The following is a 57,671-nucleotide window of genomic DNA, read 5'->3' as shown; positions in this document are numbered from 1 at the left end:
CTGGAACTGTGCGCTTACCTGAGTACTTCGTGCGCAAGAAATAAAAATTCCCCGGCAATAATTGCAGTTGATAGTCAATTCCCTCGCAATCGGCGCAGGGTAAGATACCGGTAAAATACGCAGGCAGTTTCTCCAGCGGCTGTTCGATAGCAATGGGCTCACCACCAACGCCACGCAATGTCAAGTCAACACTATTGCCACGCTCTTTGGTTAGCACCAGATACGCTTTGTCAGTACTCATGTACAGCTTCCCATCCACTCTTATCGTTGCGCGCACCGCATAATCGTTTTTCGCCTCAATTTTTTCCGGATCAACATTAATCCTGAATTTAACCGGTGAGGTGAAGGGGCCATAAATCTGGGTGGTGCCGATGATAGATGCGGGAGCATCCACGCGCGAAATATCCACCAAACTGACCTCAAGCAACGCGCCCGCAGGCATGGCGATCCGCTGCAGATAGGTCACGTTTCCCTTCACTGTTTCGGCGGCTACAGCTACACCTGAAATCAAGCAGAGAGACGCCAGGCCGCAGACCAGAAAGTAGAACTTTTTCATCATTTTCCTTCCCCAATTAAATAGGCTATCACTCAATGATGGACAGCCGAATTCCCGACAAAATCACTGCTTAAAAGGATAGCAGGCAAATACCGACCAAACCGATTCTCTATTGAGCCCCCAGGAAATGTTAACGACTGCCGACTAAATTGCGACTTGGCGGCAAATAAAGTATTCTTCCTAATAATCACTCTCATTTACATTCAAGACGTGCTTCTTATGAATACTGCAGTGCTGGCCGATATTCCACCCACAACACTTCGCCTCGACCAATGCCGTAAAGGGGCATCGGTACGGGTGACCAGCTTGATTGCCCAACCACTCTTTGGAGCGCAGGATGAGCGAGTAAGTCTGCGCTTGAAAGAATTAGGCTTTTTGCCCGGCGCCCAGTTAAAAGTCATCGGCTTTGGCTTGATGGGTTCTGATCCGCTGGCGGTGCAAGTCAACGGTACCAAGTTCGCGCTGCGTCGCGCTGAAGCCGCCAAGATTTGTGTCGAGCCTGTCTTACTCGCCGCCTCTTAGCCACTTAACCTTTACATCAGCACAAACCTCTACTCAGGTAGCAATAATGTCCGCCCCTATTCGCTTCGCGTTAATTGGCAATCCCAATTGCGGCAAAACGTCTTTATTTAACCGTTTGACTGGCGCCCGCGCCAAAGTCGCCAACTATCCCGGTGTTACCGTTGAGCGCCGGTCAGGTATGGTAGCCGGTTTGTCAAAACCGGCCGAACTGGTTGACCTTCCCGGTACTTACAGCCTTTTTGTGACTTCGCCCGATGAGCAAGTTGCCCGCGATGTGATCCTCGGCAAACTGGCCGGTGAGCGCAAACCCGATCTGCTGGTAGCGGTAATCGACGCTTGTAACCTGCGCCTCGGCCTGCGCCTGGTGATGGAGCTCAAAAGCCTCAATCGCCCGCTGATCCTGGCGCTCAATCAAATGGATGAAGCCAAGCGTCGCGGCATCAGTATTGATACCGCCGCCCTTTCCCAAGCTATCGGTATTCCGATTATCGAAACCGTGGCAGTTAACAGCCAGGGGGTAGCCGAACTGCGCAAGGTTTTGGATGGCTATGCCCAACAGCCGGTTGCGGCCGACGGTGCGCAGGCGCTCACAATCAGCGATCGTCAGGAATCGGTTGAAGCGCTCTACGCCGAAATCGAAAGCATCATCCGCCAGCATGTGATCCAACCACCACACTTACCGCGCTGGCAGGATCGTCTTGATGCTTTAGTTATGCATCCCCTGATCGGGCTGATCGTGCTGTTCAGTACTTTGCTGGTGATCTTCCAGGCGGTATTTGCCTGGGCATCGCCAGTTGTGGACCTAATCGATGGCGGCTTTAGTGGCCTGGGTGAGTTTGTCGGAACGACGCTGCCCGACGGTATCCTGAAAGATTTTATCGTCGACGGCCTGATTGCCGGCGTGGGCGGCGTATTGGTGTTCCTGCCGCAAATTATCATTTTGTTCTTCTTCATCCTGATATTGGAAGATACCGGGTACCTTACCCGCGCTGCGTTTTTGCTGGATCGCCCGATGCGTGGGCTGGGCTTGTCCGGCCGCTCATTTATTCCCCTGCTTTCCAGCTTCGCCTGCGCCGTTCCCGGCATTATGGCAACGCGGACTATCGCTGATCCACGCGAGCGTTTTATCACCATCATGGTTGCACCGTTGATGACCTGTTCAGCGCGCCTGCCGGTATATGCATTGATCATCGCCGCATTTATTCCCGAGCAAACCGTATGGGGGATTTTCAACCTGCAAGGCCTGACGCTATTTGCCCTGTATTTCGCCGGTGTTGTCAGTGCCGCAGTGATTGCCTGGCTGATGCGCCGTCGTGCCAGCGGACGCGAGGAGTTCCCGCTACTGCTCGAACTACCCACCTACCGCTGGCCAATGATGTACCACCTGCTGATCGGCCTGCGCGAGCGCGCTTGGATCTTCATCCGTCGCGTAGGTACAATCATTCTGGCGCTCTCGATTGTGCTCTGGTTTTTGGCGACTTTCCCCGGTGCACCGGAAGGCGCGACCCAACCGGCAATCGACTATAGTTTTGCCGGCCAACTCGGCCACTTTATGCAGCCACTGTTTGCGCCGCTAGGTTTCAACTGGCAAATGTGTATCGCACTGATTCCAGCAATGGGCGCGCGTGAAGTTGCCGTCAGCGCGCTGGCAACTGTTTATGCGGTAGGTGAAGAATCTATTGATGTCGCACTTGGCTCAGCGCTCGCCGCCAGTTGGTCAATCCCGGTTGCCTATGCGTATCTCGCCTGGTTTGTGTATGCACCCCAGTGCATTTCCACCATTGCTGTTGTCAAACGTGAGACCAACTCTGCCAAGGCAACTGCGTTCTTCACCATTTACTTGTTTGCGTTGGCTTATTTTGCGGCTTGGGCGACTTACCGGATCGCCAGCGCAATCGCAGGTTAAACCTGAAGTCAGGAGGCATCTATGTTGCAAGACATTCCGTGGCAAGAAGTGATTGTCGGTGTTTGTGTGATCGCTGCAGCAATATTCTTGCTGCGCCGCTGGATTTTCCCGGGAAAGAAAGCGGCAAGCTGCGGTGGTTGTAGCGGCTGCGCTAAAACCCCTGAATCGAGCTGCGCAACCCCCGCCGAAAAAACACCGAATTAATTGTAGGGGCACCGCTTGCTGCGCCCTTGTTCATCGCGAATCCCGGCGATCATATAACAGCGATTATCAGCGCCTACATACTCGCATTGAGTTGCTAAATTAAGCATCCATCTGCTGTCGCAATTGTTTATACCAGCTATTTACCACCCACGCTGCCGCCATCAGATAAGGCGCTGCACCAATTACCCACATAATCAGCCCAGCCAGCTGCTGGTCGCCGAGACTACGTGCTTCGCCATACAAGGGCGCAGAAGCGAAGGTCAGGAGCGCACCTAAAAATCCGGTATGCATCAACGTAAACAGCAGTGCCAGTAGCGCCCAAGGCGTATTCTGGCGGCTTCCTTTTAAAACGGCCCACCAAAAAATTCCCGCCGTAATCAGAAAACAAAAATGCTCCAGCGCGTGCCACCATACATTTTCTACTGCGACCATATAAAAGTACGGCATGTGCCAGAACCAAATAACCGCACCGTGGATATAGGCAGTCGTTAGCGGATAGCGCGTGAGTGTGAGCATGGGGCGCCAGAGCCAAGCCCATATACGACCGCTACCGGCAATAATTTGCGCAAGTGGCCGGCTCAACACCCACAAGGGGGCGATCACAACCATCAACAGCATATGCTGGGTCATATGGGCGGCACTGCTGGTTTTGGCCCAATCATCGAGCGGTCCGAGTACAGCGAGACCGCAAAGAATAGCGGCCGTATGAAAAAGAAAAAATTGGTGATGTGAGGGGCGCTTGCGCTTTACGCCAAGTAAATAAAATATCCAAAACGTAAGCAGCGCGAGCAAACTGAGTGACGCGGCGATTTGCCCTTCTCCACGGCTGGTAAGCAGATTATGTGCAAGCGCCAGCTCACTGTAATTCAGCAACAAGAATGCAATAACAGCGAAGAGGAATTTGCGCAACGTTAAAGGCATGGAGGTAAAACCAGCACAGGTAAACCAATCGCCAGGGTCGACACCGCAGAGACCAGGTATATGCCCGCCGAAACGCGCGCGATGAAATGGTGATCGTCCGGTTGCGTTGGCGCTCGCCAACAACGCCACGCAAAAAATCCCAGCAGTGCTGTTGTTATGAGCGTAAGTACCAGCAAAAGCGCGTTGAGCCAGTTAAATGGACTCAATGAATTATCCGGCGCTGCAAAGGCACAGCCAATTGAAAGTACTGAATAAATCAGCACAAACCAACCGCTCCAAATGATTAGCCCGAGCGTTAATTGCAGCGGATGCGTCGGCGCAAACATCACACAGGCCCCCACGCCATTGGCATGAGGATAAAGGCTGCAACACTGCACCAGTAAACGGCGAGGGTATAGATCCAGAAGGGCCGCAATACCACCGGTTCATAGGGCAATTTACGGCTGACATAAGCGCAGCGAACGCGCAGGGCCTGCAGACCGGTAAGAATGATCGACAAGCCACTGTGGATCAGCAGGTAATAGAGCATAAACATCAGCACGGCGTCGTGCGCCATGGCGACAGGATTAAGCGGTGCAGTCAGGAAAACCCACAACAAGAGTACAAAATGGGCCGCGCCGAGCCCCGTTACTAACCACAAACCTGACTGCAAATTCTGGTCATCACCTTTGCGCAGGCGTGCCACCAAACGGTTGTTAAGCAACACCGCACTGCTGAGCACCACGCCGCTCGCGAGCAGGCCCCATAGCGATAGCGGTCCTTCCCCGGGTGCGGACCAGCGCGGTGCTGCCGTCCACAAATAGAACCAGCCAAACAGCAGTGACAAATACAATGCGCCATTGGCAAACAGGCTCACTACCATACCCCACAACCCGGGGCCATCGCAGGTGCGTGAATGCAAGGGTGGATCAACTGGATCATTGTCTTTTACCGGTGCAAAACCCAAATAGGCACCGTTATGCCAGCTCCAGCGCAGAATCATCAGCAGGGTTACAACAGTAACGAGAAGTGCAAGCAGATAGCTGCGCGTCAACAGGCTGATACACACCACCGCGATCGCCGACGCCACTTGCAAGGGAATCCAGGAGTTGCTCGGCAGGTGAATGATTTCACTGACTTTTGCACTCACCGCGTCAGTTCCCAGAATATCGCGCCTGCCGTGATCGACTTCTACGAGCGCGTGCTGCCCTGTTGCGATGGTCTCGGGGAGGTCTGGATGCTCCCAGAGAGGATGACGGGTTTTGATCGTCGGAATACTAATGAAATTGTAAGCACCCGGAGGGGTTGATGTTGCCCACTCCAACGTATCGGCATTCCAGGGATTTTGCGGTGCCCTGCTGCCGAATCGAAAATGAAGCACTACATCGAGAATAATAAGGGCGATCCCGATGGCCATGATAAAGCTGCCCACCGACGACAGAAGATTGAACCAATCCCAGCCCAAACCGGTATCGTAGGTGTAAATACGGCGCGGCATGCCCATCAACCCCGTCACATGCATAATCAAAAAGGTCGCGTTGAACCCGCCAAACGTTAACCAGAAACCCCAGCGACCCAGTTGATCCGATGGCATTTTTCCAGAGAAATGCGGCAGCCAATAGTAGAAACCCGCTATCAGGGGGAAAACCATCCCGCCTATTAACACATAGTGCAAATGCGCTACCACAAAATGGGTATCGTGCACCTGCCAGTTGAACGGCACCAATGCCAACATCACGCCGGTCAAGCCGCCAGCAACAAAGGTCACCAAAAAACCGATAATCCACAGCATGGGCAAGTTGTAGGTGACTTTCCCGGTCCATAGGGTAGCTAGCCAACAGAAAATTTGTATTCCCGTTGGAATTCCTACCAACATGCTCGCCACCGAAAAGAATGCCTGCGCCAGTTGCGGGATACCCACGGTAAACATGTGGTGTACCCAGAGGCCAAAGCTGATGAATCCGGTGGTAATAATGGATAGCACAACCCAGCGATACCCTACCAAAGGCCGCCGTGCAAACACCGGGATGAGCGTTGAGACTATGCCTGCCGCCGGCAGAAAAATAATGTAGACCTCGGGATGGCCAAACAACCAAAACAGGTGTTGCCACAAGAGCGCGTCGCCGCCGCGCGTCGCATCAAAAAATGCCCAGCCAGCCGAGCGCTCCAGCTCCAGCAGGATACTGGCGAGAATCAGGGGTGGAAAACCGAACACAATCATTAGCGCCATGGCGAGGATGTACCAGCAAAATATCGGCATTTTGTTCAGGGTCATGCCAGGGGCACGGGTGCGCAAAATTGAGACCACCAGTTCAATCCCGGCAGACAATGCGGAAATCTCTACAAACGTGATGCCAAGCAGCCAGAAGTCGGGGCCGCGGCCGGGGCTGTAAGTGGCATCACTTAGTGGTGTGTACATAAACCAACCGGTGCTGGGCGCAATGCCCAAAACAAGGCTGGAAATCATAATGATGCCGCCAAACAGATAGCAGTAGTAACCCATCGCGCTGATGCGCGGAAACACCAGGTCGCGGGTGCCGATCATCTTGGGAACGAGGTACATCGCCAGCCCCTCAAGCACGGGAATGGCAAACAGAAACATCATTATCGTGCCGTGCATGGTAAAGATCTGGTTGTATAGCGCCGGCCCAAGCAGATCATGATTAGGCAGTGCCAGTTGGGTGCGTATCAGCATCGCCAGCACTATGCCTATCGCAAAAAATACCAGCCCGGTCACAATAAAACGCAGACCAACCGAGGTGTGATTGACAGCCGCAAGTGTCCCCCAACCGGGAGGGTTACCCCATACCCGCTGCGCTTTATGATGCAGTTCGGTAGTGCTGATGGCGCCTGGATCAGTCATTGCGGTTGTGCCTCGATCCAATGGGTGAAATCGTCAGGGGTGTATGCCGTCACAGTGAACTTCATGACAGCGTGGTGCAACCCACAGAACTCTGCGCATTGCCCTAGATAAACTCCGGGCTTATCGGCTTCCAGCCGAAGTACGTTGACACGCCCGGGAATAGCATCGAGCTTACCGCCCAAGCGCGGCACCCAAAACCCATGGATGACATCCGCAGTGCTCAGATGAATATCGATAGGGGTTCCGGCAGGAATATGCAGCTCGTTTTTCAGCGCGATATTGGAATCCGGATAACGCACTTCCCACCACCACTGGTGCCCGATGACGTCGATGCGCAGTGCTGCTCCTTCAGCGGGCGGCAGGGGTAACATGCGGTGCCCCATGGGCACCCCAAAAACTAACAGTAAAAGGATGCTGATCGTGGGCAGGATCAAACCGCCGCCAATTATCCAGCGATTGTGTACCCGCCGTTGCTGCGATTCATCGCGAGTATCTTCGGGGCGCCGCATGGCGTATAACCACAAGGCCACCACTGCGGTTAACACCACACTGGCGTAGGCAAACATACTCCACCACAAGATCGCCCCCGAGCGAGCAGACGGGCCGGCGGGATCGAGTGTAGAAAGTGGACCGGTGCATCCGGCCAACAATAGAAATAACAAGAAAACAACCGGAAGGTGAGCAATATGCAAGAACCGATCATGAGCAAAATGACCTTCCTGGGTCATCCGATCCACCCGATGCTGATTCATTTTCCGGTCGCCGCCCTGATGGGGCTGATGGCAACGGATATCGCCTACTTGCTGAGCAATGATTATTTTTGGGCGCGAGCCAGCCTTTGGCTTGCCGGGGTTGGCGCCTTGGGCGGTTGGGTTTCGGGCACCATTGGCTTGATCGATTTGATAGCCGTGCCGCGCATCCGCCGCCTGATTACCGCATGGTGCCATGCCACCCTCGCGGTGATGCTGCTCTCCCTGGCTTCGCTCAATTGGTTGTTTCGGGTCGACGATGTTGATGCCCTGATCTGGCCTTGGGGCATCTACCTTTCGGTGCTCACCGGTTTGCTCATTACCGTCACCAGCAACCTCGGTGGGAAGCTCGTTTATGAGCGGGCGGTGGGAGTAGATATTGAAGTGGCGACGAGCGACAGTAGCAAACAATAAGTGCTGCGTAACTGCCGTCAGGCGCTGTAAAAATAAATTCAGGCCGATATATTTTGTAAAGAATATTTCAGTTTTAAGTAAACATTTGCACTTAAACATCACGTTTTTGCAAGCGATCACTACAACACCCCTGCCATAGGCTTCGCTAATACCACCCAGATAATAGCCACCATCAATGCACACAAAGCCCCGCTCAACATCCAACACCAACGGCGCACAGGTTTAATGCTGCGATCCTGTGTATGTAACAACAACAATCCGGCAAGGGCATGCCCGATTACAAGCCCGGTAACCAACGTCAGCTTGGCAATCAGCCACACTTCTATTGTGCGATTAAACAAAAATACCAATGTGCCGGAAATAATGGCAACCAATGCCGCTGGCGTTGCTATATGGGTAAACAAGAAGCGTGCAACTGAACCATATTTATCGCAAGGCTCAACAATCCGGGTTTGTTCGGTGTGTATGCCAGCAATAAGCGCCGGCAGGTACAACAGTGATGCGCACCAGGTAATCAACGCGATTATATGGATCAGTAGAAACCAAAGCATCCAGTGTCTTCTTAATTGGAGTGTGAGTAAAACTCAAATAGGGAATATGTTTTAACTTTTGAATTGCCAACGTAAAAACACTCCCGCAGTTTGCGCTACGGGAGTGTCAGCTTAAAGAAAATAATTCGTTGCGAAAATTTGAAAAATAATTCATCAAAAGAGGGTTCGCAAAATAAGCGCTGTACTTGTACCCATCATCTTTGGCCATTTTAACAGCCTAAATGTCATTACCCTGGAGGTCTGTGCGTCAGCGTACAAACCGGGGCAGCGTCTTCAGGTAGAGTTCAATCGCAAGAGTGTTATTACAGAATTTTTCACTAATTTTTTGCGCTGTTTTTTCAAAAATTCCGTTAAAAAATTTAATGGAAATATGTTTTGCAAAAATATATTTAAGGAGGACAACGGTGGCAGTTAACGATGATCGACTAACACTTCATCCGCTCCATGGGGTATTACTTGCGGCAACCATCCCATTATTTTTCGGGGGTTTGCTGAGTGATCTTGCCTATGCTTCCAGTTACCAGATCCAGTGGAGCAATTTCGCATCCTGGCTGATCGTTGGTGGTCTTGTCTTCGGTGGCGGCGCATTGCTGTGGGCAATCGCCAGCCTGGTTTTTGCCAGGCGTCGTGGCAGCTACCCGGGTGTTTATCCGGTGCTTCTTACCATCACTTGGGTTCTGGGCTTGTTCAATTCACTAATTCACGCCAAAGATGCCTGGGCAATTATGCCCACGGGTCTTGTTCTTTCTGTGATTGTGGTTCTACTCGCCTGCGCATCGACCTGGATTGGGTTCGTCAAGTTTGGCGTGGGGGATCGAAGATGAGTTATTTCCATTTAGATGTACGCCTGTTTGTAACAGTGACTCTTACCGGGTTGTTAACCGCATGCAATGGCAAAGCCCCGGATTCAGCGCAATATGGCCCTAATCCTGCTCTTCCGAAACCAGAGCGTGCACTCCTGCCTACTATGACAATTGCAAAGCCTGCAGCCTGGGGCGATCAGCAGCCAACAGTACCCCAAGGCTTCACCATCGCGGCTATCGCCACTGACCTTAAGGTCCCTCGGCAGATGCTGATCCTACCCAATGGTGACATCCTGGTCGCCGAGGGCAAAGGCGGCAATGCGGCAGCCCTGAAGCCGAAAGATGTCATTGCCGGTTACATCAAGTCGAAGGGCACAACGCCAGTCAAGGGTGGTGACCGGCTGACCTTACTGCGGGATGCTGATGGCGACGGCACCTACGAATTACAAACGGTGTTCGCTGCTAATCTTAATGCGCCCTATGGGCTGGCGATGATCGACAACTACATTTACGTCGCCAATCAGGACGCACTGGTACGGTTCGATTACCGCGAGGGTCAGACAGAAGCCGCAGGTCCATCGGTGAAAATTACCGATCTACCGTCACAGATAAATCATCACTGGACTAAAGCCTTGACGGCGAGTGCAGACGGACGCTTTCTCTACGTTGGTATTGGCTCTAACAGTAACATTACCGAACGCGGTATGGAGGCCGAAGTAAGTCGCGCCATGGTCTGGGAAATAGATGCCGAAACAGGCGCGCATCGCCCTTATGCAACCGGATTACGTAATCCGACTGCGCTCGCTATCCAACCTGGAACCGGGCAATTGTGGACAGTAGTGAATGAACGTGACGAGCTTGGGTCAGATCTCGTGCCTGATTACCTGACATCGGTTAAGGACGGTGGATTTTATGGCTGGCCTTATAGCTACTGGGGTAAGAATGTGGATGAGCGTGTCCGGCCGCAGGATCCGCAAAAGGTCGCCTCGGCAATTACCCCTGATTATGCGTTGGGTTCTCACGTGGCAGCGCTTGGGCTCGACTTCTCTACCAGCGCCATGGGTGCCGACTTCGCAGAAGGTGTATTCATCGGTGAACATGGCAGTTGGAATCGCAAAGTGCCGTCCGGCTATAAAGTGGTGTTCGTGCCCTTTCGCGAGGGTCGCCCCGCTGGCGATCCGATAGATTTTGTTACGGGTTTTCTCGGCGCAGACGGTAAAACCCGTGGCCGGCCCGTCGGAGTAGTGGTAGATCCAAAAGGCGCACTTATCGTTGCCGACGATCTTTCCAACACCATCTGGCGGGTGACCCCTGCAGGATCACGCTGAGGGAGCACACTGTGGTCGCAGAAACCAATGCCAGCCGGCCATTATGGAATCGAGAACTATCTGAGTGCAATAAGCAAATACATCCTGATTGCTAAACCCGGTATTGTGCTTGGCAATCTGGTTTCACTGGCAGGTGGCTTTTTCCTGGCATCCAAAAGCAACATCAATTTGATGTTGCTTTTGGATACGGCGATTGGAGTTTGTCTGGTGGTTGCGTCCGGCTGCGTATTTAATAACATTATTGATCGGGATATTGATCAACTAATGGTGAGAACACGATCCAGAATTCTAGTCAGTGGATTAATGTCGACGAAGGTGAGCCTCGTATATGCCACCACGCTCGGGCTCGCGGGAATATTAATACTCTCCATTAAAACTAATCCTATTGCGGTCGCCGTAGCGCTTGCAGGTTTTGTAATTTATGTGGGCGCTTACAGTCTGCACCTAAAACGCAATTCGGTTCATGGAACCCTGGTTGGCAGTCTCGCTGGCGCAACGCCTCCGGTAGTGGGTTACTGCGCAGTTAGCCAACAGTTTGACACTGGAGCCGCACTATTATTATTAATATTTTCTATCTGGCAGATGCCGCACGCTTTTGCCATTGCCATTTTCAGACTTCATGATTATCAAGCTGCCGCAATTCCTGTATTGCCCGTACAACAGGGAATTGAGAGAACAAAATATCAGGCATTTTTGTATATTTTGGGATTCATTTCAGCCACTCCACTGCTCATGTGGACTGGCCACACAGGCCGCTGGTATCTACTGATAACCAGCCTGATTGGCTGCTACTGGTTGTACATGGCATGGTCTGGCTTTAATGCCAAAGATGATCAGGTGTGGGCTAGAAAATTATTTCTATTTTCAATTGTTACCGTTGTTGTCTTAAGCGTAATGATGGCGGTTGACACTGTTGGTTAAACGCATTTTTGAGTGCAGGATATCCGCGTGAGCAAATCACTAGTCCTCCGCCAATGCCGATAAATCTATCCAATACCGGCGGTTATTAACCGGCGTTTCTGCCGGCAGCGACGGATTTTGTAAGTAGATAATCCGCCGGTTTTTCAATTTCTCCATGCCCGAGCTAAACCGCGGATGGTTATAAAAAAACCGGTCGAACTTGCCGTTATCAATCAGAATCTCCATTCCCTTTTCGATCCGTTGCGCCAGCGCTTCATTTTCTTTATTCACGAAAAAATAAATCGCCGTGGGATAATACAACAGCAGATTTTCTTCTACCGCCAGATCCGGTTCATCGCGCTGCAACAATTCAAACCAGGCCTCCGATATTCCCCGTGGAAAATAATCAAACCGCTTGGCATTAAGCATGCGGAACAACAGCTCGGTTGTCTCCGCCGTTGTTATGCGCAAACCATTGGCTTGCAAGATCGGCGTGTCCGGCCAATGGGTGCCCTGGCCGCCGAGAAACTGGCTGAGATCATTCAAGGTTTTCACGTGATCGAAACGCGATTGATCCTGTTTGCGGATAAGAAAAACACGATAGCCGAATAAACCTTTGAACAAAGGAATTCGAATCGGGCGCAATTGTTTCTCGCGCTCTTTGTCGGTCATGGTCCAGATAACAAAATTGCTTTTATCGTGCTGCAGCATATTGATCCAGCGCGCCTGTGCATAATCGCGCTCGGAAAAAACAATATCGATCACTTCGTTGTCGGCCTTGCTCGCATTGAGCGCCATGATCAACAAGGTGGTGAAATAATCGCTGGGCTCTTCCAATTGGGTGCCCTGCACTTTTACAGGAATACGGATCTGCTCTGCGTAAGCAGGGGCAAATAATCCAATACTGAGCAGGGCAAATAGCAACCGGCGTGCACGCGCAAACTGCTGACCGCAACAACACAACCTCATAAACATCCATCCAGTCGACTGAATACCAATACGCTGGAAGAATAGTGGAAAACCAACCGTCCTGCCGAAAACACGCTATGAGATGCCAGCAGATGACACTCCCGGACAGCTGCCGTATAGTCAGCACCCGTCGCTCCCTCATCCAGTAGGATCTAAACATGCAGCAAAATTTGCAAAACAGGACCTTTCTGCTTTTTCTCATCCTCGTTTCGATTGGCTTTCTGATCGTACTAAAGCCCTTCTTCGGAACGATTTTCTGGGCCTGTGCAATTACGATTATTTTTTATCCACTGCATCTCAAACTGCTAAAGCGCCTTAATGGCCGTGCCAATACCAGCGCACTTATCACGCTGTTAGCCTGCATGCTGATTGTGGTTATTCCGGTAACACTGGTCGTCAGTTCTGTTGTTGCAGAGGGCGCGGACTACTATAAAAAACTCGAAGAAGGGCAAATCAATCCTGCGCAATATGTTGAACAAGTGCGCAATGCATTCCCGGCACTTCAGCAAACCCTCGACCGCTTTGGTATTGATACCGCCAAAATCAAAGATGGCGCACTCAGCGCGTCCATGACCGGCGGCAAATGGCTGGCTCAAAATGCAATCAGTATCGGCCAGAACACCTTCAAGCTTCTGCTCAATATCTGCCTCATGTTGTATCTGATTTTCTTTTTGCTGCGCGATGGCAAATACCTGCTGGAACTCGGCATTCGCGCACTGCCCATGGGCGATGCACGGGAGCGTTTACTGGCCGACAAATTTGGCCAGATTACCCGCGCAACGATTAAAGGTAATCTCGTGATTGCGATTATTCAGGGAACGCTGGGCGGTTTGATTTTTTGGGCGTTGGGTATTCCCGGTGCGCTGCTCTGGGGTGTGGTGATGGCTGCTATGTCGCTGATCCCGGCAGTTGGTCCCGCCATTATCTGGGCACCGGTTGCGCTCTATTTATTTGCAACCGGCGCGAACGTGAAGGCGATTATCCTGATTGCCTTCGGCATGGGAGTTATCGGCTTGATCGACAACATCCTCCGCCCGATTCTGGTAGGTCGCGATACCCGTATGCCTGACTACATTGTATTGCTCTCAACCCTGGGTGGATTAGCGATCTTTGGCCTCAACGGGTTTGTGATTGGGCCGTTGGTCGCAGGATTATTTATGGCTTTCTGGGGCATCTTTATCCGCGAGATCCACCTGTTCGCCCCCGAAGAGGCCAGAGCTATCCCGAAACAAAAGCCCGAGGATTCTGGCAAGTGATCTGCTAGACTGCGCGACCTTTTCTTTTGTGGCTCTGCTTTGCGGAGCCTTAAACCTTCCGTGAGATCTGTTTATGTCTAACCAATACAAAAGTGTTGAAGAACTTGTCAGCTACGGCATTGGCCGTCAGATGGGTCAACAATTAGCCGATAATCCATTTGAAGGTGTATCGCCTGCGGCAGTAGCCCAAGGTGTGCTGGATTCATTGAATGATGTTGAGATGCCGTACAGCAATGAGCAAATGCAGGACGCATTCCAGGAAATCAACGCTCGCATGCAAGCGCAGGAAGCAGAGCAAAGTAAAGATCTGGCCGGCGCTGGCGAAGCGTTTTTGGCTGAAAATGCCAAGAAAGCCGGTGTGTCTGTGACTGCATCGGGTTTGCAATATGAAGTGATCACCCAGGGCACCGGTGCAGTTCCAACCGCGACCTCAAAAGTGAAGACTCATTACCACGGCACTTTGATTGACGGCACTGTGTTTGATAGTTCTGTGAATCGCGGCCAACCTATCGATTTCCCGGTTAACGGTGTTATCGCCGGCTGGACTGAAGCCCTGCAATTAATGCCGGTTGGTTCCAAATGGCGTTTGTATATCCCGTACAACCTTGCCTACGGCGAGCGCGGTGCCGGTGCGAGCATCAAGCCTTACTCAGCGCTGATTTTTGATGTTGAGTTGATTGATATTGTTGGTTAATCAACGCCATTAATTCTCCACCAGCATGGGTTCCGGTGTAGGTTTCACGACACGCCGTGCACCCATCCATGGGGGACTCGACGCTCACATCCTGTGAGCCTATGGTCGTAAAACCTACACCGAATCCCCTGTTGCTTCAGCAGCTTCGATAGCCTCTGCAATTTTATCTCAGCAATTGAATTTCCGGACTCTCCATGTGGTTTAAAAATTTACGTTTATATCGCCTGACCGAACAGTGGACTATTTCCGCTGAAGAATTGAATGAAAAACTCGCCGAATTTTGTTTTAACCCTTGCGGCAGCCTTGACCCGATGCGCTACGGTTTTGAACCGCCGCTCGGCCGTCATGGCAGCGAGTTTGTGCATGTGACCAACGGCTATGTAATGATTTGCGCTAAAAAGCAGGAAAAGATCCTGCCTGGCGGGGTGATCAAAGAGCAATTGGAAGAAAAAATCCTTTCCATCAACGAGGCTGAATCACGTCCTGTTGGTCGCAAAGAGCGTGACACATTGAAAGATGAAATTATCTTTTCACTGCTGCCAAAAGCCTTTACACGTTCAACACTTGATTACGCCTACATCGCACCGCAAGACAAGATGATTGTGGTGAACTCATCATCCGCCAAGCGCGCGGAAGATTTATTGAGTAAGTTGCGCGAGGCACTGGGTGGCTTACGCTGCATCCCCATCGCACCTAAAAATATTCCCACCCAGGTGATGACCCATTGGCTGCGCGAAAGCCAGGCACCGCACCAGTTTGAATTGGGCGAGGAAGTGGAGTTGCAAGCGGCAAAAGATGGCAGGGTTATCCGCTGCAAAAAGCAGGATTTAACCGCAAGCGAGATCCTCAACCATCTGCAAAGCGGTATGCACGTCAGCAAAATTGCGCTGGTGTGGAAGGAGGCTATCTCCTGCATTATCGATGACCAGGTCGCGATCAAACGGGTAAAGTTTGAAGACGTTATCAGCGATAAAGCCAACGAGCGCAACCCGGAAAGCAAAGCCGAACAATTTGATGCTGACTTTGCCATCATGGCGCTTGAATTAACGAACTTCATTCAGGCATTATTGGCGGGATTCGGCGGCGAAGATGATGCTTTGCTGGACAATTGATCGCGGGATAATACTAATAAGAAAACCTTAGTCAGGCCTTTTAGTTTCACAAGGGAATGAGGCTTCACACAGACTGAAGCCCCCGATAGCGCAACGCAACTTACAATCACCCCTTGTGGATAATAATAATGCGATCCCCTATTTTGTTAAGCCAGCGGCAAATGTCGCTGGCGCTAAGCGTTTATATTGGTGTAATCCTCAATGCTGCCTGCCTGTTCCGCAATGGCACTGCCGGTGGTTGGCTTGAAGCCGTTTCCGCACTTTTATCAGCCGTTGCGTTGTTTGCCTTCTGCTATTTGCTTATCAGTTTTTTTAGTCTCTTCGGGCAATTGCTTTATAAAGTACTCACAAGCCTGGTTTTACTCGCATCGGCATTGGCCAGCTACTACATGACATTTTTTAATGTGGTCATCGGCTACGGCGTTATTGTTTCCACTTTCACTATGGATACCGACCTTAATAGCGAATCATTCGGCCATGAAGGTATGCTCTGGTTTCTCTTTGCGGGATTGCTTCCCTGCGTATTGCTCTGGCGCACTCGCCTGACACCATCATTTCAAGTCAAACAGTGGAACGGGGTTGGTGTCTTTGTTAAAAAGTTATTGCCTGTCGTTTGTACATTTCTGGTACTTGGCCTGAGCATCAACACTATTGTGAAATTGCAGAAAAACCAGGCGCGGCAAAATAATCAATACACGGCGAGCATCGGCGGCATAATCGCACACTCATATCTGCCCACCAATTGGATTGCCAGCCTCGCTATTTATGCACACCAACACGGCAAAGAAGAAAAAAGCTCCAAGCAATTACTCGACCCCAGCAAACAATTCACTTACCACCCATCCACAGCAATGGATGATTTATTTGTGGTATTTGTGATTGGGGAAACTACGCGTTGGGACCATATGGGTCTGTTTGGTTATGCGCGCGACACAACACCACTACTCGCACAGGAACCCAATCTGATTGCACTGCGTGGCACTTCATGTGACACCGCCACAAAATTGTCGCTGCGCTGTATGTTTGTGCGCGAGAACGGCACCGAAGACGATAACCAGCGCACATTGAAAGAGCGCAATGTATTTGCCGTGATGCGCAAACTGGGTTTCACTTCCGAATTATATGGAATGCAAAGTGAAGCCTGGTTTTATTCCAGCCTGGATGCCAACAGTTATGAAATCCGCGAAATCATTGCCTCGGAATATGCCCACAGCAAACGTCCGATTGACGATATGTTATTGGTCGACCAATTGGAAAAATCCGTTAACAAATATCATCAGGGAAAACATTTGGTAGTGCTGCACACCAAAGGCTCACACCATATGTACAGCCAACGTTACACGCGCGAATTTGCCCGCTTTACACCTGAATGTATGGATATAGACGATACGTGCAGCAAAGAGCAGCTGATCAACTCCTTTGATAATTCGGTGCTCTATATTGATTACATGCTGAAAAATGTATTCGATAAACTGCGCGATAAAAATGCACTGGTTTTTTATGTTCCCGATCACGGCGAATCCATCGACGAAAACCGTCACTTCCATGCTACACCCAAAGAAATGGCCCCCCCGGAGCAATTTCGCGTGCCTTTTATGGTGTGGGCTTCCGATAAATTTATCGCCCGGCCACAAAACCAGCAGCTCTTTACCAATTTAAAAAACCGCGAAGAAAAAAGCTTTAACCCGCATCACGAACAAATTTTTGATAGCGTTCTGGGCTGCATTGGATTTTCCTCTCCCGACGGTGGGATCAACGCACACAATAACTGGTGCGGAGAAAATCCCCGCTCAATGGCATTCGACAACTATTCGCTTACCCCCATTCAACACTTGCAATAAATTCAGGTCCATCTGTGCAGCACATTATTGGCGTATAATGGCCCGTCATTTACAAGTGCCGTGGGGAGCCCTGCTGCACCCATTGCCGGATGTTAAATATGTGCTTATTGCCCCGCTCCTTTTTGCTTGTACCTTTCCTGTTTTTATCTGGCTGCAGCCCTACTCCTGAACTCAGTAAAATCGAAGGTTATGCCCAAGGTACAACTTATCATTTCAGTTTTGAAATACCCGCAGGTTCCACTACCGAATTATCTACTATCGAAAAAGCGGTCAACGATGAGTTTGCTCGCCTTGACCTCGCACTCTCCAATTACCGCGACGATTCGCACATCGAACAATTAAATGCACAAAAGACCACTGAACCCTTAATCGCCGATATCGAATTAATCGTGCTGATAGAAGAAGCGCGCAAGGTATATCAAGCGAGTCAAGGGTGCTATGACCTCACCATAAAACCATTGTTTGATTTGTGGGGTTTTAAAAAAGATAAATTCAGTCCACCCACCGATGAATTACTCGCACAAACACTCGCGACAATAGGAATGGATAAACTGAATACTATTGATGCATCCCACTTACGCAAGCAGATTCCCGAATTGCGCATTGACATTTCCTCTATCGGCCAAGGTTACAGCGTAGGGCAGATGGTAAAAGTGCTTGAAAAATTCGGTGTGCAAAATTATATGGTGGAGATCGGTGGCGAATTAAAAATAAAAGGCAAAAAGCCCGACGGCGATGCCTGGCGTATTGCTCTGGAAAAACCGCTACCTAATGAACGCATGCTACATAAAGTAGTCAGTTTCGATTCAGGTGAACCTATGGCCCTGATGGCCTCAGGAACTTATCGTCACTTTTTTGATAGCAACGGAAAACGCTACAGCCACATCCTTGATGCGCGCACCGGAAAACCTGTTGAACACAATACTGTTTCGGTCACTGTGCTCCACCCCAATCCGACCATTGCCGATGCCTGGTCTACTGCACTGCTATGTTTGGGCAGTAGTGACGGTATAAAAGCCGCCAATGCTAATCACATCGCAGCGCTGTTTATTGATCAGCAGGGCGAGCAATTAATTGAGGCGCAAAGCGATGCGATGAATGAGATGAAGGGCATCAGTTTTTCGCCGAAATGATTCGCACTTTTACCAACCAGATCACAAGCTTTAACTAACATCGCAACGAAGATCGACTATGCTTGTAGGACTTATATATAGGGATTATCGCCATGAAGCTCGTCTACACTCACGAAAATCGTTTTCTGGTTGCCAATGCGCACAATATTCTTGAGCAACACGGCCTAAACACCATTTGGAAAAATGAATTTGCCTCCAGCGCCATCGGTGAAATTTCACCACTGGATACCTGGCCAGAACTCTGGGTAGTAGACGATGCTGATTACGATCAAGCAGTACAGATTATCTCTACTGCCCTGAGCGCCCAAAATGCACCGGAATGGATATGCTCCGGCTGTAATGAAAAAAATGATGCCGCATTTGAACTCTGCTGGAATTGCCAATCAGAACCGGAAACGGTGGACGCTAGATAATGAAAAAAATTTTCGCAGGCATCGTTCTATTTTTTTTATCGAGCAGCATTTTCGCTAATACATTCACAGTGATGAGCTACAACGTGCGCTGCGGCCTGTGTGAGCCGGCAGATAGCCCGAACAACTGGTCCAAGCGCAAATACCTGGTCGCGCATTTAATCAAAACCCATAACCCCGACATCATTGGCTTACAAGAAGCTGAGCTTTTTCAAGTGCAGGATCTGACCGAAATGTTGGACGATTATTCGTGGATGGGCGTTGGCCGCGAAGATGGAAAAGACAAAGGCGAGACTACCGCGATTTTATTCCGTCATGGTCGCTTCGCACTGCAAGGTCAGCAGACGCTCTGGTTATCTGAAACTCCGCTGCAAGCATCGCGTGGCTGGGATGCAGCCTTCCGTCGCACGCTGAGCATTGCCAAATTGCTCGATGTACCATCCAAAAAAACGGTGTATGTTTTCAATACCCATTTGGATAATGAAGGTGAAACTGCGCGGCAAGAAGGCGCAAAATTATTGCTGCGCGAAATTGAAAAGATCGATCCCGCTACGGCGGTCGTAGTCACGGGCGATTTTAACATCACTGCAACTGCAGCAAGTTACAACATCATCACTCAAACGCTTGCCGATGCGGAAAAAATCTCAACCACACCCGCTACCGGCGGCAATAAAACTTATAACGCCTTCGGCGAAAACAAAGAGCCGGACAATAAAATTGATTTTGTGTTTGTGAGAAAACCGGTGAAAGTGCTGAGCCATCAGGTTGATGCAACCACCTACAATTCACTCTATCCCTCGGATCATTTCCCGATTATTGTGAAAGTAGATACCACGCCAGAAACCAAAAATACAACCGGGAACACCTCAGCGGCTGCCCAGTAATACGGCCAATTCATTGCGGATATATTTTTCCTCAACCCACTCGGTCAGATGGGCATTCATAAATTCAATAAAATTATGGGCAGCGACAGGCAAGCGCCTGTCGCCATGCCGCACTAAATACCAATGGCTGTTTAACGGAAAACCACGCACATTGATGATGGCTACTTTTGCGTTTGACTGCGACAAGGTCTGCGCCAATGTGTGCTCAGACAACACTGCCAAACCCAGCCCGGTTTCCACACTCATCCGTATCACTTCATTGCTTTCAATCTGTAAGGTTTTATGCAATTGCAAATTTTGTTCGCGCAGCCAGGTTTCAAACACCATGCGCGTTGCACTGCCGGGTTCGCGCATTAAAAATCGCTCATTGATTAGCTCGGCAAAATCAATTTCTTTTTGTTGCGCCGCCCAGTGATTCGCAGGTGCAATCAACGCCAACGGATTGCGCAAGAAACGCCCGCTAATTACGTGGTCACCGGTCGGGGGATGACTGAACAAATACAAATCATCCATTTGGTTGTGGAAACGCTGCAACACACTGCTGCGGTTGCCGATATTAAATGTCACATCCACACCCGGATATTGTTGCGCGTAAGGGCTAAGCAAACGCGGCAAGACATATTGCGCCGTGGTCACCACACCAATACTGAAGTGCCCTTTATTACCCTGCGCAGCATCACTTAAAAAACTGTTGAAATCATCGAAGCGTGTAAGTGCATCTAACGCAGCGTGATACAGCTCGCGCCCCACAAAAGTGGGATGGTACTGGCCATCGCGCACTTCCAATAACTGGTCACCTATGGCTTCGGTCAAGCGCTTGATCTGCAGGGAAACGGTCGGCTGGGTGAGGTGTAATTGCGTCGCCGCCCGGGAAATTGATCCAGTACGGACAACTGCAATGTAGACCTGCAGAAGTCGAAAGGTCAGGTGGCGGATGTTCATACGAGCCTCATAAAAAACCAAACTATAGATAATTATAAATAGATTTAAGCATAAACATTAATTATATTCTATTGATATCCGGCGCGACAATGAGCACAAGCAACACAACTCACTGGAGAACTACCATGCCCGATATCGTAATCATGTTTTTCCTGCTCGGCGTCTTGGCCGGGCTGGCCAAATCCGACCTGAAAGTTCCGCAAGCGGCCTACGACACCCTGAGCATCCTGCTAATGCTCACCCTCGGCCTAAAAGGCGGATTGGCGCTGCACGGGCAATTGCACTGGAATCTCGTACCAGAAGTCATCACCGTTATCCTCCTCGGTATAGCCATTCCGCTGCTGCTCTACCCGATCTTGCGCAACCTCATCCAGTTAAACGCCGCCAACGCCGCCAGCATCGCCGCGCATTATGGCTCAGCAAGCGCAGGTACTTTTGCGGTCGCCTTGGCTTACGCAGAAGCGAATCATTTAGTCATATCCCCGCAAACCACGCTCTACCTGGTGTTGCTGGAATTGCCCGCAATTGTGGTTGCGATTTTATTGCACAGAAAAGCTGCCAATAGCAGCGGCTCCATGGCGGGAATATGGCACGAAGCCTTGACTAGCCGTGGGGTATTGTTACTCGCGGGCGGTGTAGTGATTGGCTACTACTGCGGTCCCGAGGGCAGCAAAGACGTTGCGCCACTTTTTATCGGCGCCTTCAAAGCATTGCTCGCACTTTTCTTATTGGAGATGGGTCGTTGTGCATCGCAATATCTCTCCCCCTTTCCTATCCAACATTGGCGTTTGATGGCATTCGGATTAGTTGCGCCCTTTGCTCTCGCGTTGGTCGGCATAGTGACCGGGATGGCATTGGATTTACCGGAAGGCACCACCCTGGTTCTCGCATCACTCACCGCCAGCGCCTCCTACATCGCCGCCCCCGCCGCAATTCGTGCAGCAATTAAAGACGCCGATGTCGGCCTCGCGATTTTCGCCGCGTTAGGTGTGACATTTCCGTTGAATGTGTTGGTGGGGATTCCGGTTTATTACGAGATGATGGAAATGATTCATGTTTAATCATGATGGCCTTTGTTCTCAAGGCAATAACATCATCTGATAATTTTATGCCTGCGCGATAACATTGATTTTATAGATCGTGGATTTTTTCTGGCATATAATTATTAAATTCTTACCGGGATCAATCACAGAACCTCATGGTTAAAAAATCGTTTTTTACTTGTTATCGTAGCTATCACACGCAGAATTGCAACTTGGATTAAAACTCGCAAGACTGCGGATAACTACGGAAAACATGTAATGGATGTTTTATTTACACCGAGCCCACCGGGGCGAATTACTGAGAACAAGGGGTAATTCAGGATAAAAAAGCGCAACCGAAGTTGCGCTTTTAATTCGGAAAAATAAACACCGGCTTCACGTATTGCTGCAGCTGGAAAACTCAAGATTAGGCACTGATTTTATTTCACCAGCGAGAGATTCAAAAATAGTTCGCTGACAAGTTTTGGAAATGACATAGCCGCGCTCGATTTTTTTTAATCCATCCTCCAAGTATTTGATAGTGACCTGTTTAGTATCAGAATTTTGCAGGCTACCAAAATGGCGCGAAACGCCCATCTGAAATGATTCTACATAAAGACGCTTAACGGATTCATTAAATGCCTTGGCATTTTCACGCAACCAAAAATCAGCATTGTCATCTGTTAATACAGGATCAGATACAATAACTACTAATTTCTCACTGGGATTAGGATGGCCTTTTTTTATCTTTTTAATTTTCTTCTTTTGTTTGGGGGTCAGTGAGCGATCCACAAAGGTAAGTTTATTATAAATTAAAAAACTGCTTTGGTTTTGGGTCATCGCAAATACTGGAACTACATGGACCTGCCAACGACTATTTTCCAGATGCTTATCCCCAACCAGCAATTGTATCTTATCCGCAATCGCAGGCTCATATTGCGAATTCGTACATTGCGCTAAAAAAGCTTCATTAATATTAGCAATGTAAGAATTATAGGAATCTAATACTTTATTAGCTTCTTCCTGCTCACGAGTTAATTTGGCAGATTGAACCCCGCCAGAAACAGCTGCATGAGTGAGAATTGAAACCAAAAACAAACCCGCTGTATCTGCAGGATACATGATCGGCGCTGCAGTCTGCCCTGCAACATTAAGCGATTTTTTACCAACAAAGGTAACAGGTTTTTTTGTATCGAAACTGACGTTTAGCGATCCGTCATCGAATGTCAGTTCTTCCTGTTTGGCAAATGAAACTAATGGCACAAAACACACCAACCAAAGTACAAAACGCATTTCAACCTCCTTTTATTAAATGGCGACTTCACAACCGCCAGATAATTTAATTAAATGGTTTTTTCAAGAGATCAATAGCTTCTTCTTCAGACTGGTAAAAAGCATTAGTCATTGCTGGAAATGTAGGTGGAGCATCCCATTCACCATCTGCACTTTTCACAAGATTGATCGGTGCAAAAAAGCTGTAAGCATTACGCGCAATATCGATCATATAAAACTGTGTAGTTATTGTTGCTTGGGGGGCGCCATTAGGAATATAGCTGGAGTATTGACGTACGACGCCAACGGTTGAAAAGTTCACCACCAACAACTGGTCAACACCATGCTGGGTTTTGTAGGCAGAATAATTTTTTACGATTGTCGAACCGACCACCGGTTTAATTTTAGCTAATTTTTTCTCAGCTATCAGGTTGTCAATTATTACGACTTCATAGCCTTTTGCTTTCAGTTGTTGAGTGATCATAGCTTGGGTTTTGGCTAACTCATCAGCCTGAAATGTTTCCACTTGTTTTGTTAATGAGGAATTCGCGAGGGATGCAGCGCCAATACACAGTAAACAATTAGCACCTGGAAACCACGTGGTTATCTTGGGAATGGGCGATACGTACAAACCAATCTTTTGCTCTTTGGGAATCAAACCCAAATTCAAATCTACATTGGATTGCTTAGGGGCACTGGCACAGCCAGTAACAAATAGAACAAAAACAACAACGACGGATAGGTACTTCATAATTGCTCCCTGATAGTGATTATGAGATCCCGGATCCATACATTTAATGCGACGCTATCCCAAACGCTTCCCGCCATTCACGCAAAAAGAGATTCTAAATATCGTCCAATGAAAGTCCTTCACCGGAGGTCGCGGATTTTACATATACAATGAAATAAGCGCCAACATTTTTTGCACAAAACCCTGTTCCATAGCACAGATATCAATCACCCTACTTGTAAAGGCTTATGATAATATGCGCGCCTTTTTTCTGTTTCCGGCCCGTTTTGACGGGCTAAACTAATGATTTCACGCAATCAGGCACGAGATATGGCAAGAAAAGTGGCAGTGGTTATGGGTTCCAAGAGCGATTGGGCCACCATGCAAGCGGCAGTAGAAATACTGGAGCAGATGGGTGTCGGGTATCACACCGAAGTAGTTTCTGCCCATCGCACCCCGCAAAAACTCACTGAGTTTGCCGAAACAGCGGTGGATAACGGCTATGCGGTGATTATCGCCGGTGCCGGTGGCGCTGCGCATTTGCCCGGCATGATCGCCGCTCATACCCGTTTGCCGGTACTGGGCGTTCCGGTACAGAGCAAGGCGCTCAGCGGCCTGGACAGTCTCTATTCTATTGTGCAGATGCCGAAAGGTGTTGCTGTGGGTACTTTGGCGATTGGGGTTGCCGGTGCATTCAATGCCGGTTTACTGGCGTGCCAGATTCTGGCGGTCACTGATACTGCATTGGCCGCCAAAATCGACCAGTTCCGCCACGACCAAACACAATCGGTTTTGGATAATCCCGACCCTCGCGATCAATAGGTCGTGATAATAGTCCGCGATCAGTAATTCCCCTTTGCAGTCAGTAAGCGCGTTTCGAGGTTAGGCATGAGTCAACGAATCTGGGTTTTAGGTGCAGGCCAATTGGGTGCGATGCTCAAACACGCCGGTATGCCATTGGCGCTGGATGTATGCCCGGTGGATATTAATGAAGGCACCGCCCCGGCTCTGCAGGCCGATGACCTGGTCACCGCCGAGCGTGAACAATGGCCGGAAACCCTGGTGACCCACAAGCTGGCGCAGCATCCACGTTTTATCAACCAAAATGTGTTTGGCCGTTTGGCCGATCGCAAAACCCAAAAAGAATTGATTGATTCACTCGGTATTGCCACTGCCCCTTGGCGCAATGTGGCGAATGACATCACCGCCAACGAATTGCGCGATCAACTCGGCGAGCGCGTTTTACTGAAACGTCGCACCGGTGGTTACGATGGTCGCGGCCAACACTGGCTGCGTACCGATGACGACGAAGTCTCGAATGATTGGCAAGGCGAAGCGATTGCCGAGCAGGCGATCAACTTTGACGAAGAAGTTTCATTAGTCGGCGTGCGCAACCAGCAAGGTGAGTGCGTGTTTTATCCACTCACGTTGAACCTGCATTTAAACGGGATTCTCTACGCTTCGATTGCACCGCTCGCTCGCCTGCAACCATTGCAAACCCAAGCGGAAAACATGTTGGGAAAAATCCTCAACGCGCTCGATTACGTCGGCGTGATGGCGATGGAAACTTTCCGCGTTGGCGATCAACTATTAATTAACGAATTGGCGCCGCGCGTACACAACTCCGGCCACTGGACCCAAGCCGGTGCCAGCATCAGCCAGTTTGAATATCACCTGCGCGCCGTTGCCGGCATGGCAACACCCGAGCCGCAAGTGATCGGCCAAAATGTGATGATCAATCTCATCGGCACTGACTACAATCCCGAGTGGCGCAACCTTTCCTGTGCGCGTACCTACTGGTATGGCAAAGAAGTGCGCACTGGCCGTAAAGTCGGACACATCAATATCGTTAGCAACAACATTACCGAGATCCGCGAAACGCTGGTCTTGCTCGGCGATCTGCTGTCCGAGCACTGCTACCGCGAGGCCATCGACTGGAGTCTGCGCGGGCTCGAATCCCTTTAAGCATGCCGTTTGCCACGCCCGATTAACCACGGGTGCTTTATTATTTTGGTTAATTTTTGCAGCTTGTTTATCGGGAAGTGTGATAGGTTTTGTACCCTTCTGTTTTGCAGCATCACAAGGAGTTACACGATGTTCACTTTGCATATCGCCAACAAAAACTATTCCTCCTGGTCTCTACGCCCCTGGGTGTTGATGCGTACTCTTGATATTCCCTTTACCGAACAAATTCATCCGCTGAGCACTTCTGGCAGCAGTTACGATAGCTACCGGACATTTTCTCCTAACGGTCGCGTACCTTGCTTACAGGATGGAGCGCAAACTGTATGGGACTCTCTCGCGATTGTTGAATACCTTGCCGAAACCTGGCCACACGTGTGGCCTGCTGATAAAAGCGCGCGTGCCTGGGCGCGTTCTGCCAGCGCGGAAATGCACTCCGGTTTTCAAGCACTGCGCAACACCTGTGGCATGAGTTGCGGCCATCGCATCCAAATGGAAGAAATTTCTCCTGCGCTGCAAAAAGATATTGCACGCATCAATGAACTCTGGAATGAAGGCCTGGGTAAATTTGGCGGCGCATTTTTAGCGAGCGAAAAATTTACTGCGGTCGATGCTTTTTTTGCTCCCGTTGGCTTTCGTTTTCAAACCTATGGTTTGCCATTAACCGGGGCAGCTAAAGATTATCTTGCACGCTTGCTAAACCTGCCGGCAATGCAGGAATGGTATGCAAGTGGCCTTGCAGAAACCTGGCGCGAACCAGACCATGAGCAAGAAATTCTCGCCGCCGGAACGCTCATTGCCGATTTACGCCAATCCCTTTGATCGAAACAACCCCTTTAACGGAAATAATCGTTTTAACGGAAACAAGAAGTAATGATGGAAAACACAGTAACTATCACACCGTACCTGCAAGAAAATTATTTGCACGTCGATGTAAAAGGCGTTGGCACTTATGAAACGGCACTCGATTTATGGAGTAAGGTTGCGCAAGCCTGCGAGCAATACCAATGTTTTAATGTGTTAGGCGAGCAATACCTGATAGATACTGTCACCACTACCGAAGCTTTTGATCACCCGGCACTGTTCAAAAAGGCAGGGATCAACATCAAACACCGCATCGCCTGGGTCGATAAAAATCCACGCACCCGCGAAACCACAGCTTTTATCCGCGATGTATTAACCAGTCGCTCAGTTGGTTACGGCAAATTATTTAACGATGTCGAAACGGCAAAACAGTGGCTGCTCGCTACTCATTAACCACCCGCTTTCCATTCGCTCCCATCAATAACCCCTTGTTTTTCAGGCTTGATGCACATTACTGGTGCACAAAACACACTGCATCGAGTCGTTTTTGACAAAGGGCGACCCCCTTACTAAGGTTCATAGCAGCGCCATTTTAAACAGCTCTGCTCCAGACTAAACACCATAAAAACTTTAATCACTAACCAACAATACCACTGTGTTTGCCTGCGTTGATGTCTATCCATACGCGGGTAAGAGGAGTTTTCCATGTTTAACAATATGAAGGTCGCCATGCGGCTAGCCATACTGGCGGGCACGCTGGTCGTTCTCATGATCCTCATCGGTATAATGGGCATAAAAGGTATGCGTGATGCGAATCAGGGGATGCAAACCGTATATGCAGACCGTGTAATCCCCATGCGCGATTTAAAAGAGGTTATCGATAATTTTGCGTTGATCATGGTTGATGTCCCGCAAAAAACGGTGAAAGGGATTATCACACCACAAGAAGCACTCAAGATCACCCGGGAAACCCTGCCACGCACCGATAAATTATGGGAAGTTTATTTAGGCACATTTCTTATCGATGGAGAAAAAGCCCTGATAAAAAAAGCTACCCCATTAATTGATAAAAGCCGCCAGCAATTACGTGATTTGCAAAATTGGTATGCAAGCAACGATATTGCTGCGATAAATAACTTTACACAGACAGGTATTTATCCGATTTTTGATCCGTTAAACGACGTGTTTACCGAGCTCAATAAATTCCAGGTCAACGTAGCTGAACAAGAATTTGAACGCTCTTCCCAACGCTACGACGATACGCTGACAACCAATAGCCTAATCATCATTGCCAGCATTCTCATTGCAATTATTTTGAGTTTTATTATTACGCGCAGCTTGCTAAAACAATTGGGTGGTGAACCAAATTACACCGCTAATGTGATTTATCACATTGCGCAGGGAGATTTATCGGTAAAGGTCGATCTTAAACCCAATGATGACAGCAGCATCCTGTTTGCCATTCGCCAAATGGTGGCCAAGCTATCGGAAATTATCGGCGATGTGCGCTCCACGGCTGACTCACTTTCATCGGCATCCGAAGAATTGAGCGCAACAGCGCAATCCTTGAGCCAGGCGGCGACACAACAGGCGGCCAGTATCGAAGAAACCAGCGCATCAATGGAAGAGATCACCGCGTCTATCGGGCAAAATAATGACAACGCAAAAGTCACCGACAGCATCGCCAGCAAAAGTGCACAAGAAGCAAGCCAGGGCGGCGATGCGGTAAAAAATACCGTTGATGCCATGCGCAAAATTGCACAGAAGATCAGCGTGATCGATGACATTGCCTACCAAACCAATTTACTCGCCTTAAATGCCGCCATTGAAGCCGGGCGCGCCGGTGAACACGGCCGCGGTTTTGCCGTGGTTGCCAGTGAAGTGCGCAAGCTTGCAGGGCGCAGCCAAACAGCGGCAAAAGAAATTGGCGAACTGGCTGGTGGCTCGGTAAAACTTGCCGAGAGCGCTGGGCAACTGCTGGATGAAATTGTTCCCGCTATTCGCAAGACCGCCGATTTGGTGCAGGAAATTTCTGCCGCAAGCGATGAGCAAACCATGGGCGCCAATCAAATCACCACCGCCATATCGCAAATCAGTGTGGCCACCCAACAAAATTCTTCATCGGCAGAGGAGCTTTATTCCACTTCAGAAGAACTCACCAGCCAGGCATTACAATTACAGCAAATGATGGAATTTTTTAAACTCAAATAAACCGCAGTATAAAAAGCCCGGAGGGATATTATCCCTCCGGGCTTTTTATCAGATCCGTTTTAACAACCTGGCTTACAAAATCCACACCTCAACACGGCGATTCATCCGGCGCCCCTCTTCCGAGTTACTGCTCGCCAGCGGTGCTTCTTCACCCATGCCACGGGCGACTAATGGATAAATACCTCGCGCGATTAATTGCTGCTCTACCACTTTCGCGCGACGCAATGACAATTCCGCATTTTGCGCTTTATCGCCTTCACTATCGGAGAAACCAAATAACTGCACACGTTTGGGTGAATTGGTTTCTACATACTTCACCAATCGCTCAAGATCGCTGATACTTTTGGTGTCCAACTCATCGCTACCATCTTTAAAACGAAAGTTAATCGACAAGCGTTGCGAGCGGACAGTCAAGCTGCGCATATCTTCCGGGTAAAAATTATTGTTGAATGGCTGCCCGGTTTTAATATTTTGCGATACCAGGCCAATATCTTCGACGATACTTTGACCGCGCTCTGTTTCACTGAAATTGACGAACTCTTCTGCATCACCATTAATATTTTTCTGCGGCAAATAGAAGAATAAACGCCGTGCGAGCGGATAGTCTTCTGTGCTCACGGTAAAATGCGTAGGCAAAATAGCTTTGGAATCGTTGGTGTTGGAGATCGCCACTAATTTTGCGCGCCGCACATAAGGCAAGCCGATAAAACCTACAGCGCCCTCATCTTTTGCCACTGTATCGGAAAGCTCGGTACTGGATTCAAAGCGCTTGGCATTAGCTGCAAGCGATACTTTGGCAGGGTCCAACACCATGCTTTTAAACGAATCCCAGGTACCGGAATTTTCATCGCGGGCATACAAGGTGATCGGTAAATTCTTACCACCAAGTTGCGACCAGTTATTCACCTCACCGGAGAATATTTTTACCAATTGTGGAATCGATAAATTGGTCAGCGGATTATTCGTATTGATGATAATTGCCAATCCATCCAAACCGATAATGTGTTCACTACCAGCCTCGCTCAGATCACCACTGGATTCCAGCAGCAGCTCGCGCTCCTGCTCTTTCACCTTACGTGACGACATGCCCAATTCTGCTCTTCCCTGATGCAAATCAGTAAATGCAGTACTTGAACCGTGTGCGTGGATCTCAACAAATTCGATGCGTCCATTCAGCTCGGCACTCACTGTTTTCTCTACCGGATTTTTACCCTGTTCAGTTTTAATATTGGCCGCCCCACGCGCCATAAAATAGGATTCAACCAACCGCGGCGCTAATTTTTCGCCCAGGGTATTGGAACCGTGGACACGGAATAACGGCTTGCTCGCACGCGTGACCGGGCTGCCGGGAATATACGCTGGTTGCTGTACCGCTGATTTAATCTGTGCACCGGTCACTGCCTCAAGCACAAACACTTCACCCGCATTCAAGGGCAAAAATGAACGCAGCAGATAGCCACAAAGCACCAATAATAATGAACAGGAGATTGCTGAAATTACATTTAACCGAATACCCGCACGACTTTTTTTCTTTGGCTTAAATTCATCGCCCGTATGAGTCGCCGTGACGATATTATCTTCCATCTGACGCACATCCCATACCAACTGGGTGAGCTCTTCATTATTTACACTCAGGGCTTTTTCCAATAACTCCGCGCGGTATTCTTCATCCTTTAAAACCATATTTAACGGAATGTGCATTTTTAAATGGGCTTCGCACAAGCGTTTTAAATTCCATAATTTATCAACCAACGCCACGTTGTAATGCATATGTTTATGGGATTTGGGGGACATAAAGGCTCTCTGCTAAACGCTAAAACCGAATTGGTGGATCGCTGATTTGCTACCCACCAATCAATGAAGGCAAGGACTATATGACGGCTTTGTGACAGCAGAATGACACACAGTGAAGGATGCTATGCGAGAGGGAGAATGGAAAAAGGCAGAAAAAAATCGGCGCCCGCAGGCGCCGATGATGCAGTTATTTCATCAGCTTTTTCAAATGGGATCTGATGCGGTAGCCATCAATGCATAACCTTTTCATTATTTTTGGTTGAGGGTAAACGCTTTGAGAAAAAACCGTCAGTCGATCAACCCACGGGAGATTTTGTCCGCCGCTTGCAGCAAGCGCTCCAATACACGCTCAGTGCTGATCGCTTGGGATTTGATATGGATAAACGGAATGATCAGCACTGCTGATGCACCATGCACACCGATGATCGGTACGCAAAAATCCGTCACGCCATCAACGAAATCACTGGCGAGCTGGATGTAGCCCAGATCAACCCCTTTGCGCGCCTTGGCGAGGAAACGCTCGATGCGTTCCAGATCCACAGTTGCGGATAGCAGCGGCAGCCAACCAGCTTGTACATCAGGCGTCGCAAAACCGTAGAGCAGCGCGCCGGAGTTGGTGTCGATCAAGCGGCGGCGGTAGCCAACACGGACCGAGAACCCGAGATCCATCGGACTTTCAAGCCGTGCAACCACCACGATCTGATCACCTGAGGGCACAACCAAATGGCAGGATTGGCCCAGCTCGCGGGTCAATTCCTTCATCACCGGCAGTGCAACTTCCAGCAGGGTTTTGGCGGTGCCCTGTGAAATGCCAAGGGTGAAAAGTTTATTGGTAAGCATATAGCCATCGCGACCATCGGGCATCTGGGTGATAAAGCCGCGATATTCGAGGGCGAGCACCATACGGAACAGTTCGCTCACGGAACGCCCGAGCGCCGCGGCCATTTGCGAAGTGGTCATGGGGGATGAGTTGCGCGCGAGCAGTTCAAGAATATCCAGCCCTTTTTCTAACGCAGGGGCACGGTATTTACGTTCTGCGTCGTCGCCGGTTTCCAGCAGGGCATTGTCGAGTTCTTTCGTCATAATAGAAGTCATAGTGTCTTTTCTCGTTATTAGTGATCGCCATTCCATTGTCGATTTATATAGCCTTGCAGATGTAGCGGTACATCCCTGGGGCTAAACTTTATCCAAGTCACGGCCGGATTCTACGCATACAAATCTGCGCAAGGCGTTCCACTTTACGTAATTCGATAAAAACGTAAACTTGTACCTATAAAAATGTTTTCATTTTTGGTCACCCCGCATTCACTAAATGCATGATCAATAAGATTAAGCCAGTTTTTATCGGTAACAAGCTGCTTGTTTGGCGCCACGCTAATGACAGGCCAATCGCTGCCCCACATCAGTGGAAGTAGTACATACTGACAACCTCGATTCGCCGGGTTTGAATGTGATGCGCGACATAAAAAATATCGATCTGAATTTATTGAAAGCACTGGATGCCCTGCTGGATGAACGCAGTGTCACGCGCGCCGCAGAGCGGCTGTCGCTCACGCAACCGGCGATGAGCGGCATGCTGACGCGTTTGCGTGAAAGTTTTAACGATCCGCTGTTTGTACGTTCACAACGCGGCGTTGTTCCCACCCAGCGCGCACTGGAACTGGCGACACCAGTCAAGCAAGTATTGGCGGACATCGCCGTACTGCTCACCCCTGCCGAGTTTGATCCGCTCACTGCAACAATGACCTTATCCATCGCGGCAACCGATTATGCGTTGCAAGCCGTGACGGTGCCTTTTGTACTGGAACTCAAAAAGCGCGCGCCGAATATTCGCGTGGCTTTGTTGCCCATCGAAAACCAGCATTTGCACACGCAACTTGAGCGCGGCGATATCGAATTGGTTTTACTGAGTCCGCTTAACAGCCCGCCCGATCTGCATGCACGCCGTTTGTTCGACGAAGAATATGTGTGCGTGATGCGCGACGGACACCCCGCCGCGAAAAGACCCTTATCACTTGATGAATTCTGCCGCCTTGAGCACGCCCTTTTCTCTTACAACGGCGGTTGCTTCAGCGGCGCTACTGACGAAGCTCTGGCAACAATCGGGCGCGAACGGCAGGTGATGCTCTCGGTAAAATCCTTTTTGGTGATGACCAATATCGTCCGCGCCAGCGACCTTATTGCCGTGGTGCCCAAACGCCTGGTTGAACATCTCGACGGACTGGCAATGCAAGAAACTCCCATCCCTATTGAAGGCTTCGCGCTGGTCGCCGCATGGCATGAGCGCACCCATAAAGATCCAGCGCACCGTTGGGTGCGCGACCTGCTGTTTGAATTATTTATTACTGATTAACTCCTCCCTTTATCATCACATCAGCAATCAAAAGCATCCAGATATAAAATTTCATGATGGTAATCATAAGAAAATAGGAATTTTTATATACCTGAAGAGCGGTTACTCTGCACTGCATGATCTTTGCAGTAAAACCTGCTTTCTCTGGAGACTTATATGCCCGAACTCTTTACGCGCTTTACCCTCAAGGATATTGAATTACGCAACCGCATCGCCGTACCGCCCATGTGCCAATACATGGCCACCGACGGCATCAGCAACGACTGGCATCTTGCGCACTACAGCAGCATTGCGCGCGGTGGTGCGGGGTTGGTGATTGTCGAAGCAACCGCAGTATCACCTGAAGGCCGCATCTCTCCCGGCTGCCTGGGCCTGTGGAGTGACGAACACGCCGCCGGTCTTGCACAAATCGCCAGCGCGATTAAAAAAGCCGGCGCTGTTCCGGGAATCCAGATTGCACACGCCGGCCGCAAAGCCAGTGCCAATCGCCCATGGGAAGGCGATGACCACATCCCCGCCAATGATCCACGCGGTTGGGAAACTATTTCGCCGTCGCCAATCGCCTTTGGTGGCGATTTGGATAAATCACCACGCGAGATGAGCATCATTGATATCAAACACGTCTGCGCCGATTTTGCCGCAGCCGCACGTCGCGCACGCGAAGCGGGTTTTGAATGGCTGGAATTGCATTTTGCCCACGGTTATTTGGCGCAAAGTTTTTTCTCTATACACGCCAACAAGCGCACCGACGAATACGGTGGCAACCTTGAAAACCGCAGCCGTTTTTTATTGGAAACACTCGCCGCCGTGCGTAGCGTTTGGCCGGAAAATTTGCCGCTGACCGCACGCTTCGGTGTCATTGAATTTGATGGTCGCGATGAAACAACACTCGCTGAATCAATCGAACTGGTAAAACAATTCCGCGACAACGGCCTCGATATGCTGAGCGTGAGCATCGGCTTTTCCACACCTGACGCTAACATCCCTTGGGCGCCAGCATTTCTCGCCCCCACCGCCGAAACAGTTCGCAACGCAACCGGCCTGCCCGTTTCATCAGCATGGGGCTTCAGCACCCCGGCATTAGCCGAGCAAGCCATAGCAAATAAACAATTGGACTTGGTAATGATTGGCCGCCCCCACCTCGCCAACCCGCATTGGCCATATCAAGCGGCGCGCGAATTGGGGGTGGAAAAACCGGCTTGGGTTTTGCCTGCACCTTACGCCCACTGGCTGGAACGTTATAGAACCTGATTGGTGTGTAGCATCTGGTAAGCGCAAGATCGCAGACAAGAAATCCCGCAGGTACACGATCAGCGGGATTTTTTTATGGTGTTTTTAGCAGAGGAAAGGCTACTGGACGGTTTCATCATGTTTGGATATCGTACGAACGCAGCAATGGTGATCATTATAAAAGTAATCAACTGTAACGCTTTAGACACCAACAATGAATAACTGAATAACTGTACATTTAAGCTTAAAGCCAAGTAAATATTAATTTAACGTAGAGAAACCATGAAAAAATCATACTTATGCATAATGCTATTACTACTCTCTTTCGGAGTGTTAGCAGAAGAAAATAAAACTAACAATGGCGATCATTCCGCGAATCATGAACCTACATCAATCATTGCAGGGCATGAGTGCAAACAACCAGAGATCGACAATTCACCCATCAAAATTTATCCATCTAAGGCTTTGAGGGCAAAGAAAATCGGCGCAGTAGTTTTACAATATGAAATAAACAAACTAGGCACCGCTGCTAACATTGAAATATTAGGTGCAAATCCTGAAAATTTTTTTGAAAAAAGTTCAACCGACTATATGAAGGCATTACATTTTAAGATTGATAACACATGGGGAGAAAACTGTTCCAGCAAAAAATTCAAGCACGTTTACTACTACGTAATAAATGCAGAATGCCCTGCCCCCATTGAAGGCGGCATACCTATAATTTGCATACAAGGAATGGTGATGAAAATTAAGAAATAGAATTCAATAACTGTTTCCGGATGCCTGATCATGATTACGACAGCTGGAAGCAGTGATAAAAGCGTTGCGCTCTGATTAATACAAGGACTACTGAAATGATTAGCTGCAATCAACACGACTATATTGAAATTGTGCGTATGTATCACTATCCGCTGAAACTCACCATTAAATCCGGTGAGAGTATTTATGGCACGGCGCTGGATACAACTCGAAATGAAAACAAAGAAAAATGTATAAAAATTGAGTCAGATAAAAGTGAACAACTGATTGTTTTGAATGACATAAAACAACTGGAAGTTACTATCGACAATCCACATATTCAAAATGTCACTTTTGATTAAGCGAGCCAGCTATTACATATTGCTCCTAAAACATTGTCCAGATCGCAGGCACATTAATTGCTGCATTTTGTTTTCCTGAGAGAACTGTTGAATTTTAAAAACTTCTGGCCTTTGCACTGTTGCATTATTACTAAGGAGAACCAATGAAAAAAATATTAAGTGCCTTTGCGGTAATTGCAACAGTTTACGGCTGCTCAACCACTCCCGCTAATAAGACCTTACACACCACAGGTGAAGACCATAAAACTCATGCCCAACAGGGACTGCAGTATATTCAATCAGGCTTGGTCAACGAGGCTATTATCGAACTCGACGAAGCCATCAGGCAATGCGAGACCAAATATCCCAGCGGTAAAAAGATATATACGTCGCGAACGACGGCTGAAAGCCTGATGTATTCCGTACTCGCTACCAATAAAAATGAATCTGCCGAACTAGTAGATACTGTTTGTTCAGACGCTTACTACATACGCGGCTCCATCGCCCTTAATACCGGACGAATCCGCGACGCCGAATTTCTTCTTAAAAAATCCGTTGATATGGCACCGATGAATTCCATGTATTTATCTGCACTCGGCCATATATATCAGGTCAAGCGCGACTGGAATCTGGCAGTTGATTATTTTACCAAGGCAGAAGATGCCGCCCCGACTTACTCCCCCGATGTACTCAAAGCCAGCGAGTTTGTGCGAGCCAAGCGCGGCATAGGCTTCAACCTTATTCAGCTGGGGAAATTAAATGAAGCCGAAGTTAAATATAAAGAATGCCTGGCGCTCAACTCCGGCGACAAGAGCGCAAAGGACGAGTTGGAGTACATCAATATAATTCGGAAAAAGAATAATCTTTGAAATAAAAGGATTTCAAGTAAAATAATAAAAATTAAATAACAAATTTTAAATTAACAATATTGGCCAATGTGGAATTTCAAATAAAAAGCCCGCCTGTTTTGCAACAAGCAGGCTTTTTTACAGCCAAGAAAATTATTCAGTTCAGACAGGGCGCAGCAAGCAGCGCCCCTACCGGTGATTTTGTATATGTAGGGGCGCTGCTTGCTGCGCCCTGTATCCCTGCACCCTGCGCCTATTTGCTGCTCCTTATCGCCCTATTAATTCGTTGTATACGCAGCCATTTTTACTTTAAGCATGATCGGACGCGTGCTGAAGTTCATACCCCAATCGGTTTGGTCGCCATTCCAAACGCGATCCAGTACCCATACACCTTTTTCAAAATGTCCCTCTTCGATACGGTCAATCATGAATTTTTTCCCGGCCAGTTCAGCTGAGGGTTTGAAATCCACGCGGGCTTTGTATGCCGTTACCAGATATTCGTTATCGCTCAACTGTGTTACCAGTGCGCCACCAGATGCTGGTGTGTTGCCTTCAGGTGGTGCAATCCAGAACATGGGACGGCCGTATGTGACGTCGATATCCCACAAGCCTGCATCAACTGTTTGCGTCAATGCAACTGCCCTGTCTTTAGCATGCTGTTCTTTTTCTGCGAGCGTTGCTTCAGCATTCCAGATTTGTTGTGTTTCGCTGATCGTATCTAACGGCTCGGCAAAACCCCAGCTGTTATTTTCAAATAACATTTTTGCCCATTCGCGCATGGCCGGTGCTATAGCGCGATAGTGCTGCGCAAAATTCTCGATAACTTCATCGTTATATTCTTTTGCACCCAATGGATAATTGGTATAACCAGTGTCGTCCATGCCGAACGGAGAAAAGCCGATTCCGCCTTTACCGAGGGTAGGAAAAAAGTAACGAGCAAATGGTTGATCATTACCAATCTCCGCCACAAACAATGCGTTATCCGAACGCGCATAAAGTTCCAATACTTTGCTCACAGTTTTGTGATCGCGGAAATAAATATCCGGTGCGATCAAATCAACGTCCGGCGCAGCAGCCTTCCAGATATGCAACACATTATCGGTACCACCACCGCTGGAATATTGACCCGGCAAGCCAGGGTTGTAAGGATTGCGTAAAGCAACATTCACATACATCGGCAGATTTTTTATCGCCTTACCTGCAGCAGTAATGTCGTTGCAGTATTTGGCGATGTGATAGGCATGGAAAAACTCATCGGCATCTTTGCCAAATACCTGCGGCCAGGTGCCCGGCTTTAATTGGAGTGTCTTAACCAGATCATCCGGCACTGGTGCATTAAACACTTGCTGTGCCAAAAGGGAAAAATCGCGTACGGCACCGTAAGTACCTACCTCATTTTCAACTTGCACCATAATGACGGTGTGATCTTTATCAACTTTTTTCAGATGTTTGATTAATTCAACAAAGGCTTTTTTATCGGCCTCAAGGGTATTTTTCCCCAGAGGCGACATTGAATTTAATGTGTCGCCATCCGGTTTAACAACACGGGGAAAGCGTTTGTTATCCAACTTCACCCAGGCAGGCGCATAATGCGGTGCATTATTTTTCCAGGTTGCAAACCACAACAGTACTACTTTTACTTCGCGTTCACGCGCTTGTTTTAACAGCAGATCAACGAAAGAGAAATCGAATTTACCCTCTACCGGCTCAACCTGCTCCCAGGCAACAGGGATGCTCAGAGTATTAGCATGCATTTTTTCAACGGACGGCCAAACATCCTTCAATGCTGCGGGATAATTACTGGAATTATTGGTTTGTGCTCCAAGCATTAAAAAAGGCGCACCATCAACCATAAGGGCATGCTTGCCATTTTTACTTACCAGTTCAGGGAGCGGCGCGGCTATTGCGGGAAGTGCTGCAGCACATAGGCAGCAGAGCGCAACTATACACTGCACTTTGGAATTCAATCGACGAACAATAATCATAAGACCTCAATACAGAACTATTTTCATAGGAAGACTATGTTGGATTTTTAGCAGAACACCAATCATTTTTTATAAAAGAAATTCTTATTTGGTGGTTTTACTCTTGTTAAGAAAATCACAATCACGAATTTACTAATAAACAAAAACGAGAAAACCTTGCCCCGGTTGGGGCAAGGTTTAACGCGAGTTAATTAAAACCTGGCACGTAAGCCAATAGCAAAACGGGCATCTTGCGCATAAGAATAGGCTACATGATCACCCGCACTGTTTTGATCAATAATACCTACCGTTTTCTCTTGCAACAGATTGGAAGCTTCTGCTGTTACAGTGTAGTTATCAAAGAAGGTGTAGCTAATTGACGCATCCAATTGACCATAGTCATCGTTATAAACTGGAATCGACGCTCTACCTGACCAGTCGGTGTAGTCCGGGTTAAATCCGTTACTGCCCCAGGAGATCAGGTACTTGCTGCGCCATGAATAAGCCAGACGCGCAGATACAGCATCTTTTTCATACATACCAACAATGTTAAATGCATTTTTAGAGAGTTGATCAATTGGTAATTGACCATAGGTAGATTTATCTGTATCGACGGGAGCAGCACCGGAAACACCATTATCGCCAATCAATGGAAAGTCCGCTTTGCTATCGATAAAAGTGTAGTTAGCTTGAACACCTAAACCATCAAACGGCGCAGGCAGCGCATCAAAGAATTTGTTAACACCAATTTCCAAACCATTGATATCACCAGTACCCACATTATCTAACCATGTGGCCTCACCTGAGTAAGAATCGATGCTGTACGCTGAGGTTCTCTTTTTAAAGAAGCCTTCAACTTGCTTGTTAAAAAATGCCGCATAGGCCATGCCGCCATTCGCATCAAAATACCATTCGACTGACACGTCAAACTGGGTAGCTTCCATTGGTTTAAGATAGGGGTTGGTATCCTGCTGCAAATTATAAGATCTGATAATACCGGTTTCCTGATCGATATTAGGGCTCACAGTAACGAATGCCTGCATATCTGAAAATGATGGAGCCCAAATAGCTTTGGATGCAGCAAAGCGAACAAAAAGATCTTCTGTTGCTTGCAAGCGAAGGTTAAAACTTGGCAATACGTGGGTTTCATTAGTCCTGGCTACTAGCGGTGCTGTTGAGCGAGGCACTACAACTACGCCATTAACCGTGCCTTCATTAACAACTAATGTGCCTGAAGCAGTATTGTCAGTCTGTACTACACGCACACCGATATTACCATCGACAGGCATTGCCAAATCATCGAAGCCGTAATTAGCCATCATATACAGAGAGGCCGTTTTTTCAGATTGGAGATTTCTGTAATCCGGATTATCCAATCGATTCCAATCTATATACACCGAGCCTTCACACGCCCAGGAAAATGCTTCTGTCGGACAATCGGCGTTAACTGCATCAGTAGTCGCACGGAAATTTTTGGTAGCAGCAGCAGAATACAAATAACCTGCGGCAGGAACCTGCACATCACCGCGCTGGAAATCACCGAATGAATAAAGAGTCAAATAATCTGCCGCTTGATCTGCAGTCACTTTTGGCAAGGTATTTTTGTCGTAACCATTAAACCAGGTCGCGTAACGAGTATTCCAATCGTAGCTGGTATTGATATTGTCAGCTGTTTTTTCAGAATACCTAAAACCTGCTTTGATCGATTTAATAATCGCATCATCAAAACTGTATTCCGCATCAATGCGGCCAGTTTTAGCTTCAGCATTATTACGCTCAAAGTGAGTCATTTCCTGACCCAAGCTGTAATTTGCATAATTAGCCATGTATGCCGGGTCAACCAGAATAGACGGAGTCTCTGTTCCCATTCCGTCCATATACGCTTTTTCAGGAATAACTTTTAAGCCCAATGTATAGTCATCAACTGTCGCCTCGGCTTTAACGTATTGCAAATCAGCTGAGAATTTCCAATGCTCATCCGGAGACCATTTAACACCGGCAGAGTAATCGGTTGTCTCTGATGTATTTTTTGCCCAACGAGTGCTCGTACCAAAATCAAGCCCCCATTGCGCGGGGTTAGCTACAGTAACAGTTCCCGATTCCAGCGCGTTATTGCCGCTGTATATCCAATCGTCATCCGCAGCAGGAACCAATGCTTGATCACCATTAGCCCCCTCTAAAAAGAAAGCGTTCTCGTCGTAAATGGAATCACGCTTACTTTGGAACGCAGTGAAATAAACCTCTGCTTGATCATTAGGCGCCCATTGCAACGCAAGGTATCCACCTTCACGTTTACTTTGGTGATCGTTGCGACGCCAATCCACACCTTTTGATACCCACACCTCTTCACCATCAATAGTGCGAGGCAAATAAGGACGGGTATAAATTTGGTCGGAGCGACTTGCCAGTTCTGAAGTAGATGCGTTCACAAGAATACCTACATCACCAATACCGGTTTCCCAGCGATTGCTGTACAGGCCGGAATATTCACCATTAGTTTCTTTCTTTTGATCGCCGTAGTTACCCTTAACAGACAAACTCGCCAATTGGCCTTCAGCATCGAACGGCATGCGTGTACGAAGGTTAACAGTACCGCCCAAACCACCTTCGATCATATCGGCCGATGGACTTTTATAAGTGTCTACTGCATACATCAATTCTGCCGGTACATCTTCAAAACTTAAGCCGCGACCACTTGCGGCCGAGAAAACATCGCGACCATTTAATTCTGCACGCACTTGCGTTAAACCACGCACAGCAACACCACTACCTTCGGCAGCAGGGTGTTCTGCATCGTTATTGGTATAACGACCAATAGTGACACCGGGGACACGTTGCAAGGCTTCAGTAACGCTACGATCCGGCAATTTACCAATATCCTCAGCAACGATTGAATCCACAACGACAGAGGAATTCTTTTTAACATCTTGCGCCGATTGAATACTGGCACGTTGGCCAGTAACAATAACTTCTTCCACTGCACCTTCTGCCTTATCTTGGGCAAACACCGGTGCGATTACACCCATTACACCAACTGCCAGTGACAAACCGGATGCAAGTTTGATGTAGGTTGGTAACTTTTTCTTTAAAAACTGTTTGCGGTTAGATGTCATGACACTCTCCAGTTAGAATTATTAAAATGTACGCCAAAATCTATCTCCCACTGCTGGATAAGAGATATGTGCTTCCTGCCTGCGCATTAAAACTCCCACTTATACCTTCGCTTTTTATTGTTAGTGCCCTATCTTTTTTTGCATCAACCAACGCATGTTTTTCTGCGAGCAACGAAGTCCGCAATTGAATTACTCCGCTATTGGATGCATGAATTTTTGCACTTGTTAACTGCCCATTTTTCCATTTCAAATCGAGCGTAATGCCACCACGTGCACGCAAACCGGTTACTGAGCCGGTATGCCACGCCGCGGGTAACGCCGGTAACAAATGCAACTCGCCGTTGTGACTTTGCACCAACATCTCAACTACACCTGCCGTCGCGCCAAAATTGCCATCGATTTGAAACGGTGGGTGGTTGTCCCAAAGATTACTCAACGTACTGCGCTGCAATTGCTCGCCCAATACCTTGTGGGCACGGTTACCATCAAGCAGACGTGCCCACATATTGACCTTCCAGGCTTGCGACCAGCCAGTGCCGCCATCGCCGCGTGCATTTAATGTGGTTCTTGCGGCGGCCAATACATCCGGATTTTTGTGCACATCGATTTGACGACCGGGATGCAGGGCAAATAAATGGGAAATATGGCGATGCTCATTTTTGGGATCATCGATATCTTCTTTCCATTCCTGCAACTGCCCCCAGGAACCGATACGGATTCCGTCATCCATTTGCGCCAGCTTTTCTTTCAGCTGTTGTGCGAATTTTTTATCGCCAAGCATCGTTGCGGATTCATAAGTATTGCGCAGCAAATCAAATGCGATTTGCTGGGACATAGCTGCACCGCCGGTGAATGGACCTTGTTCGGGAGAAAAACTGGGCGAGACAATCCACTTGCCATCGCGTGGATCTTTTATCAGAAATGCCAGCCAAAATTCCGCTGCACCTTTCATTACCGGATAAGCGCGCTCACGCAGGAATTTTTTATCGGCAGAAAACAAATAATGATCGTAATAATGTTGGGCAAGCCAGGCAGAAGCTTCCGGTTGCCAAAAAGCGGTGGGCCAATCGATAACGCCGGTAAAACCCCAAATATTGGTATTTAAAAACAGCGTCCACCCTTGCTTAACACCTGCCACTTTTTGTGCAGAAATTTTTCCCGGTTCGACAAGGCTATCGACAAAATCGAAGTAAGGTGTCATCAACTCTGGCAAGTTGGCGGTTTCTGCCAACCAGTAATTCATTTGTAAGTTAATGTTGACGTGGTAGTCACCGTTCCATGGTGGCGTAATCGAATTATTCCAAACACCTTGCAAATTCGCGGGCAATGAACCGGCGCGCGATGAGGCAATCAACAAGTAGCGACCAAATTGGAAATAGATTGACTCAAGATTGCGATCTAATACCGCATCGCCTTTTTTGTAACTTGCCAGCAATTTATCAGTAGGTAAATTTTGCGGCTGCTGACCAATATCCAACGCAACGCGCGCGAATAATTGTTGGTAGTCGCGGCGATGGATTTGTTGTAATTGCGCAAATGTTTTTTTACTCGCGCTATCGATTATTTTTTGTAACCGAGCACCGGGATGGTCGCCGCGATACTGCGGATAACGCTGCGCGTAATCAGTACCTGCCGTCAATAAAATCACCGCTGAGTCAGCGTTTTTAATATCGACTTTTTGTTTTCCGTTTACGGTCAGCTCGCCGCCCTGGTGCGAGAAATGAATGCGCGATTCGAATTGCAACCCATTGCTGAGCAATTTTCCGCCGGCGATCAAACTGCCGTTATTGATTTTGATATCAAGACTGCGATTATCAGGCGCTTGCACATCGGCACTGAAAGAAATTTTGCCCGGCCGGTCAGCACTGAGGTTGATGGCGATGACACCATCCGGATAACTGGCCAAATATTCGCGGCGATAATTCACATCACCCTGCGTATAAGTCACTGTCACCTGACCATCGTCAAGCGACAACTCGCGGCGGTATTGGGTGACACCGCTGTCATTTTCAGCAAAACGAAGATTCAGATCGCCGAAGGTCTGGTAATCACCATAGGCGGTTATTTTATGGCCGAGAAAACTGGCGGCGCGCTCGGGTGTGATTGAGCCATCACGCTGGATAGTTTCGCGAACCCGTGCAACTGCTGCGGCCTGTGGTTGGCTTGGCCAACCAAAATCATAACCGATAGCACCGGGACCGCCGGTCCAGAGCGTTTTTTCATTGAACTGGATTTGGTCGGTTACTATATCGCCTGCGATCACCGCACCCATAGCGCCGTTACCGATTGGCAGCCCCTCGGCTTCCCAATTAGCAGAGGGATGATCGAACCAGATATTTACCGGCACAGACGCGAAAACCGGCGCAGTAACCAGCACAGCCAGAAGCCCTGAGAGTGGAAGATAACGCGTTATTACTGCCAGAAATCGCAACTGCGCATTGCGGTTGATAATAATCATTAAGCATTATCACTCTTATATGGTAAATATGACTATTTGGCACAATATTAAGTCAATGTTTTTATACGCGCAAGATTTATTACCTATGACAAATACCTCACCAAAATGGTGATACTAAAAGAAACAAGGCACGATTAAGGTGTCATGCCTTTCCCATAGCGATGCCGCAAGAGCATGTCACTGGAAACCAGTCTGAAGACCAAATTGAAGAATAAAAGTAGAGAGTCCGCGCACGGCGCAGGCGTGGGCTTGAATCAGTTATCTACAGACCGGAGAAACTCAGCGTGGCCAGCCGCCAGTGCAGTCCCTTTATCGATGGCACTTTTCATTTTATTCATCACCAATTGAATAGCGGCCGGATCGGTGGAGGGCGCTAGCGCATCCGGCGCTATCCCGAAACCGTAGAACATGCTTACCCAACTCTCCTCAACGAAGGACTCCTGAGCCAGTAGTTTGATATCACCACCCGCCTTGAATGCAGCAACCTTCTCCTCAAGGGTCTGGGGAATCGACATCGTCCTGACATGTTCCCAGAAAGGATTGGAACGCCCATTTAGTTTGTAATGCAGGATGATGAAGTCCCGGATGCGTTCATATTCCAGGCGGTTCAGGCGATTGGCCTCGGCTATCTGTTTCTCATCGATAATGAAATTCACCAGGAAGCCGGTCATTTTGGCTATCCCGGTCTGGATAAGTGAAATGCTGGTGGATTCCAGCGGCTCCAGAAAACCGCTCGACAATCCGATCGCAACACAGTTTTTGTACCAGAAGTCAGGCCGCATACCGGTGGTAAAACAAATTAATTTCGGCTCGGTCAACGGCTCGCCCGCCAGGTTGGCGAGCAATTCGGTGCGCGCTTCGTCGTGGGAAATAAACGGGCTTGAGTAAACGTAGCCGTTGCCAACGCGGTGTTGCAACGGAATATGCCACTGCCAACCCGCTGTCCGGGCCGATGAGCGGGTGTAAGGATCAGGATCGGTAACGCTGTTGGTCTGCACTGCCAGCGCACTATCGCACGGCAGCCAATGACGCCAATCCTCGTAGCCGACACCCATGGCTTTATTAATCAACAAGGCTGGTATGCCGGTGCAGTCGACAAATAAATCGCCATTGACCACTTGGCCAGATTCCAGCGATATATATTGGATAAATCCCGTCGTTGTATCCAATTGAACGTGATTGACCTTGCCTTCTATTCGGGTGACGTCTCCTTTTTCCGCGTAGTTACGCAAATAGCGGGCAAACGCCGACGCATCAAAATGGTATGCATAGTTGTACCAGGCCAAGCGACTTTTATCTTCAAAGCTGGGCAAGGCGAATTTGCCCGCTTTGGCAAGCCGGGTACAAAAGCAAAACTTTTCCAATTCGTCCGCGTATCCGGCCTGCCTGGCAGCCCACCAGGTCTTGTGGAACGAACGGTCTTCCAGGCGAGCACCGTATCCACCAAAGGGATGAAAAAAATATTTGCCTTCGCCAGCCCAGTGCTCAAACTCAATGCCCAATTTAAAAGTCGCATTGGTTGCCTTGATAAACTCGCTTTCGCTAATTTCCAATGCCTTAATAAATTGGCGGATACCAGGAACAGTCGCTTCGCCGACCCCAATGGTTCCGATTTGATCGGACTCTACCAGCGTAACCTGAATGTCCACTCCGTTGAGCCAGTGTGCCAGGAACGAAGCCGTCATCCATCCGGCGGTACCGCCGCCCACAATGACAATTTTTTTTATCGGTTGTACTGTCATGGTTCTCCAGATGCCGCGTCGGTTCCGCGATATTATTATAAACAACTAGCTTATAAATCATATATTAAGGCTGAATACGCCACCATGGATAAAAAATACCAGGGATCTGGCATAGCTGTTGCTGTAGTTTGTCCATTACCAATCCATCGCCCAATTGGGGGCACTGAAAGCGGCAACTTCAGGTTTTCCAGGCTATTGGAGTACAGCAAAGAATGGCAGCAAGCACCATCAACAGACAGAGTCACGTCCCTGTTGCACCATCTCGCGGCACTGATTCGAGCGAATTTGCACATTTCTGCGACCTTTATCACCAGCGGCTGGATGCATTGACCCTCGCGAAGCAGCTCATCCACATGATCAAGGCGGTACAACGCCACCGCGGAATGACTATGGGCACCCTTGGCGGCAACCAATTGTTCCGCGATGAGCTTTCCCATTTGCAAGTTCAACTGGAACGTCGCCTGGAGTTATTACAGGCTTTTTCTGCACGCAGTTCTGCACTGCTTAGCCCACGCGACCAGGAAAACCTGAGCAATGCCTGGTTGACAATTAGCCGCAACTGGCAGGAAGACGCCGTTATCGATAACTACGAGTTGCACTGCCATCTGATCGAACAATTGCTCAGCATGGTGGCGGCATTAGGCAAACAGTTGGAACAACCGACTTCGCAATCCATGCCGGCAATGCTCGAACCCAAAGTCATCCATGCCGATGAAACCCTTTACCCCAATCGCTTTAAATACCTTGAGGTACTGCATTTCTCAACCCGTCTGATGCCTGCGGTTGCCGAACAAATTGGCCGTATTCGCGCGCTGGCGACTTACGCCTCGGCACTGGGTTATTGCGATAAAGATTTCGCCGGTAAATTGCGGTACGTCATTCAATGTACGCGCGTGAATAACGAAAAGCTCCGCCACCAAACCAAACGCCTGGAAGGTTTACTGGATAGCGATTTGAGCTTGTTAAGCCAACTCAAAAGTTACGAAATCAAATTGGAATTTTTGCTTTCTATGGTTGAGAGCGATGTGGTAAATGCACATCAAATCAACACTGACAGTAGCCGCTTGTTCAGCCTCGCTACCGATATCATTGATGTGTATTTAAAAGTAGTCGATGAAGGCGTACAGCTCTTAACGCAGTGGCATGAGCAAGATATTGAGGTCTGGGTGCAATCTTATTGAGTTAATGTGGGATACGGCACTTGCCTCATCGTCAGTAACCCCTACAATGACTGAAAGCCACTTCAAGGATTTATCGCCAATGCGTCGTATCTGGCCACTCAGTCTGATTGTTCTCGCCACCACCGCACGCGCCGAATTATTTACCGCTACCGATGAGTTTGTATCCAAGCCCGAGTTAACGGCTGAGGCGATGAATACCTGCCTTCAGGCATCAGTCATCGGCGCGGGCGAAACCATGACAATCCGCGAACTGAAAGAAGCTTGTCAAATGCTTCACGATCAGCAAAAAAGTGAAGTGCAACAAGCGGAGATAAAAGAAACATCACCTGCCGTTGCACAAGTCCGGGAAACACCGCTACTAAAAAAACGCATGACGCTGGAGGCGCTCAATCGCTCCAATCGTTTTATGTTGACACCACATAAACGCAATTATTTTTTTCCGGTCAGTTACACCCGCCACCCCAATACTGTGCCTTATCGCAATAATAATTCTGAATCCTTAAGCTCACTCAGCAAAACAGAAGCGGAATTTCAATTGAGTATTAAAATTCTGATTCACGAAGACCTGTTCGGGAATAACGGCCATCTTTATCTGGGCTACACCAATCACTCGCTGTGGCAGGTTTATAACGATACTGATTCTGCACCGTTTCGCGAAACAGACCATCAACCGGAATTTATCCTGAGCTTTACTAACGATTGGGAAATTCTGGGCTTCAATAACCGGATTAATGAATTTTCGTTAACCCATCAATCCAACGGCTTGGGTGGCGAACTCTCGCGCAGTTGGAATCGCATCATGTTCAATTCTGTTTTCGAACGGGGTAATTTTGCGTTCGCTTTCAATCCCTGGTATCGAATTCCGGAACCCGAACAAGAATTCCCGGGCGACCCCCACGGAGATGATAATCCTGATATCACTCACTACATGGGTCACTTTGAGTTCAATGCCGCATACCAGCACAAGGAAAATATTTTTAACGCAATGCTGCGCAATAATTTGGACAATGATAATAAAGGCGCATTGGAATTAGGCTGGAGCTTTCCAATCAGTTCAAACTTACGTGGGCAATTTAAATATTTTAAAGGTTACGGTCATAGCCTGATTGACTACAATACCGATATGGAAATCTTTGCGTTGGGTATTGTGTTTACAGATTTGTTTTAAGCGAGGAAAGCGAAGCCGCTAATAGGCTTCGCCCAGCAACTCCACTAAAGTGCGGATAGATTCGGTTGCTTGCGGTGATGCATCAATAATTGAAAAACCAATCCAATGTTTACCTGATAAATCGGCCTCCCTGGCCCAAAGGCAATCAGCACCTAATTGGATGACCATCTGCCCATTCACTGGCTCGGGCACATGTAAATCCAGGGTATAAAGACGATCCTCTTCCATTGCCACATCGCCGACAATCATCAAGCCTTGAGTGTGGATATTAACCAGGCGACCAACGTATTGGTCGCGCATGTTGTCATACACATCCACATCGCCATTGATTGTGTGGCGTTCCAACTCCCTGTCGTGCTCACGTGAACAATTGTGCGTCATGATGCATTACCCGCTTTAAGAGTATCCGCCCGCTCATTAAGGGTGTGATAAATATTTTCCAGGGCGCGTTCGAAGAAAGGTTTGGTGCTACCCGCAATAATGCGCGCACGACCAGAAAGCATATCGCGTGCGAGCTGTAATCCTGCGGTGAGCGAAACCTTGCGCCCCTGCTGATCCACCAACATGTAGTGCTGGGTTTTCTTGTTATACCAAGCCACTTTCAAGCGCTTACCGCCTTCAAACTCAAACCAGGTGCCAAACTCGACCATCTTCAGGCTATCAACAATTTTGGCTTCTTCCGGCAATACCGGCTGTTGCACAGCAATTGCATGACCTGCTTTTTCTGCCGCAAGGGATTCAAGCTTGCTGCGCATCGGCGCAGGTGCAGGCTCTGCCTGACGACTCAAGAGCGCCATACGCTGCAGTGATATCACCGCGTCTAATAATTTGCGCCCTTTGGCTTGCTCATAACCGATAGTTTCAAAACCACGCTCCAATGCCGCCAACAACCCATCTTGCAGCTCCATTTGCTTAACTTTATCGGTCTGCCTGGTCTTTGGCTCCAACGACCAAAGCAAATCATCAATCACTTGCAGCGCGCGCTTCCAGCTATCGGATTTATCGCCGTAACGCAGTAGCACAAACGAGAGATAGTCTGACCAGGGCTGTAATAACAACAGCAATATTGCCGATGGCATATCGCGGTTATCCGTGCGGCTGCGCACCTCACTATTAACCTGGATTTTTGCTTCGCGCAGCTTTTCCTCGCCCTGGGCTTTTTCCAACGCGCGACGCTCCATCAATTCCTGACGACGCGCAACATTGTGCGTATAAGCATTAAACTCAATTAACAATTCAGCAAAAATACGCACATCATTTTTGAATTCTTGCAATAAACGGAACACCGTTGTTTTGATCTTGGTAAAGATATCGTATTGATCGCTGCCATCATTACTAACCCAGCGCACACCTGATTCAGCGAGACTGTTCAGCAATACCCGGGCAGGATGTTCCGGCTGCTCAAAAAAGCCTTTATCAATAAATGCAATTTTCAGGAAAGGCGTATGCAGATAACTCAGCAATGCCTTGACCGAATCAGGCAGATGATCGTCGGACAACATGTATTCAAACAACATCCCAACCAGATCAATGATCTGCATATCGCCCGCGCCTACCGCACCATTTTCATTTTCGCTGGCGATTTGCTCCATCATTTTCCGGCCAACATCAGCCACGGTTTGCGGCTGGATAGGAATGGGACCAGATTCGTGATTAGCCAATGCCTGGTGAGTAACGCTAAAGGCTTGGTTCTGCATACTTTCAAGCACGCCGACCAATTGGTTTTGGGTGTATACCTTCAAATCAGCAGGTTGCGCAGAGGGAACAGCAGGGATTGCAGTCACACCGTTGGGATTAATCAACGGACTATTCGCGGCGGCGGCCGGCGGCACAAAACCGGCAGCTTGAATCGCGGGCAACTGCTGGGTCACATGGGTTTGCAATAAACGAATGGCATTTAAAAGACTGTTTTGATACTGGATGTCATTCGGATTGAGCGCACCACTTAATAGTTTGTCACTCGCACGACGTTGGTGCTGTTGTTCCTCTTCAGCCTGTTGCTGTTCATCCGCTGGCTGAAGGCTTTCGGAAGGATCATCTTGTACAGCATCATCTGCTTTTTGTACTGCGGACTTTTCATTCACAGGAATAAAACGAAGATTAGGTAACAGATTCTGGCGAATCAAATAATCGTTTAGCTCGTCGTAAAGGCTGTCAAGCATTCCAATGACGTCATGGTCAAATAGCTTATAGCCGATGATTTTGGTTTTGACATCAATATCCAAACTGCTGAGCAGCTTGCGCAACGATTCACAAAACTGCACCGGACTCACCGGGTTAGCACGCTCGTCGATTTTTTCGCCATCATTCAGCAATGCCAGACGCTGCTGGAACGCCCACAAATGTTCAGCAAAAAAGTTATCGGCTCGATGGGTAATTGAAGTAATAGCAATAGTTTCTTCGAGATCAGAATGCTCAACCAATGACAGGATGTCACCGCTAAAACGCTCTTCACCCGTCAGGGTATTAAGGGATTTATTCTTGAATTTTACAAAGCCGTTCGCCAGGTGCTGGCAAAACTCTTGCTCTGCAGCTTGTTGTACAGCAACCAAAAGATTTTGGGTTTCGTAGAGCGCGATCTGCTCTTTATTGGATTTTGCCTGCTCGGCAATCTCAAGAACTTGTTTACACCATTGTCGCCAGAAATTCGGGAAAACACGGTAAGCAAAGCCGCGCGTTAAATCGCGGCACTGTTTTAAATGTTGAATAACCAGTTGCTCTGACATGGCTACCGCAGAATACGGAGAGGACTTATTTGTATCAGAGCCTGGCAAGCCTGAGTTGTGCATAATTATTCCGTGTTTTTCCATGATTTTCATGTTCCCTAGCGCCGTCTATTTACCAGGATGGGTAGCTTCCACCACACCGGAATCAGGGCCTGCAAACCTAGAGACTAGATGACCACATCTTCAATATAGGTTGTCCTGAGCGACAATCTTAACAGCTTGTGAAAATTCTTCCAGACAATATGACCATTCGCTCACAGTTGGGTTAAAAATAGCACGATCTATGCACTTTAGCCGCAAACTCGCGCTCCACGGCACCAAAAGATATGTTAATCGCTCCATTTTGATCCCTCTGCCACTCTAATCCTCTCCCAACAATTGACGCACCAAAATAAAACGGTATGCACACACCCATGCCACAAAACAGAGCACACAAAACAACTGCATCTCAAACAATTAGATCAAAATAACCATATAAATCAAAAAGTTAGATAATTGGCACCTATATTGCGATATGGAAAACTGTATAACTGATTCGCACTCTGGGTGGTTTTAGCTATTCAACAAATCTGTAGACACAATTTGTTAATAGGAGGCTAGGGTTCCGGTCGCTTGAGTAATCAAGCTGATGTCTGGTCCGAGAGCTTCCGACCTCCCAAGGCAGGCATAGGCTAAAACGCCCAGGCATTGTCTTGAGGTTACACGGCGGGATAAAAGCCCGGGAGATGAAATGGCCTAACCGCCAGAGTGCTCCCTATGCTTGCGTCGATGTCACCAAAACCGCTGGAGGTTGTTCATGTTGCGTCATTCCCGCCTTACCAAAGTATTACTGGCCCTTACACTCTCCCTGTCTGCTGCCGCTGCCAGTGCTGCTGAACCCTTTAAAGTCTGCTGGTCCATTTATGTTGGCTGGATGCCATGGGGCTATGGCGCCGAGCAAAAAATTGTCGATAAATGGGCCAAGAAATACGGTATCGACATTGAAGTGGTACAAATTAACGATTATGTAGAATCCATCAACCAATACACCGCCGGTCAATTTGACGGCTGCGTGATGACTAATATGGATGCACTCACTATTCCTGCTGCCGGCGGTGTGGATTCAACCGCGCTGATCGTCGGCGACTTCTCCAACGGTAACGACGGCATAGTACTTAAAGGTGCAAAAAGCCTGAAAGATATTAAAGGGCAACGGGTTAATCTGGTTGAGCTCAGCGTTTCCCATTACTTGCTTGCACGCGGATTGGAAACCGTCGGTCTCAAAGAGTCCGATGTAAAAGTGGTGAACACCTCTGATGCTGACATGGTTGCAGTGTACGGCACCAAAGATGTCACCGCCGTTACCACCTGGAATCCCCTGCTGAGCGAAGTCCTCGCTCAACCCAACAGCAACAAAGTATTCGATTCATCGCAAATCCCCGGTGAAATTATGGATTTGATGATCGTGAACACCGCGACCCTGAAAAAGAATCCTGCACTGGGCAAAGCGCTCGTCGGCGCCTGGTATGAAATTATGGGTGTGATGAGCGGATCAGACAAAGCCGCTGCTAGCGCAAAAACAGCAATGGCCGCTGCCTCAGGTACTGACCTCGCCGGTTTTGAATCACAACTTGCCAGCACCAAAATGTTTTACACCCCCGCCTCTGCACTTGCACTGGTTAACAGTGGCGAGCTGTTAAAAACCATGCAAAAAGTCGCCGAGTTTTCGTTTGATCACGGCCTGTTAGGTGATGGCGCACCGGATGCTGAATTCATCGGCGTAGAAGGTCCCAAAGGTATTTACGGTAATAAGAAAAACGTGAAGCTGCGTTTTGATACCACTTACATGCAATTGGCGGCTGATAAAAAACTCTAACCCCCTCCCAGTCTCACCCTTATGAAGAGGGAGGAGCCACTCACTCCCTCCCCTTGTCAAGGGAGGGCCAGGGTGGGGTAAATAATTCGTAAACTGGCTAGCGATAAAAATTCATGAAAAAGCTGATTAACCTTACCCCATCCAGGTCCATCCATCTTTTATTGGGAATTCTGCCTTTTGTTTTGCTATTTGTTATTTATTTAATCGCGTCCGATGCGCGCCTCGCTGAAAATGCCAGCGACAAACTTTTGCCCAGCTTTGCACAAATGGGCGATGCAATTCAGGCGCTTGCGTTTGAACCAAGCAAGCGCAGCGGCGAATATCTATTTTGGCAGGATACGCTCAGCAGTTTGTATCGCCTGTCGCTGGGCATTTTTATCGCCGCGATCCTCGGTTTTACTATCGGCTTATTAACTGGCGCAATTCCCACTATCTACTCGCCCCTTGCACCGCTGCTCACGGTTATCTCGCTGATACCGCCGATGGCATTGTTACCGGTTTTATTTATCGTGTTCGGCTTAGGTGAACTATCCAAAGTAGCCTTGATCGTTATCGGCGTTGCGCCTTTTATCGCACGCGATATCCAACGCTGCACCCAGGAAATTCCCCTTGAACAATTGGTAAAAGCGCAAACACTGGGCGCATCCACTTGGCAAATTCTAGTGCGTGTATTAATTCCGCAATTGTTGCCAAGGTTGATTAACGCCGTGCGCTTATCACTCGGGGCCGGTTGGCTATTTTTGATCGCCGCCGAAGCAATCGCCTCTACCGATGGTTTGGGCTACCGCATTTTTCTGGTGCGCCGCTATATGTCGATGGATGTCATCCTTCCTTATGTTGCCTGGATTACCTTGCTCGCCTTTTTAGTGGATTGGCTATTGGTCAAACTCAGCACCAAATGCTTTCCCTGGCATTATCAACTGACAAGCAAATAGGCAATAGCTAGCAAATAAGATTGCGGGATAGCAGAAATGACCATTATTCCTTTTGATAAAACTATTCTTGATAAAAAAAGTCTTGATGAGAAAAGAGCGAAAGCTATGCCGATGATTCAGGCAAAAAACCTGTGGAAAAAATATGGCGACAACGTCGTATTGGAACGCATGAATGTCAATGTCAATGCCGGTGAATTTATCACCATGGTGGGAACATCCGGCTGCGGTAAAAGTACATTTTTAAAAATGTTGCTGGGCATGGAATCGCCCACCTCTGGCGAATTATTATTAGATGGCAAACCGATCCGCAATGAGCCTGATCAATCGCGCGGAATCGTGTTCCAGCAATACTCGGTATTCCCACATTTAAGCGTTTTGGAAAATGTAATTATCGCGCGCGAGTTTGAACACTCACCGCTGTTCGGAAAATTATTCGGCAGCAAAAAACGTCTGGTAATTGAAGAAGCAAAAGCACTACTCGAATCCGTTGGCCTAACACACGCGATTAATCGCTACCCACATGAATTATCCGGTGGTATGAAACAGCGTTTGGCGATCGCCCAAGCACTTATTCGCCAGCCACGTATTTTATTGCTCGACGAACCTTTCGGTGCACTCGATCCGGGTATACGTGCCGATATGCATCAATTAATCCTGAATCTATGGCGCGTGCACGACCTCACCGTTTTTATGGTGACACATGATTTAAGTGAAGGATTTTATTTGGGGACCCGCCTGTGGGTATTCGATAAATTGCGCCACGACCAACAAGCTCCTGGCGCTTATGGAGCCAATATTACCTACGATCTACCAGTAACCCGACGCAAAAGTGAAGTCCCTTACGAACTACAAACCATTGCGCAAGAATCACAGGAACGTTAACCAATGAGCAAACTATTTTATACCACCACTTTACCCGGCAATGGTCACTGGTCATTGGAACTGCGTCGCGGCAGCCTGATGAAAATTACCGACATCGAAGGCGGCGCCAATGTTGGAATGCTGTTTTACAATCCACGCAATTTGTTAGAGCGCTACAACGCACCAGACACCCTTAAATGCCAACATACATTCAAGTTGCAACGCGGCAATTGCTTGTATTCCGATATGGGAAGGATTTTCGCCTCGATTGTTGAAGACTATTCTGCAAATGGAGAGGGTAATTGGCACGATACTGTGTGTGGCAATAGCAACGCCGAAATCATTGAAAAGAAATGGGGCAAGCGCGATTACCAAACCCATCGCAACCAATGGCTGCAAAATGGTTACGATGCATTCCTGGTCGAATTATCAAAGTACGGCCTTGGTCATGCTGATATGGCATCCAACATTAATTGGTTTAGCAAAGTCATTGCCGATGATCACGGCAATATCAAACTCGATACCAAAAACCAATCTCCCGACAATAGCCTGACCCTGCGTTTTGAAATGGATACGCTTGTCATCATGCATGCCTGCCCGCACCCATTGAATACATCTGAACGCTACCCGTTTACATCGGTGAAAATAGAGCTGGGTGAAGCAGACCCCGTCACAGATGACGACTACTGCAAAAATTTCCGCGAAGAAAATCAACGCGGATTCCAAAACAATGCACTTTATTATTTATCAGCGAAATAGCTTACAGAGGTATTAAGATGTCACACCTGCCAAGCCACTTGCACCCTGAAACAGCGTTTTCAACCCATTACGTTCCTGCCGGCGATTATTTTCTCGGTGAGATAAAACAAGGCCAAACTTTTCGTATTGTCGACCTGAAAGGAAACCAGGCAGCTGATGTTTTATTTTATAACGCCAAAGATCCAAACGAGCGTTACAGCGCGATGGACACCATCCGCAGCCAAGGTAATTTGTACCTGACCGTGGGCACAAAACTGATGTCCAACGCCAATCGCGAATTATTGGAAATTGTTGCCGATACTTGCGGCCGTCATGACACTCTCGGTGGAGCCTGCGCCACTGAAAGTAATGCGGTGCGTTACAGTTTGGAAAAGCGTTGCATGCATGCCTGTCGCGACAGCTGGATGCTCGCCATTGCCGAGCATCCGGAATTCGGTATTAGCAAGCGCCATATCACCCACAATATTAATTTCTTCATGAATGTGCCCGTGACTGCCGACGGCGGGCTCACGTTTGAAGATGGCATTTCGGCACCGGGTAAGTATGTCGAGCTTAAGGCAAAAATGGATATCGTTATGCTTATTTCCAATTGCCCGCAATTAAATAATCCCTGCAATGGCTATAACCCGACGCCGATTGAAGTTGTGGTGTGGAATTAATTTTATTTTGGACCTGTAGGTTGGCGGTGAGGAACGAACCCCAACATGCTCTTCTCACAGAGAGTGTTGGGGTTCGCACGCTCACCGCCAACCTACACAAACATATAAATTGAAATATCTTCAGTGGACGACCACTGTCGTAATAAATCCCAGCAGGACGGCCTGCCGGAGCCGATTATGTTTACCAAAGTTCTGATTGCTAACCGTGGTGCCATTGCTACCCGCATCATTCGCACCTTAAAAAAACTCAATATCAAATCTGTCGCTGTCTATGCCGAATCTGATGCAGATTCACTGCATGTGCGCATCGCCGACGAAGCCTACCCATTAGGCGAGGGTGCAGCGGCAGCAACTTACCTCGACCGCAAAAAGATCATTGCTATTGCGCAGCAAACCGGGGCACAAGCGATTCATCCCGGTTACGGATTTTTAAGCGAGAATTCTACTTTTGTTGCCGAGTGCGAAATGGCAGGGCTGGTTTTTATCGGCCCTACTGCGGAACAAATGCTTATCTTTGGTTTAAAACACAAAGCACGTGAATTAGCACAAGTTGCCGATGTGCCGCTTTGCCCCGGGACAGATTTATTAAAAAGCCTTGATGATGCCAGAACGGCCGCGAGTGCCATCGGTTATCCGGTGATGCTTAAAAGCACCGCCGGTGGTGGCGGAATTGGAATGCAGTTGTGTAATAGTGAAACAGATCTGGTTGCTGCATTCGATTCAGTAAAACGCTTGGGAAAAAACAATTTTGCCGACGACGGTGTATTTCTGGAAAAGTTTATCGCCGCTGCCCGTCATATCGAAGTACAGGTATTTGGTGATGGCAAGGGTACGGCGGTAGCGATTGGTGAACGTGATTGCTCAAGTCAAAGACGCAATCAAAAAGTGGTTGAAGAATGCCCCGCGCCAAACTTGCCAGAGGCGCAGCGTCAAGCGATGCAACGCACCGCGGAGCAATTGCTCTCCTCCGTCAGTTATCGCAATGCGGGCACGGTGGAATTTATTTATGATTCGATCGATGAGAATTTTTATTTCCTTGAAGTAAACACGCGCTTGCAAGTGGAACACGGCGTTACTGAGGAAGTCTACGGTGTAGATTTAGTCGAGTGGATGCTGCGTCAAGCTGCTGGCGATCTCGGCGATATAAAATTACTACGCGATCAACTTTCACCAAAAGGCCACGCCATTCAAGTGCGGATTTATGCAGAAGACCCTGTACTGAATTTCCAGCCCTGCGCCGGTTTACTCAGCAAAGTGGAATTCCCGCCATTACATGAAAATTTACGCATTGACCATTGGATTGAAAGCGGTATTGAAGTGCCCGCATTTTTTGACCCGATGCTTGCAAAAATTATTGTGCGTGGCAGCAACCGCGAACAAGCGATGGCCGAATTATCCACTGCACTGGCAAATACTTATCTCTACGGAATAGAAACCAATATCGGCTATTTACGCGCACTGTTGCGAGATCCAACCTTGTTGCAAGGTCGCATGACTACCCGCTACCTGAATAGTTTTGTTTACCAACCTGCGCGTATTGATGTTATCCAGGGAGGGACCCAAACCACTATTCAGGATTATCCTGGCCGCTCCGGTTATTGGCATGTCGGCGTGCCTACCTCTGGCCCTTTCGATAGTTATTCCTTTCGCTTGGGTAACCGTTTGCTTAACAACAGCGATGATGCCGCCGGATTGGAAATAACCTTGCAAGGGCCAACCTTAAAATTTGGCAGTGCCGCAAAAATTATTTTAACGGGCGCAGTTATTGATGCAAAACTCGATGGAAATCCAATTCCATCTTATGAAATTATTTCTGTCGCTGCCGGACAACAATTACAACTTGGGCGGATTGTCGACCAGGGCGCACGCGCTTATTTGTCCATTGCCGGTGGCATACAGTGTCCGGATTATTTACATTCCAAATCTACATTCACCCTCGGCCAATTTGGTGGACACAATGGCCGCGCACTGCGCGCAGGTGATGTACTCGCATTAAATCCGGACGCCT

Annotated in this window: 51 protein-coding genes and 1 riboswitch (2 of these 52 running past the window's edge); of the genes, 33 read left to right on the top strand and 18 right to left on the bottom strand. The window is 48.5% G+C overall.

Annotated features, from left to right (window positions below):
* On the bottom strand, nucleotides 1-559 hold the 5' portion of the coding sequence (locus AC1RJL_RS02065) for a YbaY family lipoprotein (protein WP_492911085.1). It extends 503 nt beyond the left edge of the window; the window shows 559 of its 1,062 coding nt (coding positions 1-559); its start codon is at nucleotides 557-559; its stop codon lies beyond the left edge, outside the window.
* 216 nt (nucleotides 560-775) lie between these two features.
* Here AC1RJL_RS02065 and AC1RJL_RS02060 point away from each other — a divergent pair, with 216 nt between their 5' ends.
* The 3 genes from AC1RJL_RS02060 to AC1RJL_RS02050 are packed head-to-tail and all read left to right on the top strand — an operon-like array spanning nucleotide 776 to nucleotide 3,188.
* The gene (locus AC1RJL_RS02060) at nucleotides 776-1,078 is read left to right on the top strand and encodes a FeoA family protein (protein WP_492911084.1); all 303 of its coding nucleotides are present in this window, start codon (nucleotides 776-778) and stop codon (nucleotides 1,076-1,078) included.
* A gap of 46 nt (nucleotides 1,079-1,124) precedes the next feature.
* A complete protein-coding gene (gene feoB / locus AC1RJL_RS02055) occupies nucleotides 1,125-2,984 on the top strand; it encodes a ferrous iron transporter B (RefSeq protein WP_492911083.1) in 1,860 nt (619 codons plus the stop codon).
* 21 nt (nucleotides 2,985-3,005) lie between these two features.
* Nucleotides 3,006-3,188: a FeoB-associated Cys-rich membrane protein gene (locus tag AC1RJL_RS02050; protein ID WP_492911082.1), complete on the top strand. Its 183-nt coding sequence runs from the start codon at nucleotides 3,006-3,008 to the stop codon at nucleotides 3,186-3,188.
* A gap of 99 nt (nucleotides 3,189-3,287) precedes the next feature.
* Here AC1RJL_RS02050 and AC1RJL_RS02045 read toward each other — a convergent pair whose 3' ends face one another.
* From AC1RJL_RS02045 to coxB, 4 genes are read right to left on the bottom strand one after another with little or no spacing between them, the layout of a single operon-like run.
* The gene (locus AC1RJL_RS02045; protein ID WP_492911081.1) at nucleotides 3,288-4,109 is read right to left on the bottom strand and encodes a cytochrome c oxidase assembly protein; all 822 of its coding nucleotides are present in this window, start codon (nucleotides 4,107-4,109) and stop codon (nucleotides 3,288-3,290) included.
* The gene (locus tag AC1RJL_RS02040) at nucleotides 4,100-4,438 is read right to left on the bottom strand and encodes a hypothetical protein (RefSeq protein WP_492911080.1); all 339 of its coding nucleotides are present in this window, start codon (nucleotides 4,436-4,438) and stop codon (nucleotides 4,100-4,102) included. The genes AC1RJL_RS02045 and AC1RJL_RS02040 overlap by 10 nt, the downstream gene beginning before the upstream one ends.
* The gene (gene ctaD, locus AC1RJL_RS02035; protein WP_492911079.1) at nucleotides 4,435-6,951 is read right to left on the bottom strand and encodes a cytochrome c oxidase subunit I; all 2,517 of its coding nucleotides are present in this window, start codon (nucleotides 6,949-6,951) and stop codon (nucleotides 4,435-4,437) included. The genes AC1RJL_RS02040 and ctaD overlap by 4 nt, the downstream gene beginning before the upstream one ends.
* Entirely contained in the window at nucleotides 6,948-7,643 is a 696-nt protein-coding gene (coxB, locus tag AC1RJL_RS02030) for a cytochrome c oxidase subunit II (protein WP_492911078.1), read from the bottom strand. The genes ctaD and coxB overlap by 4 nt, the downstream gene beginning before the upstream one ends.
* On the opposite strand from coxB, the gene AC1RJL_RS02025 reads away from it, so the two are divergent.
* Nucleotides 7,638-8,114, top strand: a complete 477-nt coding sequence (locus AC1RJL_RS02025; protein WP_492911077.1) for a DUF2231 domain-containing protein — start codon at nucleotides 7,638-7,640, stop codon at nucleotides 8,112-8,114. The genes coxB and AC1RJL_RS02025 overlap by 6 nt on opposite strands.
* A gap of 119 nt (nucleotides 8,115-8,233) precedes the next feature.
* Here the strand turns inward: AC1RJL_RS02025 and AC1RJL_RS02020 are convergent, their stop codons facing one another.
* Nucleotides 8,234-8,665 (bottom strand): CopD family protein, encoded by a 432-nt coding sequence (locus AC1RJL_RS02020; RefSeq protein WP_492911076.1) that lies wholly within the window; start codon nucleotides 8,663-8,665, stop codon nucleotides 8,234-8,236.
* Between the two features lie 404 nt (nucleotides 8,666-9,069).
* On the opposite strand from AC1RJL_RS02020, the gene AC1RJL_RS02015 reads away from it, so the two are divergent.
* Genes AC1RJL_RS02015 through cyoE form a run of 3 tightly spaced genes read left to right on the top strand, consistent with a single transcriptional unit; the run spans nucleotide 9,070 to nucleotide 11,717 of the window.
* Nucleotides 9,070-9,489 carry a DUF2231 domain-containing protein gene (locus AC1RJL_RS02015; protein ID WP_492911075.1) on the top strand — a complete coding sequence of 140 codons (420 nt, stop codon included), beginning with the start codon at nucleotides 9,070-9,072 and terminating at the stop codon, nucleotides 9,487-9,489.
* Entirely contained in the window at nucleotides 9,486-10,796 is a 1,311-nt protein-coding gene (locus AC1RJL_RS02010; protein WP_492911074.1) for a PQQ-dependent sugar dehydrogenase, read from the top strand. Before AC1RJL_RS02015 ends, AC1RJL_RS02010 begins: the two co-directional genes overlap by 4 nt.
* Before the next feature lie 27 nt (nucleotides 10,797-10,823).
* A complete protein-coding gene (gene cyoE / locus AC1RJL_RS02005) occupies nucleotides 10,824-11,717 on the top strand; it encodes a heme o synthase (protein ID WP_492911073.1) in 894 nt (297 codons plus the stop codon).
* Between the two features lie 39 nt (nucleotides 11,718-11,756).
* Here the strand turns inward: cyoE and AC1RJL_RS02000 are convergent, their stop codons facing one another.
* A complete protein-coding gene (locus tag AC1RJL_RS02000; protein WP_492911072.1) occupies nucleotides 11,757-12,665 on the bottom strand; it encodes a substrate-binding periplasmic protein in 909 nt (302 codons plus the stop codon).
* Nucleotides 12,666-12,823: 158 nt separating this feature from the next.
* Between AC1RJL_RS02000 and AC1RJL_RS01995 the strand changes: the two genes are divergently transcribed.
* The 7 genes from AC1RJL_RS01995 to AC1RJL_RS01965 all read left to right on the top strand — a co-directional run bounded on the left by AC1RJL_RS01995 (nucleotide 12,824) and on the right by AC1RJL_RS01965 (nucleotide 19,995).
* Complete coding sequence (locus AC1RJL_RS01995) at nucleotides 12,824-13,921, top strand: AI-2E family transporter (RefSeq protein WP_492911071.1); 1,098 nt, start codon at nucleotides 12,824-12,826, stop codon at nucleotides 13,919-13,921.
* A gap of 73 nt (nucleotides 13,922-13,994) precedes the next feature.
* The gene (gene bamJ / locus AC1RJL_RS01990; RefSeq protein ID WP_492911070.1) at nucleotides 13,995-14,615 is read left to right on the top strand and encodes a BamJ family beta-barrel-assembly machinery protein; all 621 of its coding nucleotides are present in this window, start codon (nucleotides 13,995-13,997) and stop codon (nucleotides 14,613-14,615) included.
* Nucleotides 14,616-14,809: 194 nt separating this feature from the next.
* Nucleotides 14,810-15,727 (top strand): recombination-associated protein RdgC, encoded by a 918-nt coding sequence (rdgC, locus tag AC1RJL_RS01985; RefSeq protein WP_492911069.1) that lies wholly within the window; start codon nucleotides 14,810-14,812, stop codon nucleotides 15,725-15,727.
* Nucleotides 15,728-15,855: 128 nt separating this feature from the next.
* Nucleotides 15,856-17,568: a kdo(2)-lipid A phosphoethanolamine 7''-transferase gene (eptB, locus tag AC1RJL_RS01980; RefSeq protein WP_492911068.1), complete on the top strand. Its 1,713-nt coding sequence runs from the start codon at nucleotides 15,856-15,858 to the stop codon at nucleotides 17,566-17,568.
* Nucleotides 17,569-17,666: 98 nt separating this feature from the next.
* Nucleotides 17,667-18,701 carry an FAD:protein FMN transferase gene (locus tag AC1RJL_RS01975; protein WP_492911067.1) on the top strand — a complete coding sequence of 345 codons (1,035 nt, stop codon included), beginning with the start codon at nucleotides 17,667-17,669 and terminating at the stop codon, nucleotides 18,699-18,701.
* 92 nt (nucleotides 18,702-18,793) lie between these two features.
* The gene (locus tag AC1RJL_RS01970) at nucleotides 18,794-19,114 is read left to right on the top strand and encodes a putative signal transducing protein (RefSeq protein ID WP_492911066.1); all 321 of its coding nucleotides are present in this window, start codon (nucleotides 18,794-18,796) and stop codon (nucleotides 19,112-19,114) included.
* Entirely contained in the window at nucleotides 19,114-19,995 is an 882-nt protein-coding gene (locus AC1RJL_RS01965) for an endonuclease/exonuclease/phosphatase family protein (RefSeq protein WP_492911065.1), read from the top strand. Before AC1RJL_RS01970 ends, AC1RJL_RS01965 begins: the two co-directional genes overlap by 1 nt.
* Here the strand turns inward: AC1RJL_RS01965 and AC1RJL_RS01960 are convergent.
* Nucleotides 19,978-20,937: a LysR family transcriptional regulator gene (locus AC1RJL_RS01960; RefSeq protein ID WP_492911064.1), complete on the bottom strand. Its 960-nt coding sequence runs from the start codon at nucleotides 20,935-20,937 to the stop codon at nucleotides 19,978-19,980. The two genes, AC1RJL_RS01965 and AC1RJL_RS01960, sit on opposite strands and share 18 nt — an antisense overlap.
* Before the next feature lie 125 nt (nucleotides 20,938-21,062).
* On the opposite strand from AC1RJL_RS01960, the gene AC1RJL_RS01955 reads away from it, so the two are divergent.
* A complete protein-coding gene (locus AC1RJL_RS01955) occupies nucleotides 21,063-21,998 on the top strand; it encodes a sodium-dependent bicarbonate transport family permease (RefSeq protein WP_492911063.1) in 936 nt (311 codons plus the stop codon).
* Between the two features lie 357 nt (nucleotides 21,999-22,355).
* Here AC1RJL_RS01955 and AC1RJL_RS01950 read toward each other — a convergent pair whose 3' ends face one another.
* Nucleotides 22,356-23,252 carry a hypothetical protein gene (locus AC1RJL_RS01950; protein WP_492911062.1) on the bottom strand — a complete coding sequence of 299 codons (897 nt, stop codon included), beginning with the start codon at nucleotides 23,250-23,252 and terminating at the stop codon, nucleotides 22,356-22,358.
* A gap of 46 nt (nucleotides 23,253-23,298) precedes the next feature.
* On the bottom strand, nucleotides 23,299-24,021 hold the full coding sequence (locus AC1RJL_RS01945; protein ID WP_492911061.1) for a hypothetical protein: 723 nt from the start codon (nucleotides 24,019-24,021) through the stop codon (nucleotides 23,299-23,301).
* A gap of 270 nt (nucleotides 24,022-24,291) precedes the next feature.
* Between AC1RJL_RS01945 and purE the strand changes: the two genes are divergently transcribed.
* The 5 genes from purE to AC1RJL_RS01920 all read left to right on the top strand — a co-directional run bounded on the left by purE (nucleotide 24,292) and on the right by AC1RJL_RS01920 (nucleotide 28,938).
* Nucleotides 24,292-24,783 (top strand): 5-(carboxyamino)imidazole ribonucleotide mutase, encoded by a 492-nt coding sequence (gene purE, locus AC1RJL_RS01940; protein WP_492911060.1) that lies wholly within the window; start codon nucleotides 24,292-24,294, stop codon nucleotides 24,781-24,783.
* 66 nt (nucleotides 24,784-24,849) lie between these two features.
* Complete coding sequence (gene purK, locus AC1RJL_RS01935) at nucleotides 24,850-25,926, top strand: 5-(carboxyamino)imidazole ribonucleotide synthase (RefSeq protein WP_492911059.1); 1,077 nt, start codon at nucleotides 24,850-24,852, stop codon at nucleotides 25,924-25,926.
* A gap of 129 nt (nucleotides 25,927-26,055) precedes the next feature.
* Nucleotides 26,056-26,745 (top strand): glutathione S-transferase N-terminal domain-containing protein, encoded by a 690-nt coding sequence (locus AC1RJL_RS01930; RefSeq protein WP_492911058.1) that lies wholly within the window; start codon nucleotides 26,056-26,058, stop codon nucleotides 26,743-26,745.
* A 51-nt stretch (nucleotides 26,746-26,796) separates the two neighbouring features.
* The gene (locus AC1RJL_RS01925; protein ID WP_492911057.1) at nucleotides 26,797-27,180 is read left to right on the top strand and encodes a hypothetical protein; all 384 of its coding nucleotides are present in this window, start codon (nucleotides 26,797-26,799) and stop codon (nucleotides 27,178-27,180) included.
* A gap of 252 nt (nucleotides 27,181-27,432) precedes the next feature.
* Complete coding sequence (locus AC1RJL_RS01920; RefSeq protein ID WP_492911056.1) at nucleotides 27,433-28,938, top strand: methyl-accepting chemotaxis protein; 1,506 nt, start codon at nucleotides 27,433-27,435, stop codon at nucleotides 28,936-28,938.
* 72 nt (nucleotides 28,939-29,010) lie between these two features.
* Here the strand turns inward: AC1RJL_RS01920 and AC1RJL_RS01915 are convergent, their stop codons facing one another.
* Together AC1RJL_RS01915 and AC1RJL_RS01910 are read right to left on the bottom strand one after the other, a co-directional pair.
* Entirely contained in the window at nucleotides 29,011-30,732 is a 1,722-nt protein-coding gene (locus AC1RJL_RS01915) for a substrate-binding domain-containing protein (protein WP_492911055.1), read from the bottom strand.
* A gap of 288 nt (nucleotides 30,733-31,020) precedes the next feature.
* A complete protein-coding gene (locus AC1RJL_RS01910; protein ID WP_492911054.1) occupies nucleotides 31,021-31,827 on the bottom strand; it encodes an IclR family transcriptional regulator in 807 nt (268 codons plus the stop codon).
* A gap of 310 nt (nucleotides 31,828-32,137) precedes the next feature.
* Between AC1RJL_RS01910 and AC1RJL_RS01905 the strand changes: the two genes are divergently transcribed.
* From AC1RJL_RS01905 to AC1RJL_RS01885, 5 genes are all read left to right on the top strand, one after another.
* Entirely contained in the window at nucleotides 32,138-33,085 is a 948-nt protein-coding gene (locus AC1RJL_RS01905) for a LysR family transcriptional regulator (RefSeq protein WP_492911053.1), read from the top strand.
* 156 nt (nucleotides 33,086-33,241) lie between these two features.
* Nucleotides 33,242-34,336, top strand: a complete 1,095-nt coding sequence (locus AC1RJL_RS01900) for an NADH:flavin oxidoreductase/NADH oxidase (RefSeq protein ID WP_492911052.1) — start codon at nucleotides 33,242-33,244, stop codon at nucleotides 34,334-34,336.
* Nucleotides 34,337-34,597: 261 nt separating this feature from the next.
* Entirely contained in the window at nucleotides 34,598-35,074 is a 477-nt protein-coding gene (locus AC1RJL_RS01895) for an energy transducer TonB (protein ID WP_492911051.1), read from the top strand.
* A 95-nt stretch (nucleotides 35,075-35,169) separates the two neighbouring features.
* The gene (locus AC1RJL_RS01890) at nucleotides 35,170-35,415 is read left to right on the top strand and encodes a Rho-binding antiterminator (RefSeq protein ID WP_492911050.1); all 246 of its coding nucleotides are present in this window, start codon (nucleotides 35,170-35,172) and stop codon (nucleotides 35,413-35,415) included.
* Nucleotides 35,416-35,558: 143 nt separating this feature from the next.
* On the top strand, nucleotides 35,559-36,263 hold the full coding sequence (locus AC1RJL_RS01885) for a tetratricopeptide repeat protein (RefSeq protein WP_492911049.1): 705 nt from the start codon (nucleotides 35,559-35,561) through the stop codon (nucleotides 36,261-36,263).
* Between the two features lie 257 nt (nucleotides 36,264-36,520).
* On the opposite strand, the gene AC1RJL_RS01880 is transcribed toward AC1RJL_RS01885, so the two are convergent.
* From AC1RJL_RS01880 to AC1RJL_RS01865, 4 genes are all read right to left on the bottom strand, one after another.
* Entirely contained in the window at nucleotides 36,521-38,227 is a 1,707-nt protein-coding gene (locus AC1RJL_RS01880; RefSeq protein ID WP_492911048.1) for a DUF5597 domain-containing protein, read from the bottom strand.
* 191 nt (nucleotides 38,228-38,418) lie between these two features.
* Complete coding sequence (locus AC1RJL_RS01875) at nucleotides 38,419-41,319, bottom strand: TonB-dependent receptor (RefSeq protein WP_492911047.1); 2,901 nt, start codon at nucleotides 41,317-41,319, stop codon at nucleotides 38,419-38,421.
* Nucleotides 41,320-41,359: 40 nt separating this feature from the next.
* Nucleotides 41,360-43,777 (bottom strand): glycoside hydrolase family 95 protein, encoded by a 2,418-nt coding sequence (locus AC1RJL_RS01870; protein WP_492911046.1) that lies wholly within the window; start codon nucleotides 43,775-43,777, stop codon nucleotides 41,360-41,362.
* Between the two features lie 254 nt (nucleotides 43,778-44,031).
* On the bottom strand, nucleotides 44,032-45,519 hold the full coding sequence (locus AC1RJL_RS01865; protein ID WP_492911045.1) for a tryptophan halogenase family protein: 1,488 nt from the start codon (nucleotides 45,517-45,519) through the stop codon (nucleotides 44,032-44,034).
* A 212-nt stretch (nucleotides 45,520-45,731) separates the two neighbouring features.
* On the opposite strand from AC1RJL_RS01865, the gene AC1RJL_RS01860 reads away from it, so the two are divergent.
* The gene (locus AC1RJL_RS01860) at nucleotides 45,732-46,700 is read left to right on the top strand and encodes a hypothetical protein (RefSeq protein ID WP_492911044.1); all 969 of its coding nucleotides are present in this window, start codon (nucleotides 45,732-45,734) and stop codon (nucleotides 46,698-46,700) included.
* A gap of 46 nt (nucleotides 46,701-46,746) precedes the next feature.
* Nucleotides 46,747-47,868 carry a phospholipase A gene (locus AC1RJL_RS01855; RefSeq protein ID WP_492911043.1) on the top strand — a complete coding sequence of 374 codons (1,122 nt, stop codon included), beginning with the start codon at nucleotides 46,747-46,749 and terminating at the stop codon, nucleotides 47,866-47,868.
* Nucleotides 47,869-47,886: 18 nt separating this feature from the next.
* On the opposite strand, the gene AC1RJL_RS01850 is transcribed toward AC1RJL_RS01855, so the two are convergent.
* Nucleotides 47,887-48,249, bottom strand: a complete 363-nt coding sequence (locus AC1RJL_RS01850) for a PilZ domain-containing protein (protein ID WP_492911042.1) — start codon at nucleotides 48,247-48,249, stop codon at nucleotides 47,887-47,889.
* A complete protein-coding gene (locus AC1RJL_RS01845) occupies nucleotides 48,246-50,657 on the bottom strand; it encodes a DUF1631 family protein (RefSeq protein ID WP_492911041.1) in 2,412 nt (803 codons plus the stop codon). Before AC1RJL_RS01845 ends, AC1RJL_RS01850 begins: the two co-directional genes overlap by 4 nt.
* Before the next feature lie 522 nt (nucleotides 50,658-51,179).
* Nucleotides 51,180-51,321, top strand: a riboswitch (guanidine-I (ykkC/yxkD leader).
* Nucleotides 51,322-51,390: 69 nt separating this feature from the next.
* On the opposite strand from AC1RJL_RS01845, the gene AC1RJL_RS01840 reads away from it, so the two are divergent.
* The 6 genes from AC1RJL_RS01840 to uca form a co-directional block, all read left to right on the top strand.
* The gene (locus tag AC1RJL_RS01840; RefSeq protein WP_492911040.1) at nucleotides 51,391-52,449 is read left to right on the top strand and encodes a putative urea ABC transporter substrate-binding protein; all 1,059 of its coding nucleotides are present in this window, start codon (nucleotides 51,391-51,393) and stop codon (nucleotides 52,447-52,449) included.
* Between the two features lie 113 nt (nucleotides 52,450-52,562).
* Nucleotides 52,563-53,384, top strand: a complete 822-nt coding sequence (locus AC1RJL_RS01835; protein ID WP_492911039.1) for an ABC transporter permease — start codon at nucleotides 52,563-52,565, stop codon at nucleotides 53,382-53,384.
* A gap of 105 nt (nucleotides 53,385-53,489) precedes the next feature.
* Nucleotides 53,490-54,266: an ABC transporter ATP-binding protein gene (locus AC1RJL_RS01830; RefSeq protein ID WP_492911759.1), complete on the top strand. Its 777-nt coding sequence runs from the start codon at nucleotides 53,490-53,492 to the stop codon at nucleotides 54,264-54,266.
* A 3-nt stretch (nucleotides 54,267-54,269) separates the two neighbouring features.
* Nucleotides 54,270-55,004, top strand: coding sequence for an urea amidolyase associated protein UAAP1 (locus AC1RJL_RS01825; protein ID WP_492911038.1), 735 nt, complete (start codon nucleotides 54,270-54,272; stop codon nucleotides 55,002-55,004).
* 17 nt (nucleotides 55,005-55,021) lie between these two features.
* Nucleotides 55,022-55,663, top strand: a complete 642-nt coding sequence (locus AC1RJL_RS01820; protein ID WP_492911037.1) for an urea amidolyase associated protein UAAP2 — start codon at nucleotides 55,022-55,024, stop codon at nucleotides 55,661-55,663.
* Between the two features lie 177 nt (nucleotides 55,664-55,840).
* Nucleotides 55,841-57,671 carry the 5' portion of an urea carboxylase gene (gene uca, locus AC1RJL_RS01815; protein WP_492911036.1) on the top strand. Its footprint extends 1,775 nt past the window's final position, so the window shows 1,831 of its 3,606 coding nt (coding positions 1-1,831); the start codon lies at nucleotides 55,841-55,843; the stop codon falls past the right edge of the window.

The sequence above is a fragment of the Cellvibrio sp. GW822-FHT04B05 genome (genome assembly GCF_058800985.1).
Note: the sequence above shows the minus strand (reverse complement) of the source record. Positions and strands in the feature narration are given on the sequence as shown.

Excerpts from the sequence above, each read along its gene's own strand:
- ctaD (WP_492911079.1), bottom strand. The coding sequence starts at position 6,951 with ATGACTGATCCAGGCGCCATCAGCACTACCGAACTGCATCATAAAGCG.
- AC1RJL_RS01955 (WP_492911063.1), top strand. The coding sequence starts at position 21,063 with ATGCCCGATATCGTAATCATGTTTTTCCTGCTCGGCGTCTTGGCCGGG.
- AC1RJL_RS01830 (WP_492911759.1), top strand. The coding sequence starts at position 53,490 with ATGCCGATGATTCAGGCAAAAAACCTGTGGAAAAAATATGGCGACAAC.
- AC1RJL_RS01925 (WP_492911057.1), top strand. The coding sequence starts at position 26,797 with ATGATGGAAAACACAGTAACTATCACACCGTACCTGCAAGAAAATTAT.
- rdgC (WP_492911069.1), top strand. The coding sequence starts at position 14,810 with ATGTGGTTTAAAAATTTACGTTTATATCGCCTGACCGAACAGTGGACT.
- feoB (WP_492911083.1), top strand. The coding sequence starts at position 1,125 with ATGTCCGCCCCTATTCGCTTCGCGTTAATTGGCAATCCCAATTGCGGC.
- AC1RJL_RS01975 (WP_492911067.1), top strand. The coding sequence starts at position 17,667 with ATGTGCTTATTGCCCCGCTCCTTTTTGCTTGTACCTTTCCTGTTTTTA.
- AC1RJL_RS01915 (WP_492911055.1), bottom strand. The coding sequence starts at position 30,732 with ATGTCCCCCAAATCCCATAAACATATGCATTACAACGTGGCGTTGGTT.
- AC1RJL_RS01825 (WP_492911038.1), top strand. The coding sequence starts at position 54,270 with ATGAGCAAACTATTTTATACCACCACTTTACCCGGCAATGGTCACTGG.
- AC1RJL_RS01970 (WP_492911066.1), top strand. The coding sequence starts at position 18,794 with ATGAAGCTCGTCTACACTCACGAAAATCGTTTTCTGGTTGCCAATGCG.
- AC1RJL_RS02025 (WP_492911077.1), top strand. The coding sequence starts at position 7,638 with ATGCAAGAACCGATCATGAGCAAAATGACCTTCCTGGGTCATCCGATC.
- AC1RJL_RS01890 (WP_492911050.1), top strand. The coding sequence starts at position 35,170 with ATGATTAGCTGCAATCAACACGACTATATTGAAATTGTGCGTATGTAT.
- AC1RJL_RS01855 (WP_492911043.1), top strand. The coding sequence starts at position 46,747 with ATGACTGAAAGCCACTTCAAGGATTTATCGCCAATGCGTCGTATCTGG.
- AC1RJL_RS01895 (WP_492911051.1), top strand. The coding sequence starts at position 34,598 with ATGAAAAAATCATACTTATGCATAATGCTATTACTACTCTCTTTCGGA.
- AC1RJL_RS02010 (WP_492911074.1), top strand. The coding sequence starts at position 9,486 with ATGAGTTATTTCCATTTAGATGTACGCCTGTTTGTAACAGTGACTCTT.
- AC1RJL_RS01870 (WP_492911046.1), bottom strand. The coding sequence starts at position 43,777 with ATGATTATTATCAACCGCAATGCGCAGTTGCGATTTCTGGCAGTAATA.
- AC1RJL_RS01995 (WP_492911071.1), top strand. The coding sequence starts at position 12,824 with ATGCAGCAAAATTTGCAAAACAGGACCTTTCTGCTTTTTCTCATCCTC.
- eptB (WP_492911068.1), top strand. The coding sequence starts at position 15,856 with ATGCGATCCCCTATTTTGTTAAGCCAGCGGCAAATGTCGCTGGCGCTA.
- AC1RJL_RS01820 (WP_492911037.1), top strand. The coding sequence starts at position 55,022 with ATGTCACACCTGCCAAGCCACTTGCACCCTGAAACAGCGTTTTCAACC.
- AC1RJL_RS01960 (WP_492911064.1), bottom strand. The coding sequence starts at position 20,937 with ATGAACATCCGCCACCTGACCTTTCGACTTCTGCAGGTCTACATTGCA.
- cyoE (WP_492911073.1), top strand. The coding sequence starts at position 10,824 with ATGCCAGCCGGCCATTATGGAATCGAGAACTATCTGAGTGCAATAAGC.
- AC1RJL_RS01875 (WP_492911047.1), bottom strand. The coding sequence starts at position 41,319 with ATGACATCTAACCGCAAACAGTTTTTAAAGAAAAAGTTACCAACCTAC.
- AC1RJL_RS01910 (WP_492911054.1), bottom strand. The coding sequence starts at position 31,827 with ATGACTTCTATTATGACGAAAGAACTCGACAATGCCCTGCTGGAAACC.
- AC1RJL_RS01860 (WP_492911044.1), top strand. The coding sequence starts at position 45,732 with ATGGCAGCAAGCACCATCAACAGACAGAGTCACGTCCCTGTTGCACCA.
- AC1RJL_RS01840 (WP_492911040.1), top strand. The coding sequence starts at position 51,391 with ATGTTGCGTCATTCCCGCCTTACCAAAGTATTACTGGCCCTTACACTC.
- AC1RJL_RS01920 (WP_492911056.1), top strand. The coding sequence starts at position 27,433 with ATGTTTAACAATATGAAGGTCGCCATGCGGCTAGCCATACTGGCGGGC.
- AC1RJL_RS02000 (WP_492911072.1), bottom strand. The coding sequence starts at position 12,665 with ATGAGGTTGTGTTGTTGCGGTCAGCAGTTTGCGCGTGCACGCCGGTTG.
- AC1RJL_RS01845 (WP_492911041.1), bottom strand. The coding sequence starts at position 50,657 with ATGCACAACTCAGGCTTGCCAGGCTCTGATACAAATAAGTCCTCTCCG.
- AC1RJL_RS01965 (WP_492911065.1), top strand. The coding sequence starts at position 19,114 with ATGAAAAAAATTTTCGCAGGCATCGTTCTATTTTTTTTATCGAGCAGC.
- AC1RJL_RS01880 (WP_492911048.1), bottom strand. The coding sequence starts at position 38,227 with ATGATTATTGTTCGTCGATTGAATTCCAAAGTGCAGTGTATAGTTGCG.
- purE (WP_492911060.1), top strand. The coding sequence starts at position 24,292 with ATGGCAAGAAAAGTGGCAGTGGTTATGGGTTCCAAGAGCGATTGGGCC.
- AC1RJL_RS01850 (WP_492911042.1), bottom strand. The coding sequence starts at position 48,249 with ATGACGCACAATTGTTCACGTGAGCACGACAGGGAGTTGGAACGCCAC.
- AC1RJL_RS02050 (WP_492911082.1), top strand. The coding sequence starts at position 3,006 with ATGTTGCAAGACATTCCGTGGCAAGAAGTGATTGTCGGTGTTTGTGTG.
- bamJ (WP_492911070.1), top strand. The coding sequence starts at position 13,995 with ATGTCTAACCAATACAAAAGTGTTGAAGAACTTGTCAGCTACGGCATT.
- AC1RJL_RS02060 (WP_492911084.1), top strand. The coding sequence starts at position 776 with ATGAATACTGCAGTGCTGGCCGATATTCCACCCACAACACTTCGCCTC.
- AC1RJL_RS01930 (WP_492911058.1), top strand. The coding sequence starts at position 26,056 with ATGTTCACTTTGCATATCGCCAACAAAAACTATTCCTCCTGGTCTCTA.
- AC1RJL_RS01945 (WP_492911061.1), bottom strand. The coding sequence starts at position 24,021 with ATGGATCCGGGATCTCATAATCACTATCAGGGAGCAATTATGAAGTAC.
- AC1RJL_RS02045 (WP_492911081.1), bottom strand. The coding sequence starts at position 4,109 with ATGCCTTTAACGTTGCGCAAATTCCTCTTCGCTGTTATTGCATTCTTG.
- AC1RJL_RS01950 (WP_492911062.1), bottom strand. The coding sequence starts at position 23,252 with ATGCGTTTTGTACTTTGGTTGGTGTGTTTTGTGCCATTAGTTTCATTT.
- AC1RJL_RS01900 (WP_492911052.1), top strand. The coding sequence starts at position 33,242 with ATGCCCGAACTCTTTACGCGCTTTACCCTCAAGGATATTGAATTACGC.
- AC1RJL_RS01865 (WP_492911045.1), bottom strand. The coding sequence starts at position 45,519 with ATGACAGTACAACCGATAAAAAAAATTGTCATTGTGGGCGGCGGTACC.
- AC1RJL_RS01885 (WP_492911049.1), top strand. The coding sequence starts at position 35,559 with ATGAAAAAAATATTAAGTGCCTTTGCGGTAATTGCAACAGTTTACGGC.
- purK (WP_492911059.1), top strand. The coding sequence starts at position 24,850 with ATGAGTCAACGAATCTGGGTTTTAGGTGCAGGCCAATTGGGTGCGATG.
- AC1RJL_RS02020 (WP_492911076.1), bottom strand. The coding sequence starts at position 8,665 with ATGCTTTGGTTTCTACTGATCCATATAATCGCGTTGATTACCTGGTGC.
- AC1RJL_RS01835 (WP_492911039.1), top strand. The coding sequence starts at position 52,563 with ATGAAAAAGCTGATTAACCTTACCCCATCCAGGTCCATCCATCTTTTA.